Origin of the sequence: Streptomyces ziwulingensis (assembly GCF_039542605.1) — a bacterium.
Classification (GTDB): domain Bacteria; phylum Actinomycetota; class Actinomycetes; order Streptomycetales; family Streptomycetaceae; genus Streptomyces; species Streptomyces ziwulingensis.
The window spans coordinates 57,241-112,116 of the sequence record NZ_BAABIG010000016.1; the positions used below are offsets into that span (position 1 = coordinate 57,241).

Annotated in this window: 54 protein-coding genes and 1 pseudogene (2 of these 55 cut by a window edge); 35 read left to right on the forward strand and 20 right to left on the reverse strand. The window is 71.9% G+C overall.

From position 1 onward, the window contains the following. The 16 genes from prfA to ABEB00_RS07485 form a co-directional block, all read left to right on the forward strand. A protein-coding gene (prfA, locus tag ABEB00_RS07410) for a peptide chain release factor 1 (protein WP_345618173.1) crosses the window boundary here: on the forward strand, nucleotides 1-447 show its 3' end. The gene continues 630 nt to the left of window position 1, outside the view; 447 of the gene's 1,077 nt are visible here — the last part of the coding sequence; the start codon falls outside the window, past its left edge; its stop codon occupies nucleotides 445-447. A gap of 69 nt (nucleotides 448-516) precedes the next feature. Then, nucleotides 517-1,356, forward strand: a complete 840-nt coding sequence (gene prmC, locus ABEB00_RS07415; protein WP_345618174.1) for a peptide chain release factor N(5)-glutamine methyltransferase — start codon at nucleotides 517-519, stop codon at nucleotides 1,354-1,356. A gap of 52 nt (nucleotides 1,357-1,408) precedes the next feature. Continuing rightward, complete coding sequence (locus tag ABEB00_RS07420) at nucleotides 1,409-2,056, forward strand: L-threonylcarbamoyladenylate synthase (RefSeq protein ID WP_345618176.1); 648 nt, start codon at nucleotides 1,409-1,411, stop codon at nucleotides 2,054-2,056. Continuing rightward, the gene (locus ABEB00_RS07425; protein ID WP_345618177.1) at nucleotides 2,053-2,730 is read left to right on the forward strand and encodes an arsenate reductase/protein-tyrosine-phosphatase family protein; all 678 of its coding nucleotides are present in this window, start codon (nucleotides 2,053-2,055) and stop codon (nucleotides 2,728-2,730) included. The genes ABEB00_RS07420 and ABEB00_RS07425 overlap by 4 nt, the downstream gene beginning before the upstream one ends. Before the next feature lie 90 nt (nucleotides 2,731-2,820). Continuing rightward, nucleotides 2,821-4,134, forward strand: coding sequence for a serine hydroxymethyltransferase (locus ABEB00_RS07430; RefSeq protein WP_345618178.1), 1,314 nt, complete (start codon nucleotides 2,821-2,823; stop codon nucleotides 4,132-4,134). Nucleotides 4,135-4,263: 129 nt separating this feature from the next. Next, the gene (locus ABEB00_RS07435; protein WP_345618179.1) at nucleotides 4,264-5,610 is read left to right on the forward strand and encodes an MraY family glycosyltransferase; all 1,347 of its coding nucleotides are present in this window, start codon (nucleotides 4,264-4,266) and stop codon (nucleotides 5,608-5,610) included. 286 nt (nucleotides 5,611-5,896) lie between these two features. Further along, the gene (locus tag ABEB00_RS07440) at nucleotides 5,897-6,331 is read left to right on the forward strand and encodes a Cg1360 family ATP-synthase-associated protein (RefSeq protein WP_345618181.1); all 435 of its coding nucleotides are present in this window, start codon (nucleotides 5,897-5,899) and stop codon (nucleotides 6,329-6,331) included. A gap of 210 nt (nucleotides 6,332-6,541) precedes the next feature. Continuing rightward, nucleotides 6,542-7,378 carry a F0F1 ATP synthase subunit A gene (atpB, locus tag ABEB00_RS07445; RefSeq protein WP_345618264.1) on the forward strand — a complete coding sequence of 279 codons (837 nt, stop codon included), beginning with the start codon at nucleotides 6,542-6,544 and terminating at the stop codon, nucleotides 7,376-7,378. Nucleotides 7,379-7,454: 76 nt separating this feature from the next. Then, entirely contained in the window at nucleotides 7,455-7,685 is a 231-nt protein-coding gene (gene atpE / locus ABEB00_RS07450; RefSeq protein WP_024884520.1) for an ATP synthase F0 subunit C, read from the forward strand. Between the two features lie 41 nt (nucleotides 7,686-7,726). Next, nucleotides 7,727-8,281, forward strand: a complete 555-nt coding sequence (locus ABEB00_RS07455) for a F0F1 ATP synthase subunit B (RefSeq protein ID WP_345618182.1) — start codon at nucleotides 7,727-7,729, stop codon at nucleotides 8,279-8,281. 2 nt (nucleotides 8,282-8,283) lie between these two features. After that, the gene (locus ABEB00_RS07460) at nucleotides 8,284-9,099 is read left to right on the forward strand and encodes a F0F1 ATP synthase subunit delta (RefSeq protein WP_345618266.1); all 816 of its coding nucleotides are present in this window, start codon (nucleotides 8,284-8,286) and stop codon (nucleotides 9,097-9,099) included. Nucleotides 9,100-9,232: 133 nt separating this feature from the next. After that, complete coding sequence (atpA, locus tag ABEB00_RS07465; RefSeq protein ID WP_345618184.1) at nucleotides 9,233-10,825, forward strand: F0F1 ATP synthase subunit alpha; 1,593 nt, start codon at nucleotides 9,233-9,235, stop codon at nucleotides 10,823-10,825. Nucleotides 10,826-10,846: 21 nt separating this feature from the next. After that, nucleotides 10,847-11,764, forward strand: a complete 918-nt coding sequence (locus ABEB00_RS07470; RefSeq protein WP_345618185.1) for a F0F1 ATP synthase subunit gamma — start codon at nucleotides 10,847-10,849, stop codon at nucleotides 11,762-11,764. Next, nucleotides 11,764-13,212, forward strand: coding sequence for a F0F1 ATP synthase subunit beta (gene atpD, locus ABEB00_RS07475; protein WP_345618186.1), 1,449 nt, complete (start codon nucleotides 11,764-11,766; stop codon nucleotides 13,210-13,212). Before ABEB00_RS07470 ends, atpD begins: the two co-directional genes overlap by 1 nt. A gap of 112 nt (nucleotides 13,213-13,324) precedes the next feature. After that, nucleotides 13,325-13,699, forward strand: a complete 375-nt coding sequence (locus ABEB00_RS07480) for a F0F1 ATP synthase subunit epsilon (protein ID WP_345618187.1) — start codon at nucleotides 13,325-13,327, stop codon at nucleotides 13,697-13,699. 129 nt (nucleotides 13,700-13,828) lie between these two features. After that, nucleotides 13,829-14,275, forward strand: coding sequence for a DUF2550 domain-containing protein (locus ABEB00_RS07485; RefSeq protein ID WP_345618188.1), 447 nt, complete (start codon nucleotides 13,829-13,831; stop codon nucleotides 14,273-14,275). A gap of 30 nt (nucleotides 14,276-14,305) precedes the next feature. Here the strand turns inward: ABEB00_RS07485 and ABEB00_RS07490 are convergent, their stop codons facing one another. The 3 genes from ABEB00_RS07490 to ABEB00_RS07500 form a co-directional block, all read right to left on the reverse strand. Further along, the gene (locus ABEB00_RS07490) at nucleotides 14,306-16,132 is read right to left on the reverse strand and encodes a glycosyl hydrolase family 18 protein (RefSeq protein ID WP_345618189.1); all 1,827 of its coding nucleotides are present in this window, start codon (nucleotides 16,130-16,132) and stop codon (nucleotides 14,306-14,308) included. Between the two features lie 146 nt (nucleotides 16,133-16,278). Further along, nucleotides 16,279-16,920, reverse strand: coding sequence for a response regulator (locus ABEB00_RS07495; RefSeq protein WP_345618190.1), 642 nt, complete (start codon nucleotides 16,918-16,920; stop codon nucleotides 16,279-16,281). Beyond that, nucleotides 16,917-18,113 carry a sensor histidine kinase gene (locus ABEB00_RS07500; RefSeq protein ID WP_345618191.1) on the reverse strand — a complete coding sequence of 399 codons (1,197 nt, stop codon included), beginning with the start codon at nucleotides 18,111-18,113 and terminating at the stop codon, nucleotides 16,917-16,919. Before ABEB00_RS07500 ends, ABEB00_RS07495 begins: the two co-directional genes overlap by 4 nt. Nucleotides 18,114-18,265: 152 nt before the next feature. Between ABEB00_RS07500 and ABEB00_RS07505 the strand changes: the two genes are divergently transcribed. Continuing rightward, on the forward strand, nucleotides 18,266-18,856 hold the full coding sequence (locus tag ABEB00_RS07505; protein ID WP_345618192.1) for a hypothetical protein: 591 nt from the start codon (nucleotides 18,266-18,268) through the stop codon (nucleotides 18,854-18,856). A gap of 10 nt (nucleotides 18,857-18,866) precedes the next feature. Here the strand turns inward: ABEB00_RS07505 and ABEB00_RS07510 are convergent, their stop codons facing one another. After that, nucleotides 18,867-19,439 carry a cob(I)yrinic acid a,c-diamide adenosyltransferase gene (locus tag ABEB00_RS07510; RefSeq protein ID WP_345618193.1) on the reverse strand — a complete coding sequence of 191 codons (573 nt, stop codon included), beginning with the start codon at nucleotides 19,437-19,439 and terminating at the stop codon, nucleotides 18,867-18,869. A gap of 39 nt (nucleotides 19,440-19,478) precedes the next feature. Between ABEB00_RS07510 and ABEB00_RS07515 the strand changes: the two are divergent. The 4 genes and pseudogenes from ABEB00_RS07515 to ABEB00_RS07530 all read left to right on the forward strand — a co-directional run. Beyond that, nucleotides 19,479-19,697 (forward strand): annotated as a pseudogene (locus tag ABEB00_RS07515) (TetR/AcrR family transcriptional regulator); the annotation flags it as partial. 149 nt (nucleotides 19,698-19,846) lie between these two features. Further along, nucleotides 19,847-20,695, forward strand: a complete 849-nt coding sequence (locus ABEB00_RS07520; protein ID WP_345618194.1) for a 3-hydroxyacyl-CoA dehydrogenase family protein — start codon at nucleotides 19,847-19,849, stop codon at nucleotides 20,693-20,695. A gap of 173 nt (nucleotides 20,696-20,868) precedes the next feature. Next, the gene (locus tag ABEB00_RS07525) at nucleotides 20,869-21,192 is read left to right on the forward strand and encodes an STAS domain-containing protein (RefSeq protein ID WP_345618195.1); all 324 of its coding nucleotides are present in this window, start codon (nucleotides 20,869-20,871) and stop codon (nucleotides 21,190-21,192) included. Between the two features lie 278 nt (nucleotides 21,193-21,470). Next, nucleotides 21,471-24,116, forward strand: coding sequence for an ATP-binding protein (locus ABEB00_RS07530; RefSeq protein ID WP_345618196.1), 2,646 nt, complete (start codon nucleotides 21,471-21,473; stop codon nucleotides 24,114-24,116). A 90-nt stretch (nucleotides 24,117-24,206) separates the two neighbouring features. Here ABEB00_RS07530 and nucS read toward each other — a convergent pair whose 3' ends face one another. Then, on the reverse strand, nucleotides 24,207-24,878 hold the full coding sequence (gene nucS / locus ABEB00_RS07535) for an endonuclease NucS (RefSeq protein ID WP_345618197.1): 672 nt from the start codon (nucleotides 24,876-24,878) through the stop codon (nucleotides 24,207-24,209). 290 nt (nucleotides 24,879-25,168) lie between these two features. On the opposite strand from nucS, the gene ABEB00_RS07540 reads away from it, so the two are divergent. Beyond that, complete coding sequence (locus tag ABEB00_RS07540; protein WP_345618198.1) at nucleotides 25,169-25,561, forward strand: SCO5389 family protein; 393 nt, start codon at nucleotides 25,169-25,171, stop codon at nucleotides 25,559-25,561. A gap of 119 nt (nucleotides 25,562-25,680) precedes the next feature. On the opposite strand, the gene ABEB00_RS07545 is transcribed toward ABEB00_RS07540, so the two are convergent. Continuing rightward, the gene (locus ABEB00_RS07545) at nucleotides 25,681-26,709 is read right to left on the reverse strand and encodes an LLM class flavin-dependent oxidoreductase (protein ID WP_345618200.1); all 1,029 of its coding nucleotides are present in this window, start codon (nucleotides 26,707-26,709) and stop codon (nucleotides 25,681-25,683) included. 254 nt (nucleotides 26,710-26,963) lie between these two features. Between ABEB00_RS07545 and ABEB00_RS07550 the strand changes: the two genes are divergently transcribed. Next, nucleotides 26,964-27,296 (forward strand): ATP/GTP-binding protein, encoded by a 333-nt coding sequence (locus tag ABEB00_RS07550; protein ID WP_345618201.1) that lies wholly within the window; start codon nucleotides 26,964-26,966, stop codon nucleotides 27,294-27,296. Between the two features lie 7 nt (nucleotides 27,297-27,303). Here the strand turns inward: ABEB00_RS07550 and ABEB00_RS07555 are convergent, their stop codons facing one another. The 7 genes from ABEB00_RS07555 to mce all read right to left on the reverse strand — a co-directional run bounded on the left by ABEB00_RS07555 (nucleotide 27,304) and on the right by mce (nucleotide 37,214). After that, nucleotides 27,304-28,182 carry an ABC-2 transporter permease gene (locus ABEB00_RS07555; RefSeq protein ID WP_345618202.1) on the reverse strand — a complete coding sequence of 293 codons (879 nt, stop codon included), beginning with the start codon at nucleotides 28,180-28,182 and terminating at the stop codon, nucleotides 27,304-27,306. Next, complete coding sequence (locus ABEB00_RS07560; RefSeq protein WP_345618203.1) at nucleotides 28,179-29,312, reverse strand: ABC transporter ATP-binding protein; 1,134 nt, start codon at nucleotides 29,310-29,312, stop codon at nucleotides 28,179-28,181. The genes ABEB00_RS07555 and ABEB00_RS07560 overlap by 4 nt, the downstream gene beginning before the upstream one ends. A 139-nt stretch (nucleotides 29,313-29,451) precedes the next feature. Next, on the reverse strand, nucleotides 29,452-30,228 hold the full coding sequence (locus ABEB00_RS07565) for an ABC transporter permease (RefSeq protein WP_345618204.1): 777 nt from the start codon (nucleotides 30,226-30,228) through the stop codon (nucleotides 29,452-29,454). After that, entirely contained in the window at nucleotides 30,225-31,199 is a 975-nt protein-coding gene (locus tag ABEB00_RS07570) for an ABC transporter ATP-binding protein (RefSeq protein WP_345618205.1), read from the reverse strand. The genes ABEB00_RS07565 and ABEB00_RS07570 overlap by 4 nt, the downstream gene beginning before the upstream one ends. Nucleotides 31,200-31,288: 89 nt before the next feature. Further along, nucleotides 31,289-32,224 (reverse strand): coiled-coil domain-containing protein, encoded by a 936-nt coding sequence (locus ABEB00_RS07575; protein ID WP_345618206.1) that lies wholly within the window; start codon nucleotides 32,222-32,224, stop codon nucleotides 31,289-31,291. A gap of 206 nt (nucleotides 32,225-32,430) precedes the next feature. Beyond that, the gene (scy, locus tag ABEB00_RS07580) at nucleotides 32,431-36,537 is read right to left on the reverse strand and encodes a polarized growth protein Scy (protein WP_345618207.1); all 4,107 of its coding nucleotides are present in this window, start codon (nucleotides 36,535-36,537) and stop codon (nucleotides 32,431-32,433) included. Nucleotides 36,538-36,773: 236 nt separating this feature from the next. Further along, complete coding sequence (mce, locus tag ABEB00_RS07585; protein WP_345618208.1) at nucleotides 36,774-37,214, reverse strand: methylmalonyl-CoA epimerase; 441 nt, start codon at nucleotides 37,212-37,214, stop codon at nucleotides 36,774-36,776. A 152-nt stretch (nucleotides 37,215-37,366) separates the two neighbouring features. Here mce and ABEB00_RS07590 point away from each other — a divergent pair, with 152 nt between their 5' ends. Together ABEB00_RS07590 and meaB are read left to right on the forward strand one after the other, a co-directional pair. Next, nucleotides 37,367-38,626 (forward strand): acetyl-CoA C-acetyltransferase, encoded by a 1,260-nt coding sequence (locus ABEB00_RS07590; RefSeq protein WP_345618209.1) that lies wholly within the window; start codon nucleotides 37,367-37,369, stop codon nucleotides 38,624-38,626. Nucleotides 38,627-38,676: 50 nt separating this feature from the next. Then, nucleotides 38,677-39,642, forward strand: coding sequence for a methylmalonyl Co-A mutase-associated GTPase MeaB (gene meaB / locus ABEB00_RS07595; protein ID WP_345618210.1), 966 nt, complete (start codon nucleotides 38,677-38,679; stop codon nucleotides 39,640-39,642). Between the two features lie 90 nt (nucleotides 39,643-39,732). Here meaB and ABEB00_RS07600 read toward each other — a convergent pair whose 3' ends face one another. Next, nucleotides 39,733-40,320 carry a PepSY domain-containing protein gene (locus ABEB00_RS07600; protein WP_345618211.1) on the reverse strand — a complete coding sequence of 196 codons (588 nt, stop codon included), beginning with the start codon at nucleotides 40,318-40,320 and terminating at the stop codon, nucleotides 39,733-39,735. Nucleotides 40,321-40,434: 114 nt separating this feature from the next. Here ABEB00_RS07600 and ABEB00_RS07605 point away from each other — a divergent pair, with 114 nt between their 5' ends. Beyond that, nucleotides 40,435-41,100 carry a response regulator transcription factor gene (locus ABEB00_RS07605; protein WP_345618212.1) on the forward strand — a complete coding sequence of 222 codons (666 nt, stop codon included), beginning with the start codon at nucleotides 40,435-40,437 and terminating at the stop codon, nucleotides 41,098-41,100. After that, entirely contained in the window at nucleotides 41,097-42,497 is a 1,401-nt protein-coding gene (locus tag ABEB00_RS07610) for a sensor histidine kinase (protein WP_345618213.1), read from the forward strand. Before ABEB00_RS07605 ends, ABEB00_RS07610 begins: the two co-directional genes overlap by 4 nt. Nucleotides 42,498-42,508: 11 nt before the next feature. Here the strand turns inward: ABEB00_RS07610 and ABEB00_RS07615 are convergent, their stop codons facing one another. The 4 genes from ABEB00_RS07615 to ABEB00_RS07630 form a co-directional block, all read right to left on the reverse strand. Beyond that, nucleotides 42,509-42,985, reverse strand: coding sequence for a MarR family winged helix-turn-helix transcriptional regulator (locus ABEB00_RS07615; protein ID WP_345618214.1), 477 nt, complete (start codon nucleotides 42,983-42,985; stop codon nucleotides 42,509-42,511). A 104-nt stretch (nucleotides 42,986-43,089) separates the two neighbouring features. After that, nucleotides 43,090-43,866: an AIM24 family protein gene (locus ABEB00_RS07620; RefSeq protein ID WP_345618215.1), complete on the reverse strand. Its 777-nt coding sequence runs from the start codon at nucleotides 43,864-43,866 to the stop codon at nucleotides 43,090-43,092. Next, nucleotides 43,863-44,513 (reverse strand): AIM24 family protein, encoded by a 651-nt coding sequence (locus ABEB00_RS07625; protein WP_345618216.1) that lies wholly within the window; start codon nucleotides 44,511-44,513, stop codon nucleotides 43,863-43,865. Before ABEB00_RS07625 ends, ABEB00_RS07620 begins: the two co-directional genes overlap by 4 nt. After that, nucleotides 44,513-45,145, reverse strand: a complete 633-nt coding sequence (locus tag ABEB00_RS07630) for an AIM24 family protein (protein ID WP_345618268.1) — start codon at nucleotides 45,143-45,145, stop codon at nucleotides 44,513-44,515. Before ABEB00_RS07630 ends, ABEB00_RS07625 begins: the two co-directional genes overlap by 1 nt. Before the next feature lie 134 nt (nucleotides 45,146-45,279). Here ABEB00_RS07630 and ABEB00_RS07635 point away from each other — a divergent pair, with 134 nt between their 5' ends. From ABEB00_RS07635 to glxA, 4 genes are all read left to right on the forward strand, one after another. Continuing rightward, nucleotides 45,280-45,624: a DUF3817 domain-containing protein gene (locus ABEB00_RS07635; RefSeq protein WP_345618217.1), complete on the forward strand. Its 345-nt coding sequence runs from the start codon at nucleotides 45,280-45,282 to the stop codon at nucleotides 45,622-45,624. After that, nucleotides 45,621-45,914, forward strand: a complete 294-nt coding sequence (locus ABEB00_RS07640; RefSeq protein ID WP_345618218.1) for an MTH1187 family thiamine-binding protein — start codon at nucleotides 45,621-45,623, stop codon at nucleotides 45,912-45,914. Before ABEB00_RS07635 ends, ABEB00_RS07640 begins: the two co-directional genes overlap by 4 nt. A 265-nt stretch (nucleotides 45,915-46,179) precedes the next feature. After that, a complete protein-coding gene (locus ABEB00_RS07645; RefSeq protein WP_345618219.1) occupies nucleotides 46,180-47,997 on the forward strand; it encodes a glycosyltransferase family 2 protein in 1,818 nt (605 codons plus the stop codon). A 3-nt stretch (nucleotides 47,998-48,000) separates the two neighbouring features. Next, nucleotides 48,001-49,956 carry a radical copper oxidase GlxA gene (glxA, locus tag ABEB00_RS07650; protein WP_345618220.1) on the forward strand — a complete coding sequence of 652 codons (1,956 nt, stop codon included), beginning with the start codon at nucleotides 48,001-48,003 and terminating at the stop codon, nucleotides 49,954-49,956. A gap of 14 nt (nucleotides 49,957-49,970) precedes the next feature. Here glxA and ABEB00_RS07655 read toward each other — a convergent pair whose 3' ends face one another. Next, nucleotides 49,971-50,966 (reverse strand): glycoside hydrolase family 6 protein, encoded by a 996-nt coding sequence (locus tag ABEB00_RS07655; RefSeq protein ID WP_345618221.1) that lies wholly within the window; start codon nucleotides 50,964-50,966, stop codon nucleotides 49,971-49,973. 162 nt (nucleotides 50,967-51,128) lie between these two features. Here ABEB00_RS07655 and ABEB00_RS07660 point away from each other — a divergent pair, with 162 nt between their 5' ends. The 3 genes from ABEB00_RS07660 (at nucleotide 51,129) to icmA (ending at nucleotide 53,824) form a co-directional block, all read left to right on the forward strand. Continuing rightward, nucleotides 51,129-51,638 carry a MarR family winged helix-turn-helix transcriptional regulator gene (locus tag ABEB00_RS07660; RefSeq protein WP_345618222.1) on the forward strand — a complete coding sequence of 170 codons (510 nt, stop codon included), beginning with the start codon at nucleotides 51,129-51,131 and terminating at the stop codon, nucleotides 51,636-51,638. Between the two features lie 64 nt (nucleotides 51,639-51,702). Then, the gene (locus tag ABEB00_RS07665; protein ID WP_345618224.1) at nucleotides 51,703-52,041 is read left to right on the forward strand and encodes a DUF3817 domain-containing protein; all 339 of its coding nucleotides are present in this window, start codon (nucleotides 51,703-51,705) and stop codon (nucleotides 52,039-52,041) included. An 82-nt stretch (nucleotides 52,042-52,123) separates the two neighbouring features. Continuing rightward, complete coding sequence (gene icmA, locus ABEB00_RS07670; protein WP_345618226.1) at nucleotides 52,124-53,824, forward strand: coenzyme B12-dependent isobutyryl-CoA mutase large subunit; 1,701 nt, start codon at nucleotides 52,124-52,126, stop codon at nucleotides 53,822-53,824. 59 nt (nucleotides 53,825-53,883) lie between these two features. On the opposite strand, the gene ABEB00_RS07675 is transcribed toward icmA, so the two are convergent. Beyond that, nucleotides 53,884-54,525 (reverse strand): TetR/AcrR family transcriptional regulator, encoded by a 642-nt coding sequence (locus ABEB00_RS07675; RefSeq protein WP_345618228.1) that lies wholly within the window; start codon nucleotides 54,523-54,525, stop codon nucleotides 53,884-53,886. Nucleotides 54,526-54,758: 233 nt separating this feature from the next. On the opposite strand from ABEB00_RS07675, the gene ABEB00_RS07680 reads away from it, so the two are divergent. Beyond that, nucleotides 54,759-54,876, forward strand: the start of a protein-coding gene (locus tag ABEB00_RS07680) for a tetratricopeptide repeat protein (protein ID WP_345618230.1). It continues 857 nt past the right edge of the window; 118 of the gene's 975 nt are visible here — the first part of the coding sequence; it begins with the start codon at nucleotides 54,759-54,761; the stop codon falls past the right edge of the window.

Genomic DNA, 54,876 nt, shown 5'->3' on the forward strand with positions numbered 1-54,876 from the left:
GAGGCCGAGGAGGTCGACGTCGAGATCAACATGAACGACCTGCGGATCGACGTCTACCGCTCCTCCGGGCCCGGCGGCCAGTCCGTCAACACGACCGACTCCGCGGTGCGCATCACGCACCTGCCCACCGGGGTCGTCGCCTCCTGCCAGAACGAGAAGAGCCAGTTGCAGAACAAGGAGCAGGCGATGCGTATCCTGCGCTCCAGGCTGCTGGCCGCGGCGCAGGAGGAGGCGGAGAAGGAGGCCGCCGACGCCCGCCGCAGCCAGGTCCGCACCGTCGACCGCTCCGAGAAGATCCGTACGTACAACTACCCGGAGAACCGCATCTCCGACCACCGCGTCGGCTTCAAGGCGTACAACCTGGACCAGGTCCTGGACGGCGACCTCGACGCGATGATCCAGGCGTGCGTCGACGCGGACTCGGCGGCCAAGCTCGCCGCCGCGTAACCCTCACCGACAGCTCGGAGGACCAGCGTGCAGCAACATCACGGGGGGCGACCCCCGAACCCCCGCAGCGTGCTGCTCGCGGAGGTGGCCCAGGCCACCCAGCGGCTGGCCCACGCCGGCGTGCCCTCCCCGCGCACCGACGCGGAGGAACTCGCCGCGTACCTGCACGGCGTCAAGCGGAGCGAACTGCACACCGTCAAGGACGTGGACTTCGACGCCCGGTACTGGGAGGTCGTCGCCCGCCGCGAGGCCCGCGAACCGCTCCAGCACATCACCGGACGCGCCTACTTCCGCTACCTGGAGCTGCAGGTCGGCCCCGGGGTGTTCGTGCCCCGCCCGGAGACCGAGTCGGTGGTCGGCTGGGCCATAGACGCCGTGCGCGCCATGGACGTCGTGGAGCCCTGCATCGTCGACCTGTGCACCGGCTCGGGTGCCATCGCGCTCGCCCTCGCCCAGGAGGTGCCGCGCTCGCGGGTGTACGCCGTGGAGCTGTCCGAGGACGCCCTGGTGTGGACCCGGCGGAACATGGCGGGGTCCAGGGTCGAGCTGCGCCAGGGCGACGCCCTGACGGCCTTCCCGGACCTGGACGGCCAGGTCGACCTGGTCATCACCAACCCGCCGTACATCCCGCTCACCGAGTGGGAGTACGTCGCCCCCGAGGCCCGCGACCACGACCCGCAGATGTCGCTCTTCTCCGGCGAGGACGGCCTCGACCTCATCCGCGGCCTGGAGCGCACCGCCCACCGCCTGCTGCGGCCCGGCGGGGTCGTCGTCGTCGAGCACGCCGACACCCAGGGCGGCCAGGTGCCGTGGATCTTCACCGAGGAGCGGGGCTGGGCCGACGCGGCCGACCACCCCGACCTCAACAACCGCCCCCGGTTCGCCACCGCCCGCAAGGCGCTGCCGTGACCGCTCCCGAGACTTCGACCCCGCAGTACGTGTACGAGGAGGCCCGCTAGACATGGCACGGCGATACGACACCAACGACGCGACCGACCGTGTGACGGGTCTGCGCGAGGCCGCGTCGGCCGTCCGCCGTGGCGAACTGGTGGTGCTGCCGACGGACACGGTGTACGGCATCGGCGCCGACGCGTTCTCCTCGGAGGCCGTCGTCGACCTGCTGGCGGCCAAGGGCCGGGGCCGCAACATGCCCACGCCCGTCCTCATCGGCTCCCCGAACACCCTGCACGGCCTCGTCACGGACTTCTCCGAGCTGGCCTGGGAACTGGTCGACGCCTTCTGGCCGGGCGCGCTCACCCTCGTCGCCAGGCACCAGCCGTCCCTCCAGTGGGACCTCGGGGACACCCGGGGCACGGTCGCGGTGCGCATGCCGCTGCACCCGGTCGCCATCGAGCTGCTCACCGAGTTCGGCCCGATGGCCGTCTCCTCCGCCAACCTCACCGGGCACCCCGCGCCGGAGGACTGCGACGCCGCCCAGGCGATGCTCGGCGACTCCGTCTCCGTCTACCTGGACGGCGGCCCGACCCCGGGCAACGTCCCCTCCTCCATCGTCGACGTCACCGGCGAGGTGCCCGTGCTGCTGCGGGCCGGCGCGCTGTCGGCCGAGGAGCTGAGGAAGGTCGTACCCGACCTCGAGGTGGCGAATTGACGGCCCCTGAGGCGGGGCGGGGCATAGGCAGCGCAGAACGCCTCGCGGAGGTGACCACCACCTTCGGCTTTCCGCGCGACAGCTTCCGCATCCTCCACGTCAGCACCGGCAACGTGTGCCGCTCGCCCATCACCGAGCGGCTGACCCGGCATCTCGTGTCGGAGCGGCTCGGCCTGCTGGGCGGCGGGCTCATCGTGGAGTCCGCGGGCACCTGGGGCCACGAGGGCGCCCCCATGGAGGCCAACGCGGAGGCGGTGCTCGCCGACTTCGGCGCGGACGCCTCCGGCTTCACCGGCCGGGAACTGCTCGACGAGCACGTCATCCGCGCCGACCTGGTGCTGACCGCGACCCGCGACCACCGCGCCCAGGTCATCTCCATGGGCCACTCCGCGGGCCTGCGCACCTTCACCCTGAAGGAGTTCACCCGCCTGGTGAACGCCATCGACCCGGCGACCCTGCCCTCCCTGGAGGAGGGCGTGGTCGCCCGCGCGCGCGCCCTGGTGCGCGCCGCCGCGGCGCTGCGCGGGTGGCTGCTGGCGCCGACCGCCGAGGCGGACGAGGTGTACGACCCGTACGGGGCGCCGCTCACCTTCTTCCGGTCCATCGGGGACGAGATACACCAGGCGCTGGACCCGGTGGTCACGGCCCTGACCGGCGTGGCCTCCCACACCTGACCGCCACCACCGCCGGTGACCGGGCACGGCCGCCGCCCCGGGCCTACATTGGTCGTACGTCACCACGTCGACGCATGCCCGGAGCGCACCATGTCGGTCACCCCTCCCGCCGAGGCCGCCGCTGCCGCCGCCGTCGAGGTGCTGCGCCGCCAGGACCCCGAGCTGGCCGAGATCCTGCTCGGGGAGCACCACCGGCAGGCGACCACCCTGCAGCTCAGCGCCGCCGAGAACTTCACCTCGCCCGCCGTGCTGGCCGCGCTCGGCTCCCCGCTCGCCAACAAGTACGCCGAGGGCTATCCGGGCGCCCGGCACCACGGCGGCTGCGAGCAGGCCGACGCCGCCGAACGGCTCGCGGTGACCCGGGCCAAGGCGCTGTTCGGCGCCGGACACGCCAATGTGCAGCCCCACTCCGGCTCCGCGGCGGTGCTCGCCGCCTACGCGGCGCTGCTGCGCCCCGGCGACACCGTCCTCGCCCTCGGCCTGCCGGACGGCGGCCACCTCACGCACGGCTCGCCCGCGCACCTCGCCGGCCGCCTGTTCCGGTTCGTCGCCTACGGGGTGGACGCCGGGAGCGGCCTCGTCGACCACGACCGGATGCGTGCCCTGGCCCGCGCGCATCTGCCCCGGGCCATCGTCTGCGGTTCGATCGCCTACCCGCGCCACCTCGACCACGCCTTCTTCCGGGAGGTCGCCGACGAGGTCGGCGCCTATCTCGTCGCGGACGCCGCCCACCCCATCGGGCTCGTCGCCGGGGGAGCGGCGCCGAATCCGGTGCCGTACGCCGACGTGGTCTGCGCCACCACCCACAAGGTGCTGCGCGGTCCGCGCGGCGGCATGATCCTGTGCGGGAGCGAACTGGCCGGGCGGATCGACCGGGCGGTCTTCCCGTTCACCCAGGGTGGCGCGCAGATGCACACCATCGCCGCCAAGGCGGTCGCCTTCGGGGAGGCGTCGACACCGGCCTTCGCCGCCTACGCCCGGCAGGTGGTCGCCAACGCGCGGGCGCTCGCCGCCCGGCTGGCCGCCGAGGGGCTGGCCGTCACCACCGGCGGCACGGACACCCACCTGCTGACCGCCGACCCCGCGCCGCTCGGCGTCGACGGCAGGAGCGCCCGGGGCCTGCTGGCCGCCGCCGGGCTGGTGCTGGACTGCTGCGCCCTGCCGGGCGGCGGGACCGGGGCCGCATCCGCCGGGGCCGCGCCTGCCGGGGCCGCGCCTGTCGGGGCCGCCGCCCGCGGTCTGCGGCTGGGCACGGCGGCGGTCACCACCCAGGGCATGGGGGAGGCGGAGATGGCGGCGATCGGCTCGCTGCTCGCGCGCGTGCTCACCGGGGAGACCGGAGCCGCCCGGGCGCGGGGCGAGGCCCGGGAACTGGCCGGGGCATTTCCGCCGTATCCGGGGTGAGGGAGGGGACGCGCTCACGTTCGCACAGCCGATCGTGCAACCATCGTCGCTACCCGGAAGTCCCCACTCGTATGCGCGCATCGCTAGTGTGTGGGGCTGGAATGGCCAGCGAGATCTGTGGGGAAGCCCGTGCGTGAATACCTGCTGACGCTCTGCGTCACGGCCGCGGTGACGTATCTGCTGACAGGGCCGGTGCGGAAGTTCGCGATCGTGGCGGGGGCGATGCCGGAGATCCGGGCACGTGACGTGCACCGGGAGCCCACTCCGCGGCTCGGCGGGATCGCCATGTTCTTCGGTCTGTGCGCGGGCATGCTCGTCGCCGACCACCTCACCAACCTCAACCAGGTCTTCGAGACCTCCAACGAGCCGCGCGCCCTGCTGTCGGGGGCGGCCGTGATCTGGTTGATCGGTGTCCTGGACGACAAGTTCGAGATCGACGCCCTGATCAAGCTGGGCGCCCAGATGATCGCCGCGGGCGTGATGGTGGTGCAGGGTCTGACGATCCTGTGGCTGCCCATCCCTGGTGTCGGCACGGTCGCCCTGACCCAGTGGCAGGGCACCCTGCTGACGGTCGCGCTCGTCGTCATCACCATCAACGCGGTCAACTTCGTGGACGGTCTCGACGGCCTGGCGGCCGGCATGGTGTGCATCGCGGCTGCCGCGTTCTTCATGTACACCTACCGCATCTGGTACTCCTACGGCATCGAGGCCGCCGCCCCGGCAACGTTGTTCGTGACCATCCTCATGGGTATGTGCCTGGGCTTCCTGCCGCACAACATGCACCCCGCGCGCATCTTCATGGGCGACTCCGGTTCGATGCTGATCGGATTGGTGCTCGCCGCCGGCGCGATCTCCGTCACGGGGCAGGTGGACCCGGACAACCTCTTCGGCGGGTCCGAGCGCAGCACCGTGCACCAGATGGTGCCCGTCTACATCCCGCTGCTGATGCCGCTGACCATCATCGCCATCCCGGCCGCCGACCTGATCCTGGCCATCGTGCGGCGCACCTGGCGGGGTCAGTCGCCGTTCGCGGCGGACCGCGGCCACCTGCACCACCGGCTGCTGGAAGTGGGCCACAGCCACAGCCGGGCGGTGCTGATCATGTACTTCTGGTCGGCGCTGATCGCCTTCGGAGCCCTTGCCTACTCGGTGAACTCGGCGTCGATGTGGATCGTGCTGGGTGTGGTCTTCCTCAGCGCGGTCGGCCTGGCCCTGCTCCTGCTGCCCCGCTTCACCCCGCGGGCGCCCCGGTGGGCGCAGCGCTTCGTGCCGCCCCGCTACCGGCGGCGAGCGATCGGCGCGCCGGCCGAGGAGAGCGGGGCCGAGACGGCGGAGGCGGCGGAGACGACGGAGGCGGCGGACGTCACGGCCGAGCCGGGCGAGGACGCCGAGGTCCGGGTGCCGGCGGGGATCTCGGCCGCCCCCGGCGTCAACGGCGCGACGGCCGTCGGCCCTCGTTCGCGGCTGCCAAGGTAAGAATCTGACTAGAGCATTGCCAATCCGTGGGAAAGCAAAGTGCCCCATTACCAGACAAGTCACCCCGGTGCACGCACAAACGCGCACGGTCACTCTCATGTGTGACAGCGCGCACACTCCCAGGTAAAGACCTCATCAAATAGTTTGTGATACGGTTCACGAGAACCCCCGGGTAGAGCCGAAGGGCCGTGGTGCGACGGTCTCTTGGCGTGAGGACCTCACTCAGCCCGGACTACGCTCGTCCATGACGACACCCTGCCCCCTGTGAAAAAGCGGAGTTGCCGCCATGCCGTCCAACGACGTCCGGATCCTGCTCCAGGCCGCTGTGCCCACTGTTGCCGTCGGCGCCATCGCCGCCGTGGTCAGCGGTGTGGTCGCGGGTGGCAAGGGTGCGGTGGGGGCCGTGGTCGCGACGCTGGTGGCGATGGTCTTCATGGGTATCGGCCTGTACGTCCTGCAGCGCACCGCCAAAACGCTTCCGCATCTGTTCCAGGCGATGGGTCTGATGCTCTACGCGGCTCAGATCCTGCTGCTGTTCGTCTTCCTCGCCGCGTTCAAGAACACGACGCTGTTCAACCCCCGGTCGTTCGCGATCACGTTGGTCGCCGTCACGCTGGCGTGGATCGCCGCGCAGACGCGCGCCCACATGAAGTCCAAGATTCTCTACGTCGAGCCCGACTCGACGGTCGACAAGCCTGAAAAGACGGGGCACTCGTCGTGACGGGTAGGGCCGGGATAAAGAGGCATGCGAAGTCCTGCTATCGTCCGGTGCCAACTGCGGCATCGCGGGCGCGGGCATCCGAGCTGACGCCTGCTCATTCGCGAGGCGAGATGCCCCACAGCCGCCCCCACATCCGTAACACCAGTCCCGTGCCGAACTGCGGCCCCGTGCCGCGCCGACACAACGAGGTTGCCGTATCCATGCGCCACGCTGAAGGAGCCCGCGGTGAGTGCTGACCCGACGCAGGTGCTCGCCTTCGAGACCGATTGCCACATCTTCGACGGCTGTGGCTTCCCGGCTCCCGGCCTGCACTCGTTCCTGTTCGAGCCCCTCTGGGGCGAGGCGAAGAGCAACCTGTACTTCAACAAGCCGATGCTGCTGGCGTTGCTGGGCTCGGTCATCATCGTCGGCTTCTTCTGGGCCGCCTTCCGCAAGCCGAAGGTGGTCCCGGGCAAGCTGCAGATGGTCGCCGAGACCGGCTACGACTTCATCCGACGTGGTGTCGTCTACGAGACCATCGGCAAGAAGGAGGGAGAGAAGTACGTTCCGCTGGTTGTCTCCCTCTTCTTCTTCATCTGGATGATGAACCTCTGGTCGATCGTCCCGGTCGCCCAGTTCCCGGTGACCTCGATCATCGCCTACCCCGCGGTGCTCGCTCTCATCGTGTACGTCCTGTGGGTCTCGCTCACGTTCAAGCGGCACGGCTTCGTCGGCTTCTTCAAGAACGTCACGGGTTACGACAAGTCGCTCGGCGCGGTGCTTCCGCTGGCCATGGTCATCGAGTTCTTCTCGAACCTGCTGGTGCGGCCCTTCACGCACGCCGTGCGTCTCTTCGCGAACATGTTCGCGGGCCACACCCTGCTGCTGCTCTTCACGATCGCAAGCTGGTACCTGCTGAACGGTGTCGGCATCGCCTACGCGGGCGTCAGCTTCATCATGACGATCGTCATGACGGCCTTCGAACTTTTCATCCAGGCACTTCAGGCGTACGTCTTCGTGCTCCTCACGTGCACGTACATCCAGGGCGCGCTCGCCGAGAACCACTGAGCGCCCCTGCACCCCCACCCCTGATTCGTCCGGTGGCCAACCCCCACCGGGTCCGTAAAGAAAAGGAAGAACTGGCATGTCCCAGACCCTTGCCGCTGTTTCCGGCTCGCTCGGCTCCATCGGTTACGGCCTCGCTGCCATCGGCCCCGGCGTCGGCGTCGGCATCATCTTCGGTAACGGCACCCAGGCCCTCGCCCGTCAGCCCGAAGCGGCCGGCCTGATCCGCGCCAACCAGATCCTCGGCTTCGCGTTCTGTGAGGCGCTCGCCCTGATCGGTCTGGTCATGCCGTTCGTCTACGGCAAGTGATCCCGGATCAACTTCCAGCCGACTAGACGAAAGGCACTTACATGAGCCAGCTCCTCACGGTAGCGGCCGAGGAGATGGAAAATCCCCTCATCCCGCCGATCCCCGAGCTTGTCATCGGCCTGATCGCCTTCGTCATCGTCTTCGGCTTCCTCGCCAAGAAGCTCCTCCCGAACATCAACAAGGTTCTGGAAGAGCGTCGCGAGGCCATCGAGGGCGGTATCGAGAAGGCCGAGGCCGCGCAGACCGAGGCCCAGAGCGTCCTCGAGCAGTACAAGGCGCAGCTCGCCGAGGCCCGGCACGAGGCCGCGCGTCTGCGCCAGGAGGCGCAGGAGCAGGGCGCCACGCTCATCGCCGAGATGCGCGCGGAAGGCCAGCGGCAGCGTGAGGAGATCGTCGCCGCCGGTCACGCCCAGCTCGACGCCGACCGCAAGGCCGCCGCGTCGTCGCTGCGCCAGGACGTCGGCAAGCTCGCCACCGAGCTGGCCGGCAAGCTGGTCGGCGAGTCCCTGGAGGACCACGCCCGGCAGAGCCGTGTCATCGACCGCTTCCTGGACGAGCTCGACGACAAGGCGACGACGGCAGAGGCGACCCGATGACCGTGCACGGAGCGAGCCGCGGGGCCCTGGTCGCCGCACGCGAGCGTCTCGACGCGCTGACGGACTCCACGTCCGTCGACGCCGGAACGCTCGCCGGTGAGCTGGCCTCCGTCACCGCACTGCTCGACCGTGAGGTCAGCCTGCGTCGGGTCCTCACCGACCCGGCGCAGACCGGCGAGGGCAAGGCCGTCCTGGTCCAGCGCCTGCTCGGCACCCAGGTCAGCGGTTCCGCCGCCGACCTGGTGGCCGGCCTGGTGCGCTCGCGCTGGTCGCGCTCCCGCGACCTCGTGGACGCGCTGGAGGAGCTGGCGGACACCGCCGACCTCACCGCCGCACAGCGCGACGGCTCCCTGGACGACGTCGAGGACGAGCTGTTCCGGTTCGGCCGGATCGTCTCCTCCAACACGGAGCTGCGGGCCGCGCTGACCGACCGCAAGGCCACCGTCCCGGCCAAGGGCGAGCTGCTGCGCAGCCTCCTCGGCGGCCGGGCCAGGCCCACCACCGAGCGTCTGGTGACCCGCCTGGTGACCGCGCCGCGGGGACGTAGCCTGGAGTCGGGACTCGAGTCCCTGTCCAAGCTCGCCGCGGAGCGCCGCAACCGCATGGTCGCCGTCGTCACCTCGGCGGTACCGCTGAGCGACCCGCAGAAGCAGCGCCTGGGCGCCGCCCTCGCGAAGCTCTACGGCCGTCCCATGCACCTCAACCTCGACGTGGACCCCGCGGTCCTCGGCGGGATCCAGGTGCAGGTCGGTGACGAGGTCATCAACGGCTCCATCGCGGACCGCCTCGAGGACGCCGGCCGCCGCCTGGCGGGCTAGCAGCAACTTCATAGCAGTACGTACGTGTACCTACGGCCCGGTTGGGCCGTGCAGAGGATTCACCTCGTTCAGGGGGGAGTCCCCACCCCCCGCAGTGAAACTTCGGGCCCAACAAGGAGAGCAGGGAACCCAGATGGCGGAGCTCACGATCCGGCCGGAGGAGATCCGGGACGCACTGGAGACCTTCGTCCAGTCGTACAAGCCGGACGCGGCCTCGCGCGAGGAGGTCGGTACGGTCACCCTTGCCGGCGACGGCATCGCGAAGGTCGAGGGTCTCCCCTCGGCCATGGCCAACGAACTGCTGAAGTTCGAGGACGGCACCCTCGGTCTCGCCCTCAACCTCGAGGAGCGCGAGATCGGCTGCGTCGTCCTCGGTGAGTTCAGCGGCATCGAGGAGGGGCAGCCGGTCACCCGTACCGGCGAGGTCCTCTCCGTCGCGGTGGGCGAGGGCTACCTCGGCCGCGTCGTCGACCCGCTCGGCAACCCGATCGACGGCCTCGGCGAGATCGAGACCAGCGCGCGTCGCGCCCTCGAACTGCAGGCCCCCACGGTCATGGACCGCAAGTCGGTGCACGAGCCGATGGAGACCGGCTACAAGGCCGTCGACGCGATGACCCCGGTCGGCCGCGGCCAGCGTCAGCTCATCATCGGCGACCGCCAGACCGGCAAGACCGCCCTGGCCGTCGACACGATCATCAACCAGCGCGACAACTGGCGCTCGGGCGACCCGAAGAAGCAGGTCCGCTGCGTCTACGTCGCCATCGGCCAGAAGGGCTCGACCATCGCCTCCGTGCGGGGCGCCCTGGAGGACGCCGGCGCGCTGGAGTACACCACCATCGTCGCCGCCCCGGCCTCCGACCCGGCCGGCTTCAAGTACCTGGCGCCGTACACCGGCTCGGCCATCGGCCAGCAGTGGATGTACGAGGGCAAGCACGTCCTGATCATCTTCGACGACCTGTCGAAGCAGGCCGACGCCTACCGCGCCGTGTCGCTGCTGCTGCGCCGCCCGCCGGGGCGCGAGGCCTACCCGGGCGACGTCTTCTACCTGCACTCCCGTCTGCTGGAGCGCTGCGCCAAGCTCTCCGACGCGATGGGCGCCGGCTCGATGACCGGTCTGCCGATCGTCGAGACCAAGGCCAACGACGTCTCGGCGTTCATCCCGACCAACGTCATCTCCATCACCGACGGCCAGTGCTTCCTGGAGTCGGACCTCTTCAACGCCGGTCAGCGCCCCGCGCTGAACGTCGGTATCTCCGTCTCCCGAGTCGGTGGTTCCGCGCAGCACAAGGCGATGAAGCAGGTCTCCGGCCGGCTCCGCCTCGACCTCGCCCAGTACCGTGAGCTGGAGGCGTTCGCCGCCTTCGGTTCCGACCTGGACGCCGCGTCGAAGTCGCAGCTCGAGCGCGGTCAGCGACTGGTGGAGCTGCTGAAGCAGCCCCAGTACCAGCCGATGGCCACCGAGGACCAGGTCGTCTCCGTCTGGGCCGGCACCACCGGCCGCATGGACGACGTGCCGGTCGCCGACATCAGCCGCTTCGAGAAGGAGCTGCTCGAGTACCTGCACCGCAAGGAGCAGGGCCTGATGACCTCCATCAAGGAGGGCGGCAAGATGTCCGACGACACCCTGCAGGCCGTCGGCGACGCCATCGTGGAGTTCAAGAAGCAGTTCGAGACCGCCGACGGCAAGCTGCTCGGCGAGGACGCTCCTGCCGCTTCCGCCAAGTGACGTAAGGAAGGGACCTGACTCATGGGAGCCCAGCTCCGGGTCTACAAGCGTCGCATCCGATCCGTCACCGCGACCAAGAAGATCACCAAGGCGATGGAGATGATCGCCGCCTCGCGTGTCGTCAAGGCGCAGCGCAAGGTGGCGGCCTCCACGCCGTACGCGAACGAACTGACCCGCGCGGTCACGGCGGTCGGCACGGGTTCTCACACCAGGCACCCGCTGACCACCCAGGCCGAGACGGTCACCCGTTCCGCGGTGCTGCTGCTGACGAGCGACCGCGGGCTGGCCGGTGCCTTCAACTCCAACGCCATCAAGCAGGCGGAGCGGCTCGGTGAGCGGCTGGAGCGCGAAGGCAAGGAGGTCGTCGTCTACATCGTCGGCCGCCGGGGGGTCGCCCACTACAACTTCCGTGAGCGCAAGATCACGGAGTCGTGGAGCGGCTTCACCGACGAGCCCACCTACGCGGACGCCAAGAAGGTCGCGGCCCCGCTGATCGAGGCGATCGAGAAGGACACCGCGGACGGCGGCGTGGACGAACTCCACATCGTCTACACGGAGTTCGTCTCGATGATGACGCAGACGGCGATCGGCGACCAGCTTCTGCCGCTGCGCCTCGACGAGGTGGCGAAGGAGTCGTCCGCCAAGGGCGAGATCCTTCCGCTGTTCGACTTCGAGCCGTCGGCGGAGGACGTCCTCGACGCCCTGCTGCCCCGGTACGTCGAGAGCCGGATCTACAACGCGATGCTTCAGTCGGCCGCCTCCAAGCACGCCGCCACGCGGCGCGCGATGAAGTCGGCCACCGACAACGCGGGCGAGCTGATCAACACGCTCTCCCGTCTTGCCAACGCGGCCCGCCAGGCCGAAATCACCCAGGAAATCAGCGAGATCGTCGGTGGCGCCAGCGCCCTGGCCGACGCGACCGCGGGGAGTGACAAGTAATGACCACCACTGTTGAGCCGACCGCCGCGGCGGGCGTGGCCACGGGCCGCGTCGCGCGGGTCATCGGCCCGGTCGTCGACGTGGAGTTCCCCGTCGACGCGATGCCGGAGATCTACAACGCCCTGCACGTCGAGGTGGCCGACCCGGCCAACGCCGGCGAGCGGAAGCTGCTGACCCTGGAGGTCGCCCAGCACCTGGGTGACGGCCTGGTCCGCACCATCTCCATGCAGCCCACCGACGGTCTGGTCCGCCAGGCCGCGGTCACCGACACCGGCAACGGCATCACCGTTCCGGTCGGCGACTTCACCAAGGGCAAGGTGTTCAACACCCTCGGTGAGGTGCTGAACACCGACGAGAAGTACACGGGCGAGCGCTGGTCCATCCACCGCAAGGCCCCGCGCTTCGACGAGCTCGAGTCGAAGACCGAGATGTTCGAGACCGGCGTCAAGGTCATCGACCTGCTGACCCCGTACGTCAAGGGCGGCAAGATCGGTCTGTTCGGCGGCGCCGGCGTCGGCAAGACGGTGCTCATCCAGGAGATGATCTACCGCGTCGCCAACAACCACGACGGTGTCTCGGTGTTCGCCGGTGTCGGTGAGCGCACCCGTGAGGGCAACGACCTCATCGACGAGATGAGCGAGTCGGGCGTCATCGACAAGACCGCCCTGGTCTTCGGTCAGATGGACGAGCCCCCGGGCACCCGTCTGCGCGTCGCGCTGGCCGGCCTCACCATGGCCGAGTACTTCCGTGACGTCCAGAAGCAGGACGTGCTGTTCTTCATCGACAACATCTTCCGCTTCACGCAGGCCGGTTCCGAGGTCTCGACCCTGCTCGGCCGGATGCCCTCCGCGGTGGGCTACCAGCCGAATCTGGCCGACGAGATGGGTCTCCTCCAGGAGCGCATCACCTCGACCCGCGGTCACTCGATCACCTCGATGCAGGCGATCTACGTCCCCGCGGACGACCTGACCGACCCGGCCCCGGCCACCACCTTCGCCCACCTCGACGCGACGACGGTGCTCTCCCGTCCGATCTCGGAGAAGGGCATCTACCCGGCCGTGGACCCGCTGGACTCGACGTCCCGGATCCTGGACCCGCGGTACATCGCCGCGGACCACTACAACACGGCCATGCGCGTGAAGAACATCCTGCAGAAGTACAAGGACCTGCAGGACATCATCGCGATCCTCGGCATCGACGAGCTCGGCGAGGAGGACAAGCTGGTCGTCCAGCGGGCCCGCCGCGTGGAGCGCTTCCTGTCCCAGAACACGCACGTCGCCAAGCAGTTCACCGGTGTGGACGGCTCCGACGTGTCGCTGGACGAGTCGATCGCCGCGTTCAACGCGATCTGCGACGGCGAGTACGACCACTTCCCGGAGCAGGCGTTCTTCCTGTGCGGTGGTATCGAGGACCTGAAGAAGAACGCGAAGGAGCTGGGCGTCTCCTGACCCCGGCTGCCGAACGACGAGGGGGCGGGCACGTCCCGCCCCCTTCGTCACGCCCCTTAGACTTGTAACCCACACCCGGCGGACCCGCCGGGTGGTGACCCGAGGAGCCACCTTGGCTGCTGAGCTGCACGTCGCGCTGGTCGCGGCCGACCGAGAGGTCTGGTCCGGCCAGGCCACCCTGGTCGTCGCGCGCACCACGTCCGGCGACATCGGCGTCATGCCCGGTCACCAGCCGCTGCTCGGTGTGCTGGAGTCGGGCCCGGTGACCATCCGTACGAGTGACGGTGGGACGGTCGTCGCCGCGGTGCACGGCGGTTTCATCTCGTTCGCGGACGACAAGCTGTCGCTGCTGGCCGAGATCGCCGAGCTGTCGGACGAGATCGACGTCCAGCGCGTCGAGCGCGAGCTGGAGCGGGCGAAGGCGGACGGCGACGCCTCCGCCGAGCGCCGCGCGGACGTCCGGCTGCGGGCGGCGGCGGCGCACTGAGCCGACCGGCTGTGCTATGACGTGACTCAGCCGCGGCTGGGACCGGAGTGATCCGGACCCGGCCGCGGCTGAGGCAGATGTGGATGTTTTTTACGTTCCGTTACCTAGGAGACGAGGAGGTCGGTGTCGATGGTCCTCGCTCTGACCGTGTGCGGAATTGTCGTCGCTCTCGTGGTGATGGGACTCTTCGTCTTCGGTCTGCGGCGCCGGCTGATCCAGCGGTCCGGCGGCACCTTCGACTGTTCCGTGCGCTGGGACGCCCCCAAAGAGGGCGACGGCGACGGCAAGGGCTGGGCCTACGGGGTGGCCCGCTACAACGGTGACCGCGTCGAGTGGTACCGCGTCTTCTCGTACTCGCCGCGCCCGCGCCGGGTCCTGGAGCGCTCGGCGATCGAGGTGGCCGGCCGCCGGGTCCCCGACGGCGAGGAGGAGCTGGCGCTGCTCTCGGACGCCGTGGTCCTCGCGTGTCAGCACCGCGGGACCCGGCTCGAACTGGCGATGAGCGATGACGCGCTGACCGGCTTCCTCGCCTGGCTGGAGGCAGCCCCACCCGGACAGCGAGTGAATGTGGCGTAGCCACATTCACTCGCCCAGGTACTTCTCGGGTTACTTCAGGCCGTTGCTGATCGCGGAGACCAGCTCGCCGTTGGCGGTGTCACCGCTGAACTCCCAGAAGAAGGCGCCGCCCAGGCCCTGGCTCTTGGCCCAGGCCATCTTCCCGGCGATGGTCGACGGGGTGTCGTAGGACCACCACTGGGTGCCGCAGTGCGCGTAGGCCGTGCCGGCGACGGTGCCGGTGACCGGGCAGGAGTTCTTGAGCACCTTGTAGTCCTCGATGCCCGCCTCGTAGGTGCCGGGCGCCGCTCCGGTGGCCGTGCCGCCGGGCGCGGACTGGGTGACGCCGGTCCAGCCGCGGCCGTAGAAGCCGATGCCGAGCAGCAGCTTGGCGGCCGGCACGCCCTTCGCCTTGAGCTTGGCGATCGCGTCCGCCGAGTTGAAGCCCGCGGTCGGGATGCCGGAGTACGAGGTGAGCGGGGAGTGCGGGGCGGTCGGGCCGGTGTTCGCCCAGGCGCCGAAGTAGTCGTACGTCATCACGTTGTACCAGTCGAGGTACTGCGCGGCGCCGCCGTAGTCGGCCGCGTCGATCTTGCCGCCGGAGGAGCCGTCGCCGGTGATGGCGGCGGTGACCAGGTAGTCGGAGCCGAACTCGGTGCGCAGCGCGGAGGTCAGGTTCTTGAAGGCGGCCGGGCCGGAGGTGTCACAGGTCAGGCCGCAGGCGTTCGGGTACTCCCAGTCGATGTCGATGCCGTCGAAGACATCGGCCCAGCGCGGGTCCTCCACGACCGCCTTGCAGGACTTGGCGAACGCCGCCGGGTTCTGCGCGGCCTGGCCGAAGCCGCCGGAGTAGGTCCAGCCGCCGAAGGAGTACAGGACCTTGATGTGCGGGTACTTCGCCTTCAGCTTGCGGAGCTGGTTGAAGTTGCCGCGCAGCGGCTGGTCCCAGGTGTCGGCGACGCCGTCCACGGACTGGTCCGCGGTGTACGCCTTGTCGGTGGCGGCGAAGGAGTCGTCGAGGACGCACTGGCCGTTCTTGACGTTGCCGAACGAGTAGTTGATGTGGGTGATCTTCTCCGCCGAGCCGGAGGTCACCAGGTTCTTGACGTGGTAGTTGCGGCCGTAGATGCCCCACTCGGTGAAGTACCCGAGGTTGACCTTGGAGCCGGGCTGGCCGGGGTCGGTGCCACCGCCGCCGGTGGTGCGCACCGCGCGGGCACCGCTGGCCGGGCCGGTCTGGTCGCCGGTGTCGCGGGCCTGGACGGTGTACGAGTAGTCGGTGCCCTTGGTGAGCCCGGTGTCCGTGTACGTCGTGCCGGTGACGGTGGCGACCTTGGCGCCGTCGCGCAGGACGTCGTAGTTCTTGACGCCCTTGTCGTCGGTCGCGGCGGACCAGGAGAGCTTCACCGAGGTGTCGGTGATGTCCGAGGCGGCGGGGGTGCCCGGCGCCGAGGGGGCCGTGTCGCCGGGGACGGAGGTGCCGTCGCAGGAGCCGCCGTTGAGCTTACAGCCGGAGGGTGCGCCGGAGCCCGAGCCGTTGAAGCCGAAGGAGACGGAGGCGCCGGGGGCGAGGGTGCCGTTCCAGCCGAGGTTCTTGGCGCTCCAGTGGTCGGCGGAGTTGGTGACGGTGGCGTCCCAGGCGGAGGTGACCTTGGTGCCGGCGGGGAAGTCCCACTCGACGGTCCAGGAGCTGAGGGTGGTGGTGCCGGTGTTCTTCACCGTCCACTTCCCCTCGAAGCCGGAGCCCCAGTCCTGGGTCTTGGTGTAGCTGGCCGTGGCACCGGCGGCCGCCTGGGCGGGGGCGGCGAGGGCGACGAGGCCGGTGAAGGGGAGTGCGAGGGTCGCGACCAAGGCCGCGGCTCTGTGTCTGAAGCGCACGATGCGCCTCCCTCTGGTGATCGCGCCGCAGGGGCGCAAGGGGGATGGGGTGCGGACACGACTGAGCCTTCGTGTCCACGGTGCGGCGAGAATAGAAAGGTCTGGACCTTAGGTCAATAGGTCTGGACCAGTGACCGAAAAGCCTGCTAGATCCCCAACTCCTGCGCCAGCATCGCCGCTTGCACCCGGCTGCGCAGTCCCAGCTTGGCCAGCAGTCGGCTGACGTGCGTCTTCGCGGTCGCCTCGGCCATCTCCAGCCGGGCCGCGAGCGCCGCGTTGGAGAGCCCCTCGCCGAGGCAGCGGAGCACCTCGCGCTCGCGCCGGGTCAGTCCCTCCAGGACCGCCGGGTCGGCCGCGCCGCGCCGGGCCGGTTTCGCGGCGAACTCGGTGATCAGCCGCCGGGTGACGGCCGGGGCCACGATGCCCTCGCCGCGCGCCACCGTCCGGACCGCCTCGATGAGGTCCTTCGCCTCGGTGTTCTTCAGCAGGAACCCGGCGGCTCCGGCCCGCAGCGCCCCGAAGACGTACTCGTCCAGGTCGAAGGTGGTCAGCACGAGGACGTCGGCCAACTGCTCCTCGACCACCCGCCGGGTCGCCGAGACGCCGTCCAGGCGCGGCATCTGCACGTCCATCAGCACCAGGTCCGGCCGGAGTTCGCGGGCGAGCGCCACCGCCCGCTCGCCGTCCGCCGCCTCCCCGGCCACCTCGATGCCGGGGGCGCTGTTCAGGATGAGGACCAGTCCGGCGCGGACGGCGGACTGGTCCTCGGCGACCAGGACGCGGATCATGCGGGGTCTCCTTCGGTGAGGGGCAGGGTGGCGCGTACGGCCCAGACCTCGCCGCCGGCCGCGTCGGGGGCGGCGGCCGGTCCGGCCTCGAAGGTGCCGTGCAGCAGCGCGGCCCGCTCCCGCATGCCGACGAGACCGGCGCCGGAGCCGGGCGCGCGGGGGGCCGCCCGGTCGCCGTACGGGCTGGTCACGGCCACCCGCAGCAGCCGTTCCTCCCTGGTCAGTGCCACCCGGACCGGGCCCTTCGCGGCGTGTTTCAGCGCGTTGGTCAGCGACTCCTGCACGATCCGGTACGCGGCCAGCTCCACCGGCGTGGGCAGTGCGTCGAGGTGCGCGGCCCGCAGGGTCACGTCGAGTCCGTTGGCGCGGGCCCCCGCGACGAGGTCGGCGAGGCCGTCGAGGGTGGGGGCGGTGGCCGGTCCGGGGTCCGCGCCGGCGTCCCGCAGGATGCCGATCAGCCGCCGCATCTCGGCCAGCCCCTCGACGCTGTTCTCCCGGATGACGGTCAGCGCCTCGCGGGAGGTGTCCGGGTCGTCCAGGGAGAGCGCGGCGGTGGAGTGGACGGCGATCGCGGAGAGGTGGCCCGCGACCAGGTCGTGCAGTTCGCGGGCCATCCGGGAGCGTTCGGCGGTGACCGCCTGGACGCGGTCCTGCTCGGCGAGGAGCGCGGTCTGCCCGGCGCGCAGCCGGGCCGCGTCGGCGGCCACGCGGTGGTTGCGGACGATCAGCCCGGTGGAGGCAGGACCGAAGGAGACGATGCCGACCGCCACCCCGACGAGCAGCGCCTCGGGGACCCGCCACACCGCGAGCGGCACCACCGTCGCGGCCACGGTGAGCAGCCCCGTGATCCAGGGGATGCGGCGGGCGGCGGCGGGCGGGCCGTAGAGCACGGCGGCGTACATCAGGTCGGTGTACATCACGACCGTGACCAGGCTGCCCCGGGTCAGCACGTCCAGGACCACCGCCGCCGTGCCGGTCAGCAGGGCGGCGCGCGGCGCGGTCCGGCGCAGCAGTGCGCAGCCGGACACCACGGCGAGCGGGACCAGCGGCGCCCAGCCGCCGTCGAGCAGCACGATCGGATCGCCGGCCGGCCGGACGCCGAGCCCGATGCCCCACAGCAGCAGCCCGCCCAGCAGGCCGCCGGCCGCGACGGACACGTCGAAGCGGTGCGGGCGGGGGAGGGCGGCGGCCATGGTCCCATCCAACACGCCACCGGCGGCACCCGCCTGCCCCTCGGGGAGGGGCGCCGCCTGCATCTTTCGATGTACGCGAGGTTCGTCACCGGTGACGACGACCGGGGCCGCCGTCCGCGCGAGCCTGGAAGGGCGACCGAGAGGAGTCCGCCGTGATCGTCGCCCTGATCGTCGTCTGCGAGATCGGTTTCTGGGTGCTGCTGGCCGCCGGCCTCGTCTTCCGGTATCCGCTGCGGATGCCGCGCACCGGGGCGGCTCTGCTGCTGTGCGAGCCGCTGCTGGAGGTCGTCCTGCTCGTCGTCACCGCGCTGGACCTGAAGAACGGCGCCGACCCGAGCGGCAGGCACGGCCTGGCCGCGCTCTACCTCGGCTACACCGTCGGCCACGGGCACCGCACGGTGAAGTGGCTCGACGGCCACGCCGCGCACCGGCTGGCGGGAGCGCCGAAACCCGCCGGACCGCCCCGCCACGGCATGGCCCGCGCCCGGCACGAGGGCACGGTCTGGCTCGGCTCGCTGCTGGCCGCCGCCGTCGCGACCGGGCTCCTCCGGCTCGCCATGTGGTACGTCGACGACCCCGGCCGCACCGGCCCGCTGGAGAGCTGGCAGTACGTGGCCTGGCGGGCGGCCGGCCTGCACGGGCTGATCGCGCTGTCGTACGCGATCTGGCCGAAGAAGGCCCCGGTCGGCCGCGCGGCCGTGACCCCTGAACGTGAGCGCGAGCAGGACCGCGCCCGGCACTGAGCCGGGGCGGCTACCGCTCCCCGCCCGGCACCCACAGCACGTCGCCCAGCTCCCTGTTGGCGCTGCGGGCCAGGATGAACAGCAGGTCGGAGAGGCGGTTGAGGTAGGTCGCGGTGAGGGCGTTCATCACCTCGCCGTGCACCTCAAGCGCGGCCCAGGTCGAGCGTTCGGCGCGGCGGACCACCGTGCACGCCTGGTGCAGCAGGGCCGCGCCGGGGGTGCCGCCGGGCAGGATGAAGGAGCGCAGCTTCTCCAGGTCGGCGAGGAAGCGGTCGCAGTCCGCCTCCAGCTTGTCGACGTAACCCTGCTCGACCCGCAGCGGCGGGTACTCCGGGTCCGCCACCACCGGCGTCGACAGGTCCGCGCCCACGTCGAACAGGTCGTTCTGCACCCGGACCAGGACCTTGACCACCTCCTCGGCCAGGCCGCCCAGCGCGATCGCGGTACCGATCACCGCGTTCGCCTCGTTGGCGTCGGCGTAGGCGGCGATCCGCAGGTCGGTCTTGGCCACCCGGCTCATGTCACCGAGGGCCGTGCTGCCCCGGTCGCCGGTCCTCGTGTAGATGCGCGTCAGATTGACCATGGGCGCAAGCCTAGGGCGTGACGCCCCGGCCGTCCCGAACGCGAGGAGACCGGCGCCCCCGCCGGCGACCCGCTGCCCGACCTGATCGCCGGTCAGATCGGTTGGCTGCACGCGACCGTGATGTCCGGTATCGGCCGGCGCATGCTCGCGGGCGGCACCCCGGCCGGGGTCTCCCGCGAGATGCTCCTGCTCCTGGACGACATGGCGGAGCTGTTGAGCGAGAAGGTCCTCAACTACGCCGTACGGGGCGCCGCCTGACCCGCCGCGGTGTGATGTCCGTCATGTGAGACGTGACGCGCATTACTTACCGGTCACAGCGCCCCCTCACGGGCGCTAGGGTCCGCCGGAGAGAGAAGCGGAAGGTACCGCGCGGATCACAGCGGATCAGCGGATCAGGGAGTCGTACAGTGGCACGGAAGCTCGCCGTCATCGGAGCCGGTCTGATGGGTTCCGGCATCGCCCAGGTCTCCGCCCAGGCGGGCTGGGACGTCGTCCTGCGCGACGTCACCGACGAGGCCCTGCGCCGCGGCACCGACGGGATCGAGGCGTCGTACCAGAAGTTCGTCGCCAAGGGGAAGCTGGAGGCGCACGACGCCGACGCGGCCCTCGCCCGGATCACCACGACCACCGATCTGGACGCCGTCGCCGACGCGGACGTCGTCGTCGAGGCCGTCTTCGAGAAGCTGGAAGTCAAGCACGAGATCTTCCGGGCCCTCGACGGACTGGTGAAGGACGAGGCGATCCTCGCCTCCAACACCTCCGCCATCCCGATCACCAAGATCGCGGCCGTGACCGGGCGCCCCGAGCGCGTCGTCGGCACCCACTTCTTCTCACCGGTCCCGATGATGCGGTTGTGCGAACTGGTACGCGGCTACAAGACCAGCGACGAAACCCTCGCCACCGCACGCGAGTTCGCCGAGTCCACCGGCAAGACCTGCATCGTCGTCAACCGCGACGTGGCCGGCTTCGTGACCACCCGCCTCATCTCCGCCCTCGTCGTCGAGGCCGCGAAGCTGTACGAGTCGGGCGTCGCCACCGCCGAGGACATCGACCTCGCCTGCAAGCTGGGCTTCGGCCACGCCATGGGGCCGCTGGCCACCGCCGACCTGACCGGCGTGGACATCCTGCTGCACGCCACCGGCAACATCTACACCGAGTCGCAGGACGAGAAGTTCGCCCCGCCGGAGCTGATGCGCCGGATGGTGGACGCCGGTGACATCGGACGCAAGAGCGGGCAGGGCTTCTACACGCACTGAAGCCGGGCCCGTCCCGCAGAACATCACACGCGTGGGTGAATTCGGTATCGGTTCGCTTACGGGTGGCAACCTCGATCCGTTGCACACGGTCAGAGCTTGCATCACCTGTCACGGCACACCGGACACCGGTAGGACACCACTTCGCGGAGCCGAGAGACGCACGGGGAGCGCATATGCATATCAGGGGCGACCACGCCGAGCTGGTCGTCGGGGGCCGCCTCGACGTCCGCAGCGCGGCGGACGCCCGTACGGTCCTGCACTCGGCCGTCGACGACGGAGCCGGCGACCTCGTGCTCGACCTGTCAGAACTGGACTCCTGGGACGCCACCGGACTCGGCGTGATCATGGGAGCCCACCGGCGGGCCGGCCGCTGTGGCCGGCGCCTGGTGCTGCGCGACGTACCGCCGCAGATGCAGCGCCTGCTGGTGGCCACCCGGCTGCACCGCATCCTGGCCATCGAGGGCGGCATCGGGGTCGAGACACTGCCCCGGGTGTGACCCGCGGGACCCCTCGCCCGGACGGGCGGGAAGACCCGGAGGCCGGCCGGCGAACGGCACGACACACGCAATCCTCACGAGACTGTGACGTCTCGGACGGCCCGGTACCCCGGACTGTCGGAGATACTGGGCGAAGGTCTAGGGTCTGGCTGCCCGCTGTCCCACGACCCACCGGCGGGCCCGGACCAGAAGCGACAGCGCGGTGTGCGGCAAGGCCGGAAAGGGTGGTCCCGACCCGGTGACCGAGGCACACGACGCTTTTGGGGGGCTTGAGACCTATGGACCCGAACGACCGGGGACCCGAGGCGTACGGCCATGACGGCGACGCACCGCCGCCGCGCCCGCGCTCGCCCAGGGACCCCCTCACCTCCGACTTCGGCCAGTCCGTGCCCGCACCGGCCCGCACGGTGCGGCTCGTGGCCGGCGAGTACCTGCTCACCGTCAACCCCGTCGACGGCAGCGAGATCGAGGTCTGCCCGCCGGGGGAGCGGCCCGAGGCGCCGCGCAAGCTCACCGCGGCCGAACGCGCCGAGGTGCAGCGCGCCGCCCGGCCGCCGGTCCCGCCGGGGCCGACCCCGACCGTACTGGGGCTGCTGGCCCGCGAGGACGAACGCGAACGCCTCGTGCGGCTGCTCGCCCGCGGCCGTTCCGTGCGCCTCACCGGCCCCGGCGGCTCCGGCCGCACCAGCCTCCTCGACGTCGTCGCCGAGGACTGCGCGGGCCTCGCGCCCGACGGCGTCGTCCGCCTGAGCGGCTTCCACCGCACCGCCGACGACCTGCTGTACGACCTCTTCCACGCCGTCCACCGCTCGCCCCGGCACCGGCCCGCGCGCGAGGAACTGCTCGACCACGCCCGGGAGATCGGCGCCGTCGTCGTCCTGGACGACATCGAGTTCGGCGGCGCCGCGCTCGACGAGCTACTGGAGGCCACCCCGGAGTGCGCCTTCCTGATCGGTGCCACCCCGGACGTCCCGGCGCCCACCGCCGACGCCGCCGTCGAGGAGGTCGTCCTCACCGGGCTGGACCGCTCCGACGCCGTGGCACTGCTGGAGCGCGCGGCCGGCCGGACTCTGACCGAGGAGGAGGCCAACTGGGCCGGTGACCTCTGGTTCGAGTCCGAGGGCCTGCCGCTGCGCTTCGTGCAGGCCGGCGCCCTGCTGCGGCGGCGCGACAAGCTCCGGGCCGGCGCCGAGGCGGTCGACGAGTTCGGCGTCTTCGCCGACGCCGCCCCCGAGGACGCCGCGCCCTACGACGGAGCCACCACCGACGAAGTACCGCTGCCCTCGCTCGGCGAGGCCGCCGCGCCCGCGCCGCTGCTCGCCTCCCGGCTCAGCGCCTCGGCCCGCGCCGCTCTGGAGTTCGCCGTCGCCCTCGGCGGCGAGGTGCCCCACCAGGCGCACCTGCCCGCACTGGCCGGCGACACCCACGCGGACGCCGCCCTCGGCGAACTGGTCGCCGCCGGCCTGGTCACCCCGGTCGGCGCCCGCTACCGGCTCGGCGCCGGCGTGCCGGGCCAACTGGAGAGCGCCGGATACGCCGACGCCGCCACCGACCGCGTGCTCGCCGCCGCCCAGCACTACACCTGGTGGGCCGGGCACCCCTCGGTCACCCCGGAACGGGTCTGCGCCGAGGCCGACGCGGTCCTGGCCGCCCTCGCCGTCCTCGCGCCGGCCGCCGCGCCGCCCGCCGAGGACGGCGAGGAGAGCGCGGCGGTGGAGCTGGCCCGCACGGCGGCGCCCGCGTTCGCCGCCGGGCTGCACTGGAGCGCCTGGGAGCGGGCGCTGCGCGCCGGCAGCGAGGCCGCCCGGCTGGCCGGGGACGTCGCCGCACAGGCGTACTTCCTCCACGAACTCGGCGTCCTCGCCCTGTGCGAGGACCAGCTCGACCGGGCCCGCGCCGAACTGGAGGCGTCCATCGGGCTGCGCGGCGCCGCCGCCGACCGGCGCGGCACCGTCGCCGGCCGCCGTGCCCTCGCCCTGGTCGCCGACCGCCTGGGCGACACCCCCGGCCTCGGCGCCCTCGGCCTGCCCGCCGCGGCGGCCGGGGCCGCCTTCGGGGCGACTGCGGGTGCCCTCGGGCCGGCCGCGGCCGAGGAGGTGACCGGGGCCCGGCCCGAGGGGGCCGCGACGCCGGCCGCCCCCGTCGCCCCCACGCCCTTCCCGCCGCTCCAGCCGACCCCGCAGTCCCCGACCGTGGTCGCGCACCGCGGCGCGGCCACCGGCCCCTCCCGGGGGCCCCAGGGTGGCATCAAGAGCTTCGCCCGGCGCAACCTGGTCGCGGCCGGCGCGGGCGCCCTGCTGGTCGCCGTGCTCGGCACGGTGGTCACCCTCGGCGCCACCTCCGAGGGCGAGGCGGGCAACCCCTCGGACAACGTCGGCGTCAACCCGTCCGCCAGCCAGGGCGCCGACGACAGCAGCCTCGGTGCCGACCCGGCCGACGGTGCCGACGACGGCTCCGGCGGGTCCGGCGCGGCCGGCGCGGGTCCCACCGGCGTCGGCGCGGACGGCACCCCCGGCACCTCCGACGACCCCACGCCCACCGGCTCGGCCACCCCGTCGGACGACCCGAGCGGCACCCGCGACCCCAGCGGTACGGGCGACCCGTCGGCGTCGGCGAAGCCCCCGACCAGCCGGCCGCCGACCGGGCCGGCCACGCCGCGGCCCACCGACACCGGGAAGCCGCCGACCAGGCCGACCACGCCCGTGCCCACCGACACCGAGGAGCCGCCGACCGAGCCGGAGGAGCCGCCGACGGAGCCCGAGAATCCGCCGACCTCCCCGACGACCTCGGACACGGCGAGCGGCCCCACCTCCTCCACCAGCGCGAACACGCCGGAGGCCGGCACGAGCAGCGCCGTCGCGTTCCCGCCCGGCGGCTCGGACCAGGGCCCGGGCTCCGGACCGGACTCGACCCGGATCATCTGAGGCCCGGCCGGGCACGACGCCGAGGGGGCCGGTTCCCGTCCGGGAACCGGCCCCCTCGGCCATGGCGTCGGCACGCCGATACGGAACCGCTCAGAACAGCCGCAGCTTGTCGTCCTCGATACCGCGCAGCCCGTTGTAGTCCAGTACCTGGCAGCCGATGCCGCGGTCGGTGGCGAGGACGCGGGCCTGCGGCTTGATCTCCTGGGCGGCGAACAGCCCGCGCACCGGGGCGAGATGCGGGTCGCGGTTCAACAGCTCCAGATAGCGCGTCAGTTGCTCCACGCCGTCGATCTCACCGCGCCGCTTGATCTCCACCGCGACCGTCCGGCCCTCGGCGTCCCGGCACAGGATGTCGACCGGCCCGATGGCCGTCGGGTACTCGCGGCGGATCAGCGTGTAGCCCTCGCCGAGGGTCTCGATGCGGTCGGCGAGCAGCTCCTGGAGGTGCGCTTCCACGCCGTCCTTGATCAGGCCCGGGTCGACGCCCAGTTCGTGCGAGGAGTCTTGGAGGATCTCCTCCATCGTGATGATGAGCTTCTCACCCGCCTTGTTGACGACCGTCCACACCCCCTCGTCCTCGCCCGTGCCCTCCTTCAGCGCGCACGGGGGCGACATCCAGTTCAGGGGCTTGTAGGCCCGGTCGTCGGCGTGGATCGAGACGCTGCCGTCCGCCTTGACCAGGATCAGGCGGGGCGCCGAGGGGAGATGGGCGGTGAGCCGCCCGGCGTAGTCGACGGAGCAGCGGGCAATGACGAGACGCATGGTCGGCAACGCTACTCGACGCCCCGGGCCCGACGCGATTCGCATCCGCGGCCGGCGCCCGGCCCGAGACCCCGGACGCGTCCCACTTCTCCCATAAGCCCCGTGTTGCGCACTGGCCGATTGTGTGCCGGTCACCGGATGCCCATCCGCCCATTCGCCTGGTGCCGTCACGTTGAGTTGCCTACGGTGTTCAACGGGAGGTCGCGAGGTGCGCACGGAGCGTGTTCGTGATCGCGGGCTCCCCTGTTGTCCGGCAACCCCCGCTGATCGGGGGTGCGAGAGGAGTACTCATGTCGCTCGACGTCTCACCGGCCCTACTCGAACAGGCCGAGCGAGGCGAGGTCGACGAAGCGGACTTCGTCGACTGCGTCCGGACCTCCCTGCCCTACGCATGGGAGATGATCAGTTCCCTGGTGGCCCAGCTCAAGGTCGACGGCGGAGACTTCGCCGACAACCAGACGCCCCCGCCGGACGAGCAGGCACGCGGTCAACTGCTGCGCGCGCTCGCGAGTGACGCGATACGAGGCACGCTGCAACGCCACTTCGGGGTGCGGCTGGCCTTCCAGAACTGCCACCGGGTGGCGGTCTTCCCGGCCGACCCCTCGGTCGACGCGACGCTGGCCCGTTTCACCTCGGCGCGCAACCAGTTGCTGAACCAGTCGCCCGAACTGCGCGACTGCTGACGCGGCCCGACCGCCGCCTGCCGTCTTCCGTACGCGCCAGGTGCACGGGTGCCGGAGCGGCAGGCCCGGCGGGGCGGGGGCCGCGGTCCACGGCCGGTGCCCCCGGCCGGCCTCGCCGGTCAGCGGAGCCGGGGGAGGACCTCGGCCCCGAGCCGTCGTACGTTCTCCTCGGTGGCCGCGAGGTCGCCGGAGCCCTCGACGAGCAGGGCGAAGCGGGAGATGCCGGTCCGCTCGCCGGTCGCCGCGAGCCGGTCGGCGCAGAGCCGGGGAGTGCCCACCGGGTGCAGCCCGCAGAGCAGTTCGGTGTAGGCCAGGGGGTCACGCATCCGCCGGGCGCGGCCGTCCACCGTGAGGTGAGCGCCCAGCCCCTGCCGCAGCCAGCCCGGCATCGCCTTCTGCAGCGTCTCCGCCGCGTCGGTGCGCCGGTCGGCGATCTGGCAGACGCCCGCCGAGACGTGGGCGGCGCCGCGGATCTCCCGCGGGTCCCGTCCGGCGGCGCGGGCGTGCCGCCCCCACAGGGCGACCATGTCGGCCTTCTCCTCGTCGCCCACGTGCATCCCGAGCAGCATCGGCAGATTCCGCTCGGCGGCGAGGCGCACGCTCGCCGGGGAGGTGCAGGCGACGACGACCTCCGGTCCGGCGGTCTCCGTCAGCGACTGGGACGGCCGGGGCACCACGGGCACCTCGCGGAACCGGAAGCGGTCGCCCGCCGCCGCGACGGCCGGTTCCCGCAGCCAGCGCACCAGCAGATCGAGTGATTCCGGGAACCCCTTCTCGTACGCCTCCAGGCCGCCTCCGAAGACCTCCAGGTCGACCCAGGGCCCGCCGCGGCCGACGCCCAGCGCGAACCGGCCGCCGCTCGTCACGTGCAGCAGCGCGGCCTGCTCGCCGAGCGCCACGGGGTGCGCGTTGGGCAGTACGCTGACCGCGGTGCCGACGGTGATCCGCCGGGTGCGGCCGAGCAGCAGGGCGGCCAGGGTGATGGCGGACGGACAGGTGCCGTACGGCACGAAGTGGTGCTCGGCCAGCCAGACCGAGTCCAGTCCGGCCTCCTCGGCGACCTCGGCCGAGCGCACCGCGCGGTGCAGCGTCTCCCCCTGCCCCTGGCCCGGGAACTGGGCCGCCAGCACGAAACTTCCCACACGCATCGCTTTTTCCCGCTTCCTTGGCTCCGACCCGGAGCTCCCCCACAGGGCATAACCGGCTGACACGTGCCGAGGACACGGCCGGGCGAGGAGATTTGCGGATTGTCTGCGTAATGGGCCGTCGGGGCGGGTCCGGGCACCCGCCGGGGGCGGCCCGCGCACGGGAACCGCGGCCGGGTGCCTTCCGCCTGCCCCCGCTCCGGCCCGCGTAGGCTGGACGCGGTCCGTATTTCCTGTACAGCTCCGTGAGGTGTCCTGTGTCCCCGCGTCGCAACCGCGCCAGTAGCGCCGGTCCCTCCGGCCGGAGCGCCGAGGACGACCGCCCCGGACGCTACGGCGGCTGGCAGGCCACGGAGACCTGGCGGGGCGAGGAGTGGTGCGTGCGGAACGTGGCGGGCGCGAGCGCGCACGGCAAGTCCTACCGCTGCCCCGGCTGCGACCAGCCGATCCCGGACGGCGTCCCGCACCTCGTGGCCTGGCCGGACCACGGCGGCGTCGACGACCGCCGGCACTGGCACAAGGCGTGCTGGAACGCGAAGGACCGCCGCACCACACGGGTGCAGCGGTCCCGGAACGCGCCCAGGTTCTGAGGCCGGCTCAGACGTCCCGCTTCTCCAGCAGCGCGAAGGCACCGCCGAACACCACGGCCGTCACCCCGGCCACGATCCACAGCGGATCCCAGCCGGACGGCCCGGACTCGGTCAGCGAGTTGGCGTAGAAGATGCTGAGCTGGTTCGGGATGGAGTACTCGAACAGGGCCTCCTGCACGTCCTGCAGCGACTCCGAGAACATGAACAGCGCGATCACCAGCGGCGCCAGCACGGCCCCGATCATCAGCGTGATGGCGCCCGCCGAGTGCCGGAGGATCGAGCCGACCGCCAGCGACAGCAGGCCGAGCAGGGCGACGTAGAGCGAGACGCCCACGGTCGCCTTGAACCAGTCCTGGCCGGTGGGGTGCACCGCCCCGCTGCCCTCCAGGAGCGCCACGTGGACCACGGCGACCAGCGTCGCGCAGACCAGCGTCACCACGAACGAGAGCAGGAAGAAGACCAGGCCCTTGGCGGCCAGCACCCGGCCGCGGCTGGGACAGGCGGTCATGGTGGTGCGGATCATGCCGGTGCCGTACTCCGAGGCCGTGGTCAGCACGCCCAGGGTGATGACGCACATGCTGCCCAGCAGCAGCCCGAAGAAGCCCAGCTCCAGCGGGTTGGTGCCCTCGGCGCTCACGCTGGAGCCCGACACCACCGCTCCGGTCAGCAGACCGATGCCGATCACCAGCACGACGAAGACGCCGAGCGTCCACATCGTCGAGCGCACCGACCGGATCTTCGTCCACTCCGAGGCGACGGCGTGCAGCAGATGCGTGCGCACCACCGGGATCGGCGAGGTGTAGCCGCCGTACGGCTGACCGGGCTGACCGGGCGCCGCCCGCCGGTCGGGGGCGGCCTGCGGCATCGGGGGCTGGGGCGTGCTCATCGGGCGTCCTCGGGCTTGGTCGGGGCGGTGGCGGGAGCAGGGACGGCGCCCGGCCCCGGAGCCAGGCCCGGGGGCGCCTGGGGCACGGGCACGGGGTGCGCGTACGGATTGGCCGGCGGCGGCGGCGCGTACCAGCCCGGCTGGCCCTGGCCGGGCACCGGCGGCGGCTGTGCGCCCGGCGGCAGCGGCTGCTGGAACCCGGCCCGCTGGTCGATGGTCGAGCGGTAGTCGACGGCGCCCTGCGTCATCCGCATGTACGCCTCCTCCAGCGACGCCTGGTGCGGGGACAGCTCCCACAGCCGTACGTCGGCCTCGTGCGCGAGGTCGCTGATCCGGGGGAGCGCGAGGCCCGTCACGCGCAGCGCGCCGTCCTGCTCGGGGAGGACCTGCCCGCCCGCCTCGGTCAGCGCCGAGGTGAGCTTCTCGCGCAGTTGCGGCTCGGTGTCCGGAGTCCGCACCCGCGCGAAACCGGCGGAGTTGGCGGCGATGAAGTCCCGCACGCCCATGTCGGCGAGGAGCTGGCCGCGGCCGATGACGATCAGGTGGTCGGCGGTGAGCGCCATCTCGCTCATCAGGTGCGAGGAGACGAAGACGGTCCGGCCCTCGGCCGCGAGCGCCTTCATCAGGTTGCGCACCCAGAGGATGCCCTCGGGGTCGAGGCCGTTGACCGGCTCGTCGAAGAGGAGCACCTGCGGGTCGCCGAGGAGCGCGCCGGCGATGCCGAGCCGCTGGCCCATGCCGAGGGAGAAGCCCTTGGAGCGGGCGCGGGCCACGTCCCGCAGGCCCACCACGCCGAGCACCTCGTCCACCCGGCGGGCCGGGATGCCGGAGAGCTGCGCGAGGGAGAGCAGGTGGTTGCGGGCGGACCGGCCGCCGTGCACCGCCTTCGCGTCCAGCAGGGCCCCGACCTGGCGGGCGGCGTTGGGCAGCCTGCGGTAGGGGTAGCCGCCGATGGTCACATGTCCCGCGGTGGGGTTGTCCAGCCCGAGGATCATGCGCATCGTCGTCGACTTGCCCGAGCCGTTGGGCCCGAGGAAGCCGGTGACGGCACCGGGCCGCACCTGGAAGGACAGGTTGTACACGGCGGTCTTGTCGCCGTACTGCTTGGTCAGGCCGACAGCCTCGATCATGGTCCGCACCCATCGAACGGTTCAGGACACCGGGGCACGCGCCCCCGTAAGGGTTAGGAGCTTATCGAGGTGCTGACGGTTCCGTTCAAGCCCGGGCAAAATCTGTCGGTCCGAGGGCACGCCGGCCGCTCCCCGCGCGTCAGGCGTCCCGCTTCCTCAGCACCAGGTATCCGCCCACCAGGGCCGCGGCCACCCACAGCACCATGATGCCGAGGCCGCCCCACGGGCCGTACGGGGTGTCGTCGTCGAGCGGCGGCACCACCTGCATGATCTTGTTGCCGGCCTGGTCGGGGAGGAACCGGCCGATCCTCTTCGTCGCGTCGACGCCGCCGAGGATGTTGGAGACGAGGAAGAAGAACGGCATCAGGATGCCCAGCGACAGCATCGGCGAGCGCAGCATCGCGGCCACGCCCATGGAGAACATCGCGATGAGCGTCATGTAGAGGCCGCCGCCGAACACCGCGCGCAGCACCCCGGGGTCGCCGATCGACGCCTTCAGGTCACCCAGCATCGCCTGGCCGAGGAAGAAGGCGGCGAAGCTGGTGGCCATGGAGACGACCAGGGCGAGGACGGTGGCGACGGCGATCTTGCTGAACAGGAAGGTGCCGCGCCGGGGCACGGCCGCGAGCGAGGTGCGGATCATGCCGCTGCTGTACTCGTTCGCCACCACCAGCACCCCGAACACGATCATCGCGAGCTGGCCGAGGCTCATGCCGGCGAAGCTGATGAACGTCGGGTCGAAGGCCAGCCGGTCGCGGTCGCTCATGTCGTCGAACTCGTTCTTCGACAGCGCAGCGATCAGCATGCCGAGGGCGATGGTGACGACCACGGCCAGCGACAGCGTCCACACCGTGGACGCCACCGACCGGATCTTGGTCCACTCGGACCGGACGGCCCGCACCGACGCCGTGCTCATGAGTTCCTCCAGTCGCTGCCCCACGCCTGCCCCGGCGCGGCCGGCGACTGCCCCGCGGGGGTCTGCCCGTCGTGCGCGTGGTACTCCACCGACTCCGCCGTGAGCCGCATGAACGCCTCCTCCAGCGAGGCCCGCTGGGGGCTCAGCTCGTGCAGGACGACCTGGTGTCGCGCGGCCAGCTCGCCGATGGCCGCGGACTTGTCGCCGTCCACCTCCAGCACCTCCGCCCCGGACTCGACGACCTCGATCCCCGCGCCGGCCAGCGCGTCGAGCAGGCGCTCCCGCTGCGGGGTGCGGACCCGGACGTAGGAGCGCGAGTTCTCCGCGATGAACCGGGCCATCGAGGTGTCCGCCAGCAGCCTGCCCTGCCCGATGACGACCAGGTGGTCCGCGGTCAGCGCCATCTCGCTCATCAGGTGCGAGGAGACGAAGACCGTACGGCCCTGGCCGGCCAGCGTCTTCATCAGGTTGCGGATCCAGTGGATGCCCTCCGGGTCCAGCCCGTTGACCGGCTCGTCGAACATCAGGATCCGCGGGTCGCCGAGGAGCGCGCCGGCGATGCCGAGCCGCTGCCCCATGCCGAGCGAGAACCCCTTGGCCTTCTTCTTCGCCACCGCCGTCAGACCGACCGTGTCCAGCACCTCGTGCACCCGGCGGTCCGGGATGCCGTTGGCCTGCGCCAGACAGAGCAGATGGTGGTAGGCGCTGCGGCCGCCGTGCACCGCCTTGGCGTCCAGCAGGGCCCCGATGTGAGTGAGCGGGTCCTTCAACTGGTGGTAGTGCCGTCCGTCGATGCGGACGTCCCCGGCGCTCGGCCGGTCCAGGCCCAGCACCATCCGCATGGTGGTGGACTTGCCCGCGCCGTTGGGACCGAGGAAGCCCGTGATGATCCCTGGTGCGACGCCGAAGGAGAGATTGTCGACCGCCACCTTCTCGCCGTACCGCTTGGTCAGCCCCTCGAGCTCGATCATGCCGACCACGCTAGAACGCGGCGAAGCCCTCTGCCACCCCAGTGACAGAGGGCTTCGCCGCTCTTCGTGCTCCGCTCGTACCGCGGTCGTTACCGGGACTGCTGGGCCGGCACCCCGCGGGAGATCGGCTCGTCCTCGGCCGGCGTACTGGCCGCGGCCACCGCGGCGCCCGTGAGGGTCGCCAGCATCTCGCGCACGTTGGTGAGCTGCGCGTTGATGGAGTCGCGGCGGTTGGTGAGGGCGGCCAGCTCGCGCTCGGACTCCGAACGGATCCGGTCGGCCTTGGCGTTGGCGTCGGCCACGATGTCCTCGGCCTGGCGCTGCGCCGTCTCGACGGTCTGGCGGGCGCGGCGCTCGGCGTCGGTGCGCAGCTTCTCCGCCTCCAGGCGCAACTGCTCCGCGCGGTGCTCGATCTCCGCGAGCCGCTTCTCGGCCTTGGCCTGACGCGAGGCCAGGTCGCGCTCGGACTGCTCACGCCGCTTGGCGAGGTTCGTCTCGAAGTCGGCGGCGGCCTGCGCGGCCTTGGCGCGGGTCTCCTCGAAGAGGGCGTCCGCCTCCTCGCGCTTGGACTGCGCGTCCTTCTGCGCCTCGGAGCGCAACTGGGAGGCGTCGCTCTTGGCCTTCTCGACGATCCGGACGCCCTCGTCCTCCGACTTGGCCTTGCGCTCGGAGGCGTAGGACTCGGCGTCGTTGCGCACCTGCTGAGCGGCCGACTCGGCCAGCTCGCGGTGCTGCTCCGCGGCGCGCCGGGCCTCCTCGCGCAGATCCTTCGCCTCCTCCTCGGCGAGCCGCAGGATCTTCTCGACCCGGGCGCCGAGACCCGCGTACGACGGCTCGGCGTCGGTGATCTGGGCCTGGGCGTTCTGCGTCTCGAGGTGGAGCTCCTCGATGCGCTTCTCCAGAGCGGTGATGCGGGTGAGAGCGCTGTCACGGTCGGAGACGAGCTTGGAGATTCGTTCGTCCACCTGAGCGCGGTCGTACCCACGCCGCACAAGCTCGAAGCCGTAGGGGGAAGTGTCGCTCATGGGGTTCCTGTCGAATGAGACCGGTGAGGTGATAGAGGGAATCCTAGGGGCCAATGCGGTGTGTCATCGAGCGGATACGTGTTTGGTAAGAAGAATGACACCTCTTTTGACCGGCTGACGCACCCAAGACTTGCCGAAGCTTTGGTGAAAGGTCTCAGGAGGGCACCGCCAAAGGTCTCAAGGGGACACCAAAATCGGCGTGAGCGCTAGCCGTCTGACGCCTTACCACCCGATCGAGGGGCGCCGACCGTCGCGCCGGCCTTCACCCCCGCGTCCTTGCCGCCGCCCGCGGCGGGCGTCTCGAAGGACTCCAGCGCCTCCAGGACGTCCTGTACCCGGGAGATCTCGGTGTTGATGTCCTCGCGGCGCCGCACCAGCAGGTCCAGCTCGCGCTTGCCCTCCTCGACCGTGCGCCGGGCCTCGCGGACCGCCTCGGCCTTCAGCTCCTCGGCCTCCTTCTCCAGCCTGCTCTTCTTCTGCTCGGCCTCCTTCAGCAGCCCCTCGGCCTTCTTGACCGCGGCGATGCGCACCTTGCCGGCCTCCGAGTTCGCCTCGGACACCAGCTCCTTCGCCTTCGCCTCGGCCTTGCCGAGCTGCTCCTCGGCGGCCTTGATCAGCGCGTCGCAGCGGTCGCCGGCCGACTTCATCGTCTCGGCCGCCTCGCGCCGGGCCCGCTCGTGCAACTGCTCGATCTCACCGGTCAGGCGGTCCCGCAGCTCCTCCGCCCGCTCCCTGATGGCGGTCGCGTCCCGGCGGGCCCCGACCAGCAGCTCATCGGCGTCCGTCCGGGCCTTCTCCACCCGGGAGTTGCCCTCGACGGTCGCCTCGGAGACGAGCCGCTCGGCCTCGCTGCGGGCCGCGCCCACCATCGTGTCGGCCCGCGTCTCCGCCTCCGAGGTGGTCTTCCGCGCCTGCTGCTGCGCCTCGGTGAGCAGTTTGTCGGCCTCGGCCGTGGTCTCCGTGATGAGCGTGTCGACCTGCTCGGCCGCCTCCGAACGCCGCTTGTTGGCGTCCTTGCGGGCCTCGTCCAGGGTGCGCTCGGCCTCCGCGCGGGCGGCGGCCGTCACCCGCTCGGCCTCCGCCTCGGCCGCGGTCCGCGCCCGGTCCGCCTCACCGCGCATGCGCTCGGCGTGCTGCTGCGCCGCACCGACCGTCTCGGCGGCCTCGGCACGCAGCCGCTCCGCCTCACCGGTGGCGTCCGACACGAGCTGCTCGGCCCGCGCGGCCGCCTCGGCGCGGACCCGCTCGGCCTCCGCGACCGTCGAGGTGCGCAGCCGGTCGGTCTCGGTGACCGTCTCGGCCGTCAGCCGCTCGGCCTCCGAACGCGCCTCGGTGATCAGGGTGTCGGCCTGCGTCGCGGCGTCCGTGCGCAGGCGGTTGGCGTCCTCCCGGGCCTGCCCGCGAGCCCGCGCCGCGGCGTCCTCGGCCTCGGCGACGGCGTCCGAGGCCGCGGCACGCATCCGGTCGGTCTCGGCGACCGTCTCCGTACGCAGCCGGTCGGTCTCGGTGATCGTCTCGGCCGTCAGCCGCTCGGCCTCCGAACGCGCCTCGGTGATCAGGGTGTCGGCCTGCGTCGCCGCGTCCGAGCGGATGCGGTTGGCGTCCTCACGGGCGTCCGCCCGGGTCCGCGACGCGTTCTGCTCGGCCTCGGCGATCGCGTCCGACGCCTCCGTGCGCACCCGCTGGGCGTACTCGGAGACGTCCGCGCGGATCCGGTCGGCCTCGGTGATCGCCTCGGACACCGTCCGCTCGGCGAGCGCCTTGGCCGCCTCGGTCTCCTCCCGCGCCTCGTGGCGCAGCCGGCCCGCGTCCTCGCTCGCCCGCTCCCGCTCCGCGTAGGCGTCGGCGCGGACCCGGTCCGCCTCCTCCCCGGCCTCGCGCCGGGTGCGCTCCGCGGCGTGCTCGGCGGCGCTGCGCAGCCCGGTGATCTCCTCCTGGGCCTGCTCGTGCAGACCCGCCACGGACTCCCGTACCTGCGCCGCGTGCTGTTCGGCGGCCGACACCAGCTCGGTGGCGCGGCGGTCCGCCTCCTCGACCAGCCGGGCCGCCTCGCCCTCGGCCTCCGCCACCCGGTTGCGCGCCGAGGCCAGCAGCTCCTCGCTCTGCTCGCGGGCCCGCTCACGCTCCTGGCCCGCCTCCTCGCGCGCCGACCCCAGCAGCTCCTCCGCCTCACGGCGGCGCCGGGCGGCCTCCTCCTGGGCGGCGTCCAGCGTCTCCGACGCCTCGGCCGCGATGCGCTCGGCGGCCGTCCGGGCCTCCGCCCGCATCCGGTCGGCGCTCTCCTGCGCCTCCGTCTTCAGCCGCTCGGCCTCGTTCGCCGCCTCCGACCGCAGCCGTACGGCGACACTCTCGCCCTCCGCGCGGGAGGCGGAGGCGTCGGCGGCGGCCTCGTCCCGCAGCCGCTCGGCCTCCGCCGCCGCCTGCTGCTGGAGGGTACGGATGCGCTCGGCCGCCTCGGTGCGCAGCTTCTCCGTCTCCTCGGCGGCCTCGCGGCGGATCCGGTCGGCCTCCGCCCGGGCCTCGGTCAGCGCCCGCTCGGCCGCGGCCAGCCGCTCCTCGCCCTCGGTGCGCAGCCGGGTCAGCTCCTCGGCGGCCTCCTCGCGCCTGGCCTCGGCCTGGCGCTCGGCCTCCTCGCGCAGCTCACCGGCGGCGCGCTCGGCCTCCGCGGTCAGCTCCTCGGCCCGCTCCACGGCCTCGGTGCGGTGGCGTTCGGCCTCGACCCGGGTGCGCTCCAGCGTCTCCTCGGCCTGCCGGCGCAGCGCGGTGGCCCGCTCGATCGCCTCGGTGCGGACCTTCTCGCTGTCCGCGGTGGCGGTCCGGCGCAGCTCGTCGGCGTCCGCCTTGGCCTTGGCGAGCAGCTCCTCGGCGGACTTCGCCGCCTCCTCGATCTGCTGGACGGCCTCCCGGCGGGCCTCGGCGCGGATCCGCTCGCCCTCGGCGACGGCGTCGGCGCGGAGCTGCTCGGCCTCGCCGCGCAGCCGGCGCGCCTCCTCCTGCAGCTCGACCGTCTTGGCCCGGTACTCCTTGGTGTCGTCCTTCGCCGCGCCCTTGAGCTGCTCGGCGATGTCGTGCGCCTCGGCGCGCAGCCGGTCCGCCTCGGACTCGGCCTCGCCGCGGATCCGCTCGGCCTCCTCGGCGGCGGCCTTCGTGGTCCGCTTGGCCTCCTCGGACGCCTTGTCGAGGACTTCCTCGGCGGTCCGGGCGGCCTTGGAGAGCTGGGTGGCGGTCTCCTCCGCGGTCGCCGTCCGGGCCTTCTCCGCGGCCTCGGCGACGATCTTCTCGGCCTCGGCGCGGGCGTCCGCGACGAGCTGCTCGGCCTCGGCCCTGGTGGACTCGGCCTCCTTCGTGGCCTCACCGACCAGCCGGGCGACCTGCTCCTTGGCCGTCCGGGTCCGGGTCTCGTTGGCCGACTCCGCGCTCGACAGCGCCTTGGCCGCGGCCTCCTCCGCCTCGGTGACCAGCTTCTCGGCCTCGGTCCGCGCCTTGCGCAGCGCCTGTTCGGCCTCGGTCATCCGCTGCTCGGCGGCCCGGCTCAGCTCTTGGGCGCGGCGGCGGGCCGACTCGGACTCGGTGGCGGTGGAGCTGCGGAGCTGCTCGGCGTGGTCGGTGGCCTCCTGCGCCTGGGTGGAGGCGGCGTTCAGCAGCCGCTCGGCGTCCGCGCGGGCCCGGCGCAGCAACTGCTCGGCCTCGGCGCGCGCCGATTCCGCCTCGCCGCGCAGCCGCTGCCGCGCCTCGGCGGTCAGCCGTTCGGCCTCCGCGCGGGCCGCGGCCATGGCCTGCTCGGCCTCGGCGCGGGACTCGTCCAGGAGCCGGCGGGCCTGGGACTCGGTGCGGGCGCGCAGTTGCTCGGCCCAGGCGACGTTCTCGTTGACGTGGGACTCGACGGTCTGGCGGCGCTCGGCCAGTTCCTGGTCGAGCTGCTGGCGCCGGGTCACCGCCTCCTGGTGCAGCTCCGCCTGGAGCCGGGCGGCCTGCTCGGCGTGTTCCTGGAGGATGCGCTGGGTCTGCGCGCGGGCCTGGCTCAGCTCGCGTTCGGCGTCCGCCCGCAACTGGTCGGCCTGCACCTGCGCGTTGCGCAGCAACTGCTCGGCCTGGTACCCGAGGTCGCCGCCGTCGAAGGCGGGCCGGGACATGATGGTGCGCCGCGCCTCGTGCAGCTTCGCGCGCAGCACCTCGACCTGGTAGCCGAGGTCCTCGGCGTGCTGGATCGCCTTTTCCCGCTCGGTCTTCAGCCGCTTCATCTCGGCCTCGAACCGAGAGAGGTGGTCGACGTCAGCCGCCGGCTCTCGCTCCTGGCTCTCGTAGCCCCGCACTGCGCGGTCCCATCCGTCCCCTGGTCGCAACACTCTCCGAACGAACCCCGCCCGTACTGGCGAAACGGGGCCCCCGGGGAATGGTGTCAGATCAACGGCGGAGCGTGTGCTGCTGCCCCGGCGCACTCCCCCGAAACCCGGGCCCCGGCCGTGCGGTTCCGCCGGTGACGGCGGGACCGGTCACCCTGGACGGAGCGGCGACCGCGCCCAACCCTACCGGCCCCTCTGTACGAGGGTCAGTGCTCAGGTGACTCAACGGCCGCCGAAGTGACCAGTTCTGTGAGTACGCCATGGCAGTCCTTGGGGTGCAGGAAGGTGATGCGCGACCCCATGGAGCCGCGGCGCGGCTCCTCGTACAGCACGCGGACGCCCTTGCCGCGGATGTCCGCGGCGTCGGCGTCGACGTCCGCCGTGCCGAAGGCGATGTGGTGGACCCCCTCACCGTTCTTGGCCAGCCACTTGCCGACCGCGGAGTCCTCCCGGGTGGGCTCCAGGAGCTGCAGGTACGAGGCTCCGCCGTCCGACGTGTCGTTGATCTTGAGCATGGCCTCGCGGACCCCCTGCTCCTCGTTGACCTCGGTGTGGAACACCTCGAAGCCGTAGGTGGCGCGGTAGAACTCGACGGTCGCGTCGAGGTCGTGACAGGCGATTCCGATGTGGTCGATTCGCGTCAGCATGGAGTCAAGTGCAGCGCTCCGGCGGCGGTTACGCAACGTGCGCGCGATCACACCGACGGCCCGATGACGGGTGGCATACCGGTCAGTACCTTTTCGAGTAAACCCTCGTTCACTCCTCGGCCTGTGCGGGCCGGAAAAGGGGATCGCAGCTCATGTCTTCTGGAACCTCCGCAACTTCCGCAACTTCCGCGTCGTCCTCCGCGTCCGCGACGTCCGGGACCGGTGGCACGACCTCCGTCATCGTCGCGGGTGCGCGCACCCCGATGGGCCGGCTGCTCGGCTCGCTGAAGTCCTACTCCGGAGCCGACCTCGGCGGCTTCGCGATCAAGGCCGCCCTCGACCGTGCGGGGATCGGTGGCGACCAGGTGCAGTACGTGATCATGGGGCAGGTGCTCCAGGCCGGGGCGGGGCAGATCCCGGCGCGCCAGGCGGCCGTCAAGGCCGGCATCCCGATGAGCGTCCCGGCGCTGACGGTCAACAAGGTGTGCCTCTCCGGGCTCGACGCGATCGCGCTGGCGGACCAGCTCATCCGCGCGGGTGAGTTCGACGTGGTCGTGGCCGGCGGCCAGGAGTCCATGACCAACGCCCCGCACCTGCTGCCGAAGTCCCGCGAGGGCTTCAAGTACGGCGCGATCGAGATGCTCGACGCCATGGCGTACGACGGTCTCACCGACGCCTTCGAGCACATCGCCATGGGCGAGTCCACCGAGAAGCACAACGTCCGGCTCGGGCTCCGGCGCGAGGCGCAGGACGAGGTGGCCGCGCTCTCCCACCAGCGGGCGGCGGCGGCCCAGAAGAACGGTCTCTTCGAGGCCGAGATCACGCCGGTGGAGATCCCGCAGCGCAAGGGTGAGCCGGTGCTCTTCAGCAAGGACGAGGGCATCCGCGCGGACACCACGGCCGAGTCGCTGGGCAAGCTGCGGCCGGCCTTCGCCAAGGACGGCACGATCACGGCGGGGTCCGCCTCGCAGATCTCCGACGGCGCGGCGGCCGTGGTGGTCATGAGCAAGGCGAAGGCCCAGGAGCTGGGACTCGACTGGCTCGCGGAGATCGGCGCCCACGGGAACGTGGCCGGGCCGGACAACTCTTTGCAGTCGCAGCCGTCGAACGCGATCCGGCACGCGCTGTCCAAGGAGGGCCTGGAGGTCGGCGACCTCGACCTGATCGAGATCAACGAGGCGTTCGCGGCGGTGGCCGTGCAGTCGATGAAGGACCTCGGCGTGTCCACCGAAAAGGTGAATGTGAACGGGGGCGCGATCGCTCTGGGGCACCCGATCGGCATGTCCGGTGCCCGGCTGGTGCTGCATCTGGCGCTGGAGCTGAAGCGGCGTGGCGGCGGGGTCGGTGCGGCGGCGCTGTGCGGCGGGGGCGGGCAGGGGGACGCGCTGATCCTGCGGGTGGCCAAGGGCTGAGGCCCGGTCGCGCCCTCTTCCGTACCCGACCTCGCTGAAACGGAGCTGTGATGCAGGACGTCTCCTCGCTGGTGGCCCAGGCCAGGGAAGGCCGGCCGCGGGCCGTGGCCCGGCTGATCTCCCTGGTGGAGGGGGCGTCCCCGCAACTGCGGGAGATCATGGCGGCGCTGGCCCCGCTGACCGGCGGGGCGTACGTGGTGGGGCTCACCGGGTCGCCGGGGGTCGGCAAGTCGACGTCCACGTCGGTGCTGGTGACGGCGTACCGCAAGCGGGGGCGGCGGGTCGGGGTGCTCGCGGTCGACCCGTCGTCGCCGTTCTCCGGCGGGGCGCTGCTGGGGGACCGGGTGCGGATGTCCGAGCACGCGTCGGATCCGGGCGTCTACATCCGGTCCATGGCGACCCGCGGGCACCTGGGCGGCCTGGCGTGGGCCGCGCCGCAGGCGATCCGGGTGCTGGACGCGGCGGGGTGCGAGGTGATCCTCGTGGAGACGGTCGGGGTCGGGCAGTCGGAGGTGGAGATCGCCTCGCAGGCCGATACGTCGGTGGTGCTGTTGGCCCCGGGCATGGGGGACGGGATTCAGGCGGCCAAGGCCGGGATCCTGGAGATCGGTGACGTGTACGTCGTCAACAAGGCCGACCGGGACGGCGCGGACGCCACCGCGCGCGAGCTGAACCACATGCTGGGGCTGGGGCAGGCCCGGGGGGCGGGGGACTGGCGTCCGCCCATCGTGAAGACGGTCGCGGCGCGGGGGGAGGGCGTGGACGAGGTCGTCGAGGCGCTGGAGAAGCACCGGGCCTGGATGGAGGAGCGGGGGGTGCTGTCCGAACGGCGGCGGGTCCGGGCCGCGCGTGAGGTGGAGACCCTCGCGGTGACGACGCTGCGGGAGCGGATCGGGGACTTGCGGGGGGACCGGCGGCTGGGGGTGCTGGCGGAGCGGATCGTGGCGGGGGAGCTGGATCCGTATCGGGCGGCGGAGGAACTGGTGGCGGGGCTGACGGGGCCTTCCGGCGGTTGAGCGGTCCGTGCCCGCGGCGGTCGTCCCCCCGCCCCCGCCCCGTGCGGGGGTGCGGGCCGACACCCCGCACCCCCGCACCCACCGGGCCGGTCAGTCGTCGTCGGTGCCGGGCGTGATCTTGCCCGTGGTCGGGTTCACCTGCCAGTCCCGGGCGGGCTCGCCGGGGGACCGGGTTTCGGTCTCCCAGCCCTTGTCGTCCAGGTCCACGGAGGTCACCGTGCCCTTGGCCGCGGTCGCCTCGGCCGCCTCGGCGGCGGTGCCGGGCGTGTTCTTCAGGGCCGCCCTGGCCTCGGCGGTGTCGTCCTCGTCCGCGTTCTCGGTGCGGGTGTCCAGGATCTTGCCGTTCCCGGGGTCGAGGTCGAGGTGGTGCCAGGTGCCGGCCGAGGAGAGGATCTCCACCTCCCAGACGGTCGGCTCGCCGGCGTCCTCGTCGTCCAGTTCCGCCGAGACCACCGTGCCCGCGGTGTGCTTCAGCGCGGTGGCGATGGCCTCGGGGGCCGTCACCTCGGCCGTGGCCGCCCGGACGGCGTGGTCCGTCGTGCGGGTGTCCGTCGTGCGGGTGTCCGTTTGGCGCTGTGCGTCCTGGTCGTCCTCCCCGGTGACCGCGAGAGCCGTGGCCGTGCCGCCTGCGATCAGCGCGGCGGCGGCGACGGTGGCGATGACGATGTTGCGCTTCATGCGGGTTCCTCCCGAGTCGCTTCGTTTCGACCCGCTCACTGTCGCGTGCCGACGCTGAGGGGAAGCTGAAGTGACCTGAAGGGATCTTCAGGATGTTTTTGCGATCGTTGGCGTATGCGTCTGTTGATCGTGGAGGACGAGAAGCGGCTGGCCCTGTCTCTCGCCCGGGGGCTCACCGCCGAGGGGTACGCCGTCGATGTCGTCCACGACGGGCGGGAGGGGCTGCACCGGGCCGGCGAGGGGACGTACGACCTCGTGATCCTCGACATCATGCTGCCGGGGCTCAACGGGTACCGGGTCTGTGCCGCGCTGCGGGCCGCCGGTCACGACGTGCCGATCCTGATGCTCACCGCCAAGGACGGGGAGTACGACGAGGCGGAGGGGCTGGACACGGGGGCGGACGACTACCTCACCAAGCCGTTCTCGTACGTGGTGCTGGTGGCCCGGGTCAAGGCGCTGTTGCGGCGCCGGACGGGGGGCGGGGCCGCGCCCGTGCATGTGCACGGGGAGCTGAAGGTGGACACCGCGGCCCGGCGGGTGTTTCTCGGCGGGGACGAGGTGTCGCTCACCGCGCGGGAGTTCGCCGTGCTGGAGCAGCTCGTGCTGCGGGCCGGCCAGGTGGTGTCCAAGGGGGAGATCCTGGAGCATGTCTGGGACTTCGCCTACGAGGGCGACCCCAACATCGTCGAGGTGTACGTCAGCGTGCTCCGGCGCAAGCTGCGGGCCGGGCTCATCTCGACCGTCCGGGGCGCCGGGTACCGGCTGGAGCGGGAACGATGAGGCGCCTGTTCGGTTCGGTACGGGCTCGGGCCGCGCTGGCCGCGACCCTGGTCGTCGCGGTGGCGCTGGTCGCGGCCGGGGCCGCCGTACTGCTCTCGCTGCGGGCCAATCTGCTCGGCGAGGCCGGGACCTCGGCGGAGCGCTCCGCGCGCGAGGTGGCCTCCCAGCTCGCCGCCGGGACGGCCTACGGAGAGCTGTCGCTGGACGTCGACGACCGGCCGGTGCAGGTCGTCGACGAGGACGGGGTGCTGGTGGCCGCGAGCGAGGAACTGGAGCGGATCAGCGGCACCGGCGTGGAGGCCGTCCGGCCGCGGCCCGGGGCGGGGGCCGGGGACGAGGAGGACGACGACCCGGCGGAGGCCGTGGAGCCGGGGGAGATCGGGGAGCGCGCCACCGTCAGCGACGGCTCGGCGACCGTCGACGGCGAGACGGAGGACTACCGCTTCGCGGGCGTCACCGTGGAGAGGGACGACGGCTCCACGCTCACCGTGTACGCCGGGTCCCCGCTCTCCGCCGAGCACGGCGCCGTGAACACCGCGCTGACCGTGATGCTGATCGGGTTCCCGTGCCTGGCCGCCGTGGTCGCCGGGGTGACCTGGCTGGTGACCCGGCGGGCGCTGCGGCCGGTGGAGGGCATCCGGCGGGAGATGGCGGCGATCACCCGCTCCGAGGACCTGACCCGGCGGGTCCCGGTGCCGGACACCCACGACGAGGTCGCGCGGCTCGCCCTGACCACCAACGAGACGCTGGCCGCCCTCCAGGCGGCCGTGGAGCGGCAGCGGCGGTTCGTCGCCGACGCCTCGCACGAGCTGCGCAGTCCGATCGCCTCGCTGCGGACGCAGTTGGAGGTGGGCGCCGCGCACCCCGGGCTGCTGGACGTCGACGGCGCGGTGCAGGACACCGTACGGCTGCAGCGGCTCGCCGCCGATCTGCTGCTGCTCGCCCGGCTGGACGCGGGGGAGCGGCCCGCGGACGCGCGGGTGGACCTCGGGGCGCTGGTCCGGGAGGCGGCCGGGGGGCGGGCCGGGGTGACGGTCCGGGCCGAGGAGGGGGTGGCGGCGGCGGGCTCGCGCGGGCAGCTCGGGCGGGTGCTGGGGAACCTGCTGGACAACGCGGAACGGCACGCCCGTACGGCGGTCGAGGTGCGGGTGCGGCGGGACGGGGAGGCGGCCGTGGTCGCGGTCGCCGACGACGGCGACGGGGTGCCCGCGGCCGACCGGGAGCGGATCTTCGCGCGGTTCGTACGGCTCGACGCCGCCCGCAGCCGGGACGACGGCGGGGCGGGCCTCGGGCTGGCCATCGCCCGGGACGTCGCCGCGCGCCACGGGGGCACCCTCACGGTCCGCGCCGGGCCGGCCGGCGGGGCCCTGTTCGAACTCCGCCTGCCGGCCGTCTGAGACCCGCGGTGTCAGGGGCGCCCGCGCTGGCCGCGCAGGTGCTCGGCGATGGGCTTCAGGGCCTTCTCCAGCTCCGCCAGCGCCTCGGGGGAGACCAGGTCGATGAAGTGCCGGCGCACCGAGGACACGTGGTGCGGCGCGACCTCGCGCATGGTCTCCAGACCGTGCTCGGTCAGGACGGCGAAGAGGCCGCGCCGGTCGGACTCGCAGTTCTCCCGCCGGACGAAGCCGGCGTTCTCCATGCGGGTGATCTGGTGCGACAGGCGGCTCTTGGACTGCATGGTGACGGTGGCGAGGTCGCTCATCCGCATCCGCACCTCCGGCGACTCGGAGAGATTCACCAGGATCTCGTAGTCGTTCATGGTCAGGCCGAACGGCTGGAGGTCCTTTTCGAGCTGGTACGTCAACAGTCGGTTGACCTCCAGGTGGGTGCGCCAAGCACACTGCTCCGTATCGGTCAGCCAGCGGGTGGCCGTCTCGGTCTCCATGGATGAAGTCTACCTAAGAAGTTGAAAGATGAACTAGCGGGAGTGGTCGCCCTGTCACTGTGACGGTGCGCACGCGTTCGATGTCACACTCCGCAGATTACCGCTCACAGCCCGAAGCGGCGCTGGAGGTCCCCGAGCTGTCCGGGAAGGCGCGGTGCCCCGGCCGCCCCCGGCCCGGAACCGTGCGCCCCGCCGCCGGGCACCCCCGGTTCCGCGGGCGGCGCTCCCGTCGCCTGCTCCGCCATCAGCGTCTCGCTGGACTGGAGCAGCACCGTCCCGGCCCCCGCGAACTCGAACTGGTGCTCCTCGCCGGAGGCCCCGCCCAGGCCCGTCATCGCACGTAGACCGCCCAGCAGGCCCGTCAGGTACCCGTGGTCGTAGTGGTGGCACGGAGAGGGGCAGTCGGCCCAGCCGACGAGGGCCTGCGGGTCCACCCGCAGCGGCGGTTCCATGAAGACCACCGGGCCGTTCGAGGCGGCCACGAACTTTCCGGTGCCGAGCAGCGTCACGAAGCCCGGCACGATCGACTGCTTGAGGGCGAGACTTGGCTGAAAAGCAAGCAGGTTGCCCGAGCGAATGGTCAGATTGCCGTCTTCGAGGTCGTACGAGTTGACGTCGAAGGCCCGGTCGGCCAGGAGCATCTTGCCCGAGCCCTCCGCCACCACCCAGTCGCTCGCGTGCAGTGGCGAATGGAAGGACGTCCGCACCAGACGGTCCAGCCGCCCGTGCCCGATCCCGTTGAAGTCGATCGTCCCGTAATAGGCGATCATCTTCCCCTTCTGCAGGAACCACTGGCTGCCGGCCAGCTCCACGCAGAAGGTGTACGCGTTGACGTTGTCGTCGGCCGGCAGCGTCGACGGGTCGTGGTGCACGGTGCTCACAGCTTCTCCTCCGACGCCTGGACGTAGACCGCGCCGCTGCCGCTCAGCTCCAGTTGGAACGCCTCGCCGGAGCCGCGCCCCACCATGTCGCGCCAGCCCAGCGCGGTGGACAGCTTGTTGCGCACCTCCCCGTGGTGGGCGACGTACGCCTGCGGATCGACGTGCACCGGACGCTGCGGGGTGACCGGGATCTCGATCACGCCGCCGTGCGCCATGACGGCCACCGCGCCGTGCCCCTTGAGGGAGGTCGTGAACAGCCCCTGCCCGCTGACCTGCCCGCGCACCATCCCCATCACCCCGCCCTGCGCGCCGAGGAAGACCGTGCCCTGTTCCAGGGTGCCCTCGAAGGCGAGCAGCCGGTCGGCCTCGACGTACAGCGTGTCCCCGGCGAGTTGGATCACCTGCACATGGTGCCCGCCGTATCCGAACAGCACCGTGCCGCTGCCCTCGACGGTCATCAGCGGGGTGTCCTCGTTCGCCACCCGCCGCCCGATCATCGACATGACCCCGCCCTGCCCGCCCCGCAGATCGGGCGTGAAGGACACCTCGCCCCGGTACGCGAGCATCGCGCCCCGCTGGCTGAACAGCCGCTGCCCCGGCGCCACCGTCGCCTCGACCATCTTCGGATTCAGCTCCCGGAACGCCATCACACATCCCCCGCGATCGTGTTCCGCTCGCTGGGCTGCACATAGACCAGCCCGTCCCCCTCGAACCGGATCTGGAACGCCTCCCCGCCGCCCTCGCCCAGCAGCGTGCGGAACGTCACGCCGGACTGGAAGGACTGCCGCAGGTTCCCCTGGTGCGCCACGTACGCCCCCGGATCGACGGTCAGCGGGTACCGGGCGCTGACCCGCAGCACCACGGCCGGTCCGTCGGACATGATCGCCGCCTGGCCGTGCCCCTCCACGGTCGTGGTGAACAGGCCGTTGCCCTGCGAGGCGCCGCGCAGCCCGGTGAACTCCGTCCCCGTCCGCAGCCCCGCGTCGGCCGCCAGGAAGTTGCTGGACTCGACGTACAGCTTGTCGCCTTGGAGACCCACGAGATTGATCTCCGAAGCCCGGTCGGCGAACCAGCAGGTCCCGTGCCCCTTCACCTCCATCACCGTCATCTGCTCACCGGTGAGCCGCCGCGTCACCATTCCGCGCAGCCCCTCACCCCCACCGCTCATCTTCTTGAAGGCCATCTGCCCGTCGTACGCGACCATCGAGCCGTTCTTCGCCTTGACGGCGTCCCCGGTCATGTCGACGGCGAGCACCTTGCTGCCCTGGAGTCGGAACATCGCCACGTCTGCGAAGGTAGCGGACCGGCGCCCCCGTGAGCCGGGCGCCTCAGCGGTTTGCCAGAATGGCGAAGCGCTTGTGCGTACGTTCACAAGATGATCGTCGACGTCCCTCCCATCGAAGGTGACCACCCGTGGACCTGAAGACCGCCGCAGCCCTCCGCCGCCTCCGCCTGATCTCCGCGCCCGAGGCGATCTCCTTCCTCCTCCTGCTCGTCTGCTCGGTGCTCAAGCGGACCACGGACTTCAACGCCGTCCCGGTGATGGGCAGGGTGCACGGCGTGCTGTTCGTCCTGTACGTCGTCTTCTGGGCGGACGCCTGGCGGAGGGCCAAGTGGCCGCTGGGGACCGGGGTGCTCTACTTCGTCCTCTCGGTGCTGCCCACCGGCGGCTTCTTCGCCGAGCGGAAGCTGCGCCGCGAGGCCGAGGACGCGGTGATCGCCTCCCGCGCCCGCCGGGAAGGGGTGGTCGGGGCATGATCGTCGCCTTCTCCGTGACGCCGCTGGGGGTCGGTGAGGACGTGGGGGAGTACGTCGCCGACGCCGTCCGGGTGGTCCGCGCCTCCGGGCTGCCGCACCGCACCGACGCGATGTTCACCTCGGTCGAGGGGGAGTGGGACGAGGTGATGGACGTCGTCAGGCGCGCCGTGGCCGCCGTCGAGGCACGGGCGCCGAGGGTGTCCCTGGTGCTGAAGGCGGACATCCGCCCCGGCGTGACGGACGGGCTGACCGCCAAGGTCGAGACCGTGGAGAGGCACCTCGCCGGCTGACTCCGGACAGCTCCGACGCCGGGCGGCTTCGTCGCCGGGCGGCGCCGCCGAGGAGCGGCGCCCGATCCGTGTTCCCGGGTTCCCCGGTGTCGAGCGACGCCGGGGGGCCCGGCGGTCGTGGGCGGGTACACCCACCCGCCTGGACGCCCTCAGTTCGACACGCCCCCAAATCTCCACTTTCGTATGGGTAGATGTAGATCACTCCAGATCGATCCAGATCACCGAGTGCTGATCTCTGATCACTCCCCAAACACCGGAGGGCGCTGTGCGGCCGGAGGGCTACGACTACGACACCCACAGCCGACTGGCCGGTCCGCTCACGGAGCCGTCCGGCGACGCGTACCGGGTGCGGTACATCTCGCTGCTCTCCCGCGAGCCCCGGCGAATAAAAGCCGTCCTCCTGATGACCCTCGCGCCCCTGCTCACCGGCGCCCTGCTGGTCTACCTGGTCTGGCCGAGCCACTGGGTGGAGCGCGACGGCGCGGACACCTGGCTGACCGTCCTCGACGTCACCATGCTGGTGGCGATCGGCCTCATCGAGCTGTTCATGGTCGTCAACGTCGCCTCCGTCGCCCACGCCACGATGGTCGCCCGCGATCCCGTCCCGGTGACCCCCGCCCCCGGCACCCGGGTCGCCTTCCTCACCACGTACGTCCCGGGCAAGGAACCCCTCGCCATGGTCCGCGCCACCCTGGCGGGCGCCACCCGTCTCACCGGCACCGGCCCCGGCTCCGTCCTCGACGTCTGGCTCCTCGACGAGGGCGACGACCCCGACGCCAGGGCCCTCTGCGCGGAACTCGGCGTGCGCCACTTCACCCGCCGGGGCGTCCCCGAGTGGAACCGCGACACCGGCGTCCACAAGGCCCGCACCAAGCACGGCAACTACAACGCCTGGATCGCCATGCACGGCGGCGACTACGAGTTCTTCGCCTCCGTCGACACCGACCACGTCCCGCTCCCCGGCTTCCTGGAGCGGATGCTCGGCTACTTCCGCGACCCGGACGTCGCCTTCGTCGTCGGCCCCCAGGTGTACGGCAACTACCACAACCCCGTCACCAAGGCCGCCGAGTCGCAGCAGTTCCTCTTCCACGCCCTCATCCAGCGGGCCGGCAACCGCTACCGCGCCCCCATGTTCGTCGGCACCAACAACGTCGTCCGGATCGCGGCCGTCCGCCAGGTCGGCGGCCTGTACGACTCCATCACCGAGGACATGGCGACGGGGTTCGAGATCCACCACCACCGCAACCCGGCCACCGGCAACCACTGGCAGTCCGTGTACACCCCCGACGTGCTCGCCGTCGGCGAGGGCCCGGCCTCCTGGACCGACTTCTTCACCCAGCAGATGCGCTGGTCCCGGGGCACCTACGAGACGCTCATCAGGCAGTACCGGAAGGGGGCGCCGCGGATGCCCGCGGGCCGTCTCCTGTCCTACACGCTGATGCTCGTCTACTACCCCATGACGGCCGTCAACTGGCTCCTCGGCATCCTGAGCTGCGTCCTCTTCCTCTGGTTCGGCGCCTCCGGCACCGAGGTCGCCGCCTCCGTCTGGCTGATGCTCTACAGCGACGCCGCCGCCCTGCAGATCGGCCTCTACCTCTGGAACCGGCGTCACAACGTCTCCCCGCACGAACCGCAGGGCTCCGGCGGGCTGGCCGGCATGGCGATGTCGGCGCTCTCCGCCCCGATCTACCTCAAGTCCCTCGCCGAGGCCGTGCTGCGCCGCCCCAGCCGCTTCGTCGTCACCCCCAAGGGCGACGGCGCCAGCCCCGACCGGCTGCTCACCTTCCGCATCCACCTCTCCTGGGCGTTCCTGCTGCTCGCCTCCCTGGTCGCCTCCGCCGCCCTGGACCACACCCACGCGGCGATGCGCACCTGGGCGCTGCTGGCCGTGGCGATCTCCCTGGCCCCGGTGGCGGTCTGGGCGGCCACCGCCCGCCGCGCCCGCCGCGCGGCCCGGCCCGCCCCGCGGCCCACCGCCCCGCAGCAGTCCTCCGCCCCGCAGGACCTCCTCACCGCCACGCCCGCCCTGGCCGCCACCGGAGCCACCACGTCCGTCTCCGGCACCATGACAGGAGGCAACTAGGCCATGGCCTACCAGCTCTCGCAGAAGACCAAGAAGACCGTCCTGGGCGTCGGCGGCGTCGCCCTGCTGGCCGGTCTCAACGCCCCCGCCGCGCTCGACTTCGCGGGCGCGAAGTATCACGACTACAAGATCTCCCGGCCCTCGTACAAGGCGAAGTACGGCTCCTGGGCCCAGATCGGCATCCCGGAGGAGTACCGCACCAACGCCATCCACGCGGCGCTGCTGCGCACCGGCAAGGTGCTGATCGTGGCCGGCTCCGGCAACGAGCAGAAGAAGTTCGACAAGGGCTCCTTCGACACCGTGCTGTGGGACCCGGAGAGGAACACCTTCAAGAAGGTCGCCACCCCGGAGGACTTCTTCTGCTCCGGTCACGCGGCCCTCCCCGACGGCCGGCTGCTGGTGGCCGGCGGCACCGCCCGCTACGAACTCCTGAACGGCGAGGTGGACCGGGCGGGCGGCGGCATGCGGGTGAAGAACGAGAACCCGGACAAGCCCGTGACCCTGCCCAAGGGCACCCGCTTCCGCTCGCCCGCGGGCGTCGAGTACGTCTCCAGGTTCGCGGTCACCCTCCCGAAGGCCAAGCGCTCCTTCGAGGTCACCCGGGACGCGCGCGGTGTGGTCCAGCCCTGGGAGACCAAGGTCACCGCCAGTGAGCGGCGGGTCTTCGTGGAGGCCGCCGAGAAGGGCCCGCTGTCGGTCACCGACTCGCAGGCCCAGTACGAGATCGTCGGTCTGCGGGGCGACGCCGCCGCCAACACCTACGGCCTCTCGGAGAAGATCACCCTGGAGAAGCAGGACTTCCAGGGCATCCGCGCGGCCTACGAGTTCGACCCGGTCGCCGAGAAGTACGTCCCCGTCGACCCGATGGACAAGGCCCGCTGGTACCCGACGCTGGTCGGCCTCGACGACGGACGGATCCTCGCCGCCTCCGGCCTCGACGACGTCGGCGTGATCGACCCGGGCGACAACGAGATCTACGACCCGGAGACCAAGAAGTGGTCACCCGGGCCCAAGCGGTACTTCCCGACCTACCCCGCCCTCTTCCTCACCAAGGGCGGCAAACTCTTCTACTCCGGCTCCAACGCCGGGTACGGACCGGCGGACAAGGGCCGGGTGCCGGGCCTGTGGGACCTGGAGACCAACAGCTTCCGCAAGGTGCCCGGACTCACCCGCCCCGACCAGTTGGAGACCTCCGCGTCGCTGCTGCTGCCCCCCGCGCAGGACCAGAAGGTGATGGTGCTGGGCGGCGGCGGGGTCGGCGAGTCGAAGAAGGCGACCGAGCGCACGGCCGTCGTGGACCTGAAGGCGGACAACCCCGTCTTCAAGGAGGGCCCGGACCTGCCGCAGGGCACCCGCTACCTGAACAGCGTGATCATGCCGGACGACACCGTCTTCACCTCCAACGGCGCCGCGGACTACCGCGGCCGCAGCGCCAGCAACATCCTCAAGGCGCAGGTCTACGACCCGAGGAGCAACGCCTTCAAGGAGGCGGCGGCGCCCGCGGTGGGCCGCAACTACCACTCCGAGGCGCTGCTGCTGCCGGACGGCCGGGTCGCCACCTTCGGCTCCGACCCGCTCTTCGACGACCAGCAGAACACCAAGCTGGGCCACTTCGAGCAGCGCATGGAGGTCTTCACCCCGGCCGCCCTGCACCGGAACACGGCCCGCCGGCCGGTACTGAAGGACGGCCCGCGGGCACTCGACGCGGACCACCGGGTGACCTACCGCACCGCCCACCCCGACCGGGTGGCCGAGGCCCGGCTGATGCGGCCGAGCGCGGTGACCCACACCACGGACGTCGAGCAGCGGTCCATCGAACTGAAGGTGACCCGGAAGTCCGGCCAGGTCACCTTCGACGTGCCGCGCGACCGCACCCTGGTCCCGCCGGGCTGGTACATGCTCTTCGTCACCGACGCCGACGGCACCCCGTCGAAGGCGAAGTGGGTCCAGGTGACGTAGCGGGTGCCCCGGCCTCACGCCCTGGAGTTGCGCGCCAGCTCCAGGGCGTACTGCGGCCACCACCGCCCGGCGTCCGGCCCGCCCTCGCAGGCACCGTCCGACTCGCCGGGCCGCTTGATCCACAGGTAGGCGTCGACGGCCGGGTCACCGGTGTCGGTGGTCGGCCGGGCCCCCAGCGCCCGGCCCGGCGGGTTGCACCAGGCGCCGGGCAGCGGGCCGTTCCCGTTGCGGCTGGTGTCCACGACGAAGTGCTTGCCGCCCAGCTCCGCGCCGAGCCGCTTGCCGTACGTCTTCACCACCGCGTCGGTCTGGAAGTTGGAGACGTTGAGCGCGAAGCCGTCGGCGTCCGCGATGCCGGCCCGCTTCAGCGGGTCGACCAGTTTGCCGGGCTCGGTGATCCAGGCCGGGTTGCCCGCGTCCAGATAGACCGCGGTGTTCGGCTGCGCCTTCAGCCGGGTGATCGCCTCGCCCAGCAGCCGCTCGCGCTCGGCGTGCAGCTCGCCGGGCGTGCAGCCGTCGACGATGTGCGCGACGGCGTCCGGCTCCAGCACCACGAGTGCCCTGGCGTCGCCGATCGCGTCGGCGAACCTGCCGATCCACCGCCGGTAGGCGTCCGCGTCGTCCGCGCCGCCCGCCGAGTGCTGGCCGCAGTCGCGGTGCGGGATGTTGTAGGCGGTCAGCAGCACCGTCCTGCCGGCCTCGGTCGCGGCCCGGGTGGCCCGGCGCACCAGCGGGGCGGGGTCGATCTCCCCGGCCGGCCAGAGCGCGGCGGGCTGCCCGGCGATCCGCTGGAGCAGGACGGCGTCCTCCTCGCGGCCCTGCCGCTCCCACAGGGCGCGCTGCCGGGCGGCGGGGCTCTCCGGGTCGACCCAGAAGGCGGAGTCCGCCGGGTCCGCCCGCTTCCTGGCGGTGCCGGCGACGGACGCCTCGTCGACGCCGGGGGCGGACGAGCAGCCCACCGCGAGGGCGAGGGCGGTGAGCGCCGAGAGGGTGTGGATCAGCCGGGACATTGCTGCTCCCTGAGGTGAGGCAGAGTGTGTCGATTTGTCACGATCCGTCACCTATCGTGACATAGCGGGTGGAGCGTGCCGGGTAGCGCCATGCCCGGCGGGGCGGCCCGAAAGGTGAGATCGAGCTGACCGAGATGTGACCGGCCGGTAAGGTGTGCTGTCGTGCCGAAGCCGCTCAGTCTCTCTTTCGACCCCATCGCCCGCGCCGACGAAAGCTGGAAGCAGCGCTGGGGAAGCGTCCCCTCCATGGCCGCGATCACGTCGATCATGCGGGCGCAGCAGATCCTGCTGGCCGAGGTGGACGCGGCGGTCAAGCCGTACGGGCTGACCTTCGCCCGGTACGAGGCGCTGGTCCTGCTGACCTTCTCCAAGTCGGGCGAACTGCCGATGTCCAAGATCGGCGAACGGCTGATGGTGCACCCCACCTCGGTCACGAACACCGTCGACCGGCTGGTGCGCTCGGGGCTCGTCGCCAAGCGCCCCAACCCGCACGACGGCCGGGGCACGCTCGCCTCCATCACCGACCGGGGCCGCGAGGTGGTCGAGTCCGCCACCCGCGACCTGATGGCCATGGACTTCGGCCTCGGCGCCTACGACGCGGAGGAGTGCGGCGAGATCTTCGCCATGCTGCGCCCGCTGCGGGTGTCGGCGGGCGACTTCGACGAGGAGTGAACGGGCCCCGGGCCCGCCGAACCCGCCCGAAGATCACCCGGAACGTCTCGTTACGCTCGTAGTCATGAAAAAGAGCGTGCTGACCCGCTACCGGGTCATGGCGTACGTCACCGGCGTGCTGCTGATCCTGCTGTGCCTGGGCATGATCGCGAAGTACCTGCTGGACGTGGACGGTGCCGACGACTTCACCCGCGTCGTGAGCATCGCGCACGGCTGGCTCTACGTCGTCTACCTCGTCTTCGCCTTCGACCTCGGCGCCAAGGCGAAGTGGCCGGTCAAGAAGCAGTTGTGGGTCCTGCTCGCCGGGACCATCCCGACGGCCGCGTTCTTCGTGGAGCGCCGGATCACCCCGGAGCTGCGGTCCAGGATCGCGCCGGCCGGCCCGGTGGCCGCCAAGGCGTAGCGGGCTTCCTCGCCGCCGTGCGGAGACCCGTACGGCGGTGCGGCATCGACAAGTACTAGGACGTCCTAGTAAATTCGAAGGTATGAACGCTGACGTCATAGAGGAGGGCCGCCGACGCTGGCAGGCCCGGTACGACGGCGCGCGCACCCGCGAGGCCGACTTCAGCACGCTCTCCGGTGATCCCGTGGAGCCGGTGTACGGGCCCCGGCCCGGCGACAGGTACGAGGGCTTCGAGCGGATCGGCTGGCCGGGGGAGTACCCCTTCACCCGCGGCCTGTATCCGACCGGCTACCGGGGGCGTACCTGGACCATCCGGCAGTTCGCCGGATTCGGCAACGCCGCGCAGACCAACGAGCGCTACAAGACCATCCTGCGCAACGGCGGCGGCGGACTCTCGGTCGCCTTCGACATGCCGACCCTGATGGGCCGCGACTCCGACGACCCGCGCGCGCTGGGCGAGGTCGGGCACTGCGGGGTCGCCATCGACTCGGCCGCCGACATGGAGGCGCTCTTCGCGGGCATCCCGCTCGGGGACGTGACCACCTCCATGACGATCAGCGGACCGGCCGTGCCCGTCTTCTGCATGTACCTGGTCGCCGCCGAGCGCCAGGGCGTCGACCCGGCCGTGCTCAACGGCACCCTCCAGACCGACATCTTCAAGGAGTACATCGCCCAGAAGGAGTGGCTCTTCCAGCCCGAGCCGCACCTGCGCCTGATCGGCGACCTGATGGAGTACTGCGCGGCCGGCATCCCCGCCTACAAGCCGCTCTCGGTCTCCGGCTACCACATCCGCGAGGCCGGCTCCACGGCCGCGCAGGAACTGGCGTACACCCTCGCCGACGGCTTCGGCTACGTGGAGCTGGGGCTGAGCCGCGGCCTCGACGTGGACGTCTTCGCCCCCGGCCTCTCCTTCTTCTTCGACGCCCACGTCGACTTCTTCGAGGAGATCGCCAAGTTCCGGGCCGCGCGCCGGATCTGGGCGCGCTGGATGCGGGACGTGTACGGGGCGAAGACCGAGAAGGCCCAGTGGCTCAGGTTCCACACCCAGACCGCGGGCGTCTCGCTCACCGCGCAGCAGCCGTACAACAACGTGGTGCGTACGGCCGTGGAGGCGCTGGCGGCGGTGCTCGGCGGGACCAACTCGCTGCACACCAACGCCCTGGACGAGACCCTCGCCCTGCCGAGCGAACAGGCCGCCGAGATCGCCCTGCGGACCCAGCAGGTACTGATGGAGGAGACCGGCGTCGCCGACGTCGCCGACCCGCTGGGCGGATCGTGGTTCGTCGAGCAGTCGACCGACCGGATCGAGGCCGAGGCGGAGAAGATCTTCGAGCGGATCAGGGAGCGGGGCCTGCGCGCCCACCCGGACGGGCGCCACCCCATCGGGCCGCTCACCTCCGGCATCCTGCGGGGCATAGAGGACGGCTGGTTCACCGGCGAGATCGCCGAGTCGGCCTTCCGTTACCAGCGGTCCCTGGAGAAGGGCGACAAACGGGTCGTCGGCGTCAACGCCCACACCGGGTCCGTCACCGGCGACCTGGAGATCATGCGGGTCGGCCACGAGGTGGAGCGGGAGCAGATCCGGGCCCTGGCCGCGCGCAAGGACACCCGGGACGAGGCGGCCGTGCGCGCCGCCCTGGACGCCATGCTGGCCGCGGCCCGCTCCGGCGCCGGCATGATCGCACCGATGCTGGACGCGGCCCGCGCGGAGGCGACGCTGGGCGAGATCTGCGGGGTGCTGCGGGACGAGTGGGGCGTCTACACGGAACCCCCGGGCTTCTGACCCGCACCGCCCGCCGGGGGACCGGGGACCGGGGCGGGGCGAGGGGCTGGGGGACTGGACTACCCCCGCTCACCACCCGGCTCGGCCGGCCGGGAGGCGAGGCCCAGCAGCAGCACCCGGGTGAAGCCGCGCACCCACTCCTCGTCCGCCGGCTCCGCGCTCACCAGGGTGCGGTGCACCACCGCGCCCGCGACCACGTCGAAGATCAGATCCGCCGTGCGGGCCGCCACCTCGGCGTCCGGCTCGGCCGGCAGCTCCCCCCGCGCCTGGGCCCGCGCCCGCCCCTCCAGCACCAGGCGCTTCTGCCGCGCCACGATCGAACAGCGGATGCGCTCGCGCAGCGCCTCGTCGCGGGTCGACTCCGCGACCACCGCCATCAGGCCGTTCCTGGCCTCCGCGCGGGCCAGGATCGCCGCGAACTGGAGCACCACACCCTCGATGTCGGCGGCCAGACTGCCCCGGTCGGGCAGCCACAGCTCGTCGAACAACTCGGCGACCGCGTCGACCACCAGTTCGTTCTTGCCCGCCCAGCGCCGGTACAGGGTCGTCTTCGCCACCCCCGCCCGCAGCGCCACGTCCGAGAGCGTCAGCTTCGACCACCCGAGTTCGACCAGCGCCTCCCGCGTCGCGGCCAGGATCGCGGCGTCCGCCGCGGCGCTCCGAGGACGCCCGGCACGGCTGACGGGAATGCGGCTCTGCATCCCACGACCATATCCGGCGGGTCCTGTGAGGCCGTGAGGGAGATCACCGGGAGACGGTGGCCCGGCCCCCGCCGCGCGCATTACGCTACGACGCGTAGCGAAAGCGCGGGAGCGGACGTACCCGGGCGGCGGCCACACGGCGCGGGTGGGGACCCGGCGCCGAACAGCACACATCAGGGCGGCCTTCGGCACCGCTTTTCACAGACGCGCGCGGTACGGGGGAGGATAGGCCCATGCAGCCACGGAACATGTCCATGAGCGGGGTCGTCGACCTCGCCGCGGTGAAGGCGGCCCAGGAGGCCAAGGCCAAGGCGGAGCAGGCGCGCGCCCAGGCCGCGCAGGAGGGCGGCG

What these genes read in the sequence shown, in the direction of transcription:
- ABEB00_RS07615 (WP_345618214.1), bottom strand. Translation starts at nt 42,985, where the DNA reads ATGGAGACCGAGACGGCCACCCGCTGGCTGACCGATACGGAGCAGTGT.
- ABEB00_RS07575 (WP_345618206.1), bottom strand. Translation starts at nt 32,224, where the DNA reads ATGAGCGACACTTCCCCCTACGGCTTCGAGCTTGTGCGGCGTGGGTAC.
- nucS (WP_345618197.1), bottom strand. Translation starts at nt 24,878, where the DNA reads ATGCGTCTCGTCATTGCCCGCTGCTCCGTCGACTACGCCGGGCGGCTC.
- icmA (WP_345618226.1), top strand. Translation starts at nt 52,124, where the DNA reads ATGAACGCTGACGTCATAGAGGAGGGCCGCCGACGCTGGCAGGCCCGG.
- ABEB00_RS07500 (WP_345618191.1), bottom strand. Translation starts at nt 18,113, where the DNA reads ATGGCCGCCGCCCTCCCCCGCCCGCACCGCTTCGACGTGTCCGTCGCG.
- ABEB00_RS07485 (WP_345618188.1), top strand. Translation starts at nt 13,829, where the DNA reads ATGGTCCTCGCTCTGACCGTGTGCGGAATTGTCGTCGCTCTCGTGGTG.
- ABEB00_RS07600 (WP_345618211.1), bottom strand. Translation starts at nt 40,320, where the DNA reads ATGAAGCGCAACATCGTCATCGCCACCGTCGCCGCCGCCGCGCTGATC.
- ABEB00_RS07655 (WP_345618221.1), bottom strand. Translation starts at nt 50,966, where the DNA reads ATGTCCCGGCTGATCCACACCCTCTCGGCGCTCACCGCCCTCGCCCTC.
- ABEB00_RS07665 (WP_345618224.1), top strand. Translation starts at nt 51,703, where the DNA reads ATGAAAAAGAGCGTGCTGACCCGCTACCGGGTCATGGCGTACGTCACC.
- ABEB00_RS07530 (WP_345618196.1), top strand. Translation starts at nt 21,471, where the DNA reads ATGGACCCGAACGACCGGGGACCCGAGGCGTACGGCCATGACGGCGAC.
- ABEB00_RS07640 (WP_345618218.1), top strand. Translation starts at nt 45,621, where the DNA reads ATGATCGTCGCCTTCTCCGTGACGCCGCTGGGGGTCGGTGAGGACGTG.
- ABEB00_RS07545 (WP_345618200.1), bottom strand. Translation starts at nt 26,709, where the DNA reads ATGCGTGTGGGAAGTTTCGTGCTGGCGGCCCAGTTCCCGGGCCAGGGG.
- ABEB00_RS07565 (WP_345618204.1), bottom strand. Translation starts at nt 30,228, where the DNA reads ATGAGCACGGCGTCGGTGCGGGCCGTCCGGTCCGAGTGGACCAAGATC.
- ABEB00_RS07605 (WP_345618212.1), top strand. Translation starts at nt 40,435, where the DNA reads ATGCGTCTGTTGATCGTGGAGGACGAGAAGCGGCTGGCCCTGTCTCTC.
- ABEB00_RS07540 (WP_345618198.1), top strand. Translation starts at nt 25,169, where the DNA reads ATGTCGCTCGACGTCTCACCGGCCCTACTCGAACAGGCCGAGCGAGGC.
- atpD (WP_345618186.1), top strand. Translation starts at nt 11,764, where the DNA reads ATGACCACCACTGTTGAGCCGACCGCCGCGGCGGGCGTGGCCACGGGC.
- ABEB00_RS07470 (WP_345618185.1), top strand. Translation starts at nt 10,847, where the DNA reads ATGGGAGCCCAGCTCCGGGTCTACAAGCGTCGCATCCGATCCGTCACC.
- atpE (WP_024884520.1), top strand. Translation starts at nt 7,455, where the DNA reads ATGTCCCAGACCCTTGCCGCTGTTTCCGGCTCGCTCGGCTCCATCGGT.
- meaB (WP_345618210.1), top strand. Translation starts at nt 38,677, where the DNA reads ATGCAGGACGTCTCCTCGCTGGTGGCCCAGGCCAGGGAAGGCCGGCCG.
- glxA (WP_345618220.1), top strand. Translation starts at nt 48,001, where the DNA reads ATGGCCTACCAGCTCTCGCAGAAGACCAAGAAGACCGTCCTGGGCGTC.
- atpA (WP_345618184.1), top strand. Translation starts at nt 9,233, where the DNA reads ATGGCGGAGCTCACGATCCGGCCGGAGGAGATCCGGGACGCACTGGAG.
- ABEB00_RS07675 (WP_345618228.1), bottom strand. Translation starts at nt 54,525, where the DNA reads ATGCAGAGCCGCATTCCCGTCAGCCGTGCCGGGCGTCCTCGGAGCGCC.
- ABEB00_RS07455 (WP_345618182.1), top strand. Translation starts at nt 7,727, where the DNA reads ATGAGCCAGCTCCTCACGGTAGCGGCCGAGGAGATGGAAAATCCCCTC.
- ABEB00_RS07420 (WP_345618176.1), top strand. Translation starts at nt 1,409, where the DNA reads ATGGCACGGCGATACGACACCAACGACGCGACCGACCGTGTGACGGGT.
- ABEB00_RS07510 (WP_345618193.1), bottom strand. Translation starts at nt 19,439, where the DNA reads ATGGTCAATCTGACGCGCATCTACACGAGGACCGGCGACCGGGGCAGC.
- ABEB00_RS07570 (WP_345618205.1), bottom strand. Translation starts at nt 31,199, where the DNA reads ATGATCGAGCTCGAGGGGCTGACCAAGCGGTACGGCGAGAAGGTGGCG.
- mce (WP_345618208.1), bottom strand. Translation starts at nt 37,214, where the DNA reads ATGCTGACGCGAATCGACCACATCGGAATCGCCTGTCACGACCTCGAC.
- ABEB00_RS07625 (WP_345618216.1), bottom strand. Translation starts at nt 44,513, where the DNA reads ATGGCGTTCCGGGAGCTGAATCCGAAGATGGTCGAGGCGACGGTGGCG.
- ABEB00_RS07590 (WP_345618209.1), top strand. Translation starts at nt 37,367, where the DNA reads ATGTCTTCTGGAACCTCCGCAACTTCCGCAACTTCCGCGTCGTCCTCC.
- ABEB00_RS07560 (WP_345618203.1), bottom strand. Translation starts at nt 29,312, where the DNA reads ATGATCGAGGCTGTCGGCCTGACCAAGCAGTACGGCGACAAGACCGCC.
- ABEB00_RS07495 (WP_345618190.1), bottom strand. Translation starts at nt 16,920, where the DNA reads ATGATCCGCGTCCTGGTCGCCGAGGACCAGTCCGCCGTCCGCGCCGGA.
- ABEB00_RS07555 (WP_345618202.1), bottom strand. Translation starts at nt 28,182, where the DNA reads ATGAGCACGCCCCAGCCCCCGATGCCGCAGGCCGCCCCCGACCGGCGG.
- ABEB00_RS07430 (WP_345618178.1), top strand. Translation starts at nt 2,821, where the DNA reads ATGTCGGTCACCCCTCCCGCCGAGGCCGCCGCTGCCGCCGCCGTCGAG.
- ABEB00_RS07630 (WP_345618268.1), bottom strand. Translation starts at nt 45,145, where the DNA reads ATGTTCCGACTCCAGGGCAGCAAGGTGCTCGCCGTCGACATGACCGGG.
- ABEB00_RS07525 (WP_345618195.1), top strand. Translation starts at nt 20,869, where the DNA reads ATGCATATCAGGGGCGACCACGCCGAGCTGGTCGTCGGGGGCCGCCTC.
- ABEB00_RS07440 (WP_345618181.1), top strand. Translation starts at nt 5,897, where the DNA reads ATGCCGTCCAACGACGTCCGGATCCTGCTCCAGGCCGCTGTGCCCACT.
- ABEB00_RS07610 (WP_345618213.1), top strand. Translation starts at nt 41,097, where the DNA reads ATGAGGCGCCTGTTCGGTTCGGTACGGGCTCGGGCCGCGCTGGCCGCG.